A 57671-nucleotide genomic window follows, 5' to 3' on the forward strand; every position below is an offset into this window, starting at 1 on the left:
ACGGGCCATCCAGGCGTTCGCCGAGCCGGTTGTGCTGATCGCGGGCGGGCTGGACCGAGGCATCGACTTCCGGGAACTGGTGCCCGTTTTTCGCAAACATGTAAAAGCGCTGGTGGCTTACGGCCAGACGGCTGATATCCTGCTCGCGCGCGCCGAAGAGGCGGGGATACGGGAGCGTTTCCGCGTCGATACTGTGGAAAAGGCAGTCTTTGCTGCGGCAGACCTCGCCGCCCCGGGCGACGTGGTGCTCCTGAGTCCGGCATGCGCAAGCTGGGATATGTTCCCTTCCTTTGAGGTTCGGGGGCATAGTTTCAAGGACGGCGTGCATAGACTGAGAACAAGCCTAGCATAACACCCGTCCTGCGTCATTCGCTGCCCGGCGATGTCCGGATATTGTTCGCGGACCATACGACGCATAACGGACGGTCTGTGGAAAGGATGTCGTCCGTGCATGAGCAAGGTGCGAACTGCTCCAGATTTCGTCATCATTACCGCCACCCTCCTGCTGTTGGGAATCGGTGTGGTCATGGTGTACAGCGCAAGCGCCATCTATGCCCTGAACAAGTATCACGATGCGTATTACTTTGCCAAGCGGCAGCTGATCTTTGCCCTGCTTGGCATCACATCCATGTACCTCTCGATGAACATTGACTATTGGATCTGGAAAAAGTGGGCCAAAGCCGGATTTTTGACCAGCATAGGCCTGCTGCTGCTGGTGCTCGTGATCGGCATCGAGGTGAACGGCTCGAAAAGCTGGCTGGGCTTCGGCTCTTTCGGCATACAGCCGGGGGAGTTTGCCAAATTCGGCGTCGCGGCCTTTTTGGCACAATGGCTGTCGGACAACCAGAAGGAGATCGTGAAGTTTCGCAAAGGGCTGCTGCCCGCCCTCGCCATCCCCGTGGTCTGTTTCGGACTGATCATGCTGCAGCCCGACTTGGGGACAGGCGTGGTGCTGGTGGGGATGGCGGTGGTGATGATCTTTGCAGCGGGAGCGCGCATCAGCCATTTTGTTGGGCTCGGCATGCTGGGGCTGGCCGGTTTTGCGGGGTTGATCCTGTCTGCTCCCTACCGGATCAAGCGGATCACGTCGTTTCTGGATCCGTGGTCGGACCCGCTGGATACGGGGTACCAGATCATTCAGTCCCTGTACGCAATCGGGCCGGGCGGGCTCCTGGGCCTGGGGCTCGGGCAGAGCCGGCAGAAGCATTTGTATTTGCCGGAACCCTACAACGACTTCATCTTTTCCATCGTGGCCGAAGAGCTGGGTTTCGTGGGCGGCACGCTCGTTCTCCTGCTCTTTCTGCTGCTGTTGTGGAGAGGAATGAGAGTGGCGATCACGGCACCCGATCTGTACGGCAACCTGCTGGCCCTCGGCATCATCAGCATGATCACCATCCAGGTGGTGATCAACGTCGGCGTCGTGACCGGCATGTTTCCCGTGACCGGCATTACCCTGCCGTTTTTAAGCTACGGCGGTTCATCCTTGACGCTGATGCTGACCGGCATCGGCATCCTGCTGAATATTTCGCGCTTTTCACGATGACGGCTGCGGACGGAAAAGGCAGAGGCTGTCCGCTTCGCATCGAATCGGGGATCGTACCCATGAATTTCGCAGAGAAAACAGGTGATCGACATGAGAATCGTCCTGGCCGGGGGAGGAACGGGCGGACATATTTATCCGGCGCTTGCGGTGGCCAAAGAGATGAGGCGCCAGGAACCGCAGGCGACCTTTTTGTATATAGGGACTACCAAGGGATTGGAAGCACGGCTGGTTCCGCGCGAGGGCATTCCGTTTGAAGCGGTGGAGATCGCCGGGCTGAAACGGAAGCTGACGGTGGAAAATCTGCGGACCGCCTGGAAGTTCGTCCGGGCCGTCCGGAGATCCGCCGAGTTGCTGCGCGAATTCCGGCCCGACGTGGTGATCGGCACAGGCGGATACGTGTGCGGCCCCGTGGTTTATGCGGCCAGCCGCCTCGGCATCCCCACCGTGATCCATGAGCAGAATGTCGTACCCGGATTGACCAACAAGTTTCTGGCACGCGTGGTGGATCGCATCGCCGTGTCGTTTGAAGAATCGCTGGCCCATTTCCCCCGGAAGAAGACGGTGTTTACCGGCAATCCGTGCGCAACGGAAGTGATGCACGGCCGGGCGGAGGCAGGGCGGCAGGCACTGGGGATACCCGATGGCAGGCGGATCGTGCTGATTGTGGGCGGCAGCCGGGGCGCCAAGGCGATCAATGAGGCGGCGCTGCAGCTTTTGCCGATGATGGGGGATGAACCGGACACCCATTTTGTCTATGTGACGGGCGAGGTTCACTTTGAGGAGATCTCCTCCCGGCTGCAGTCGGAAGCCTCCCTCCCCCCGAACGTTACCCTGCTGCCGTATGTCCACAACATGCCGGACCTGCTGGCCGCCACCCATGTGATCGTCAACCGCGCCGGTGCGTCCACGCTGGCGGAATTGACCGCTCTGGGAGTACCGGCAGTTCTCATTCCGTCACCCTATGTGACCAATAATCATCAGGAGAAAAACGCCCGCGGGCTGGAGAAAGCAGGGGCCGCCATCGTCATTCTGGAGCGGGAGCTGACCGGAGAGTCGCTGCGCCGGGCGCTTGCTCCCCTGCTGCGGGACACCGCGCGCTGGAGCGCCATGCGGGAGCGCTCGCTTACGCTGGGTAAGCCGGATGCGGCTGCCAGCATCTGCCGCCTGCTTCGAGAGGCAGGCAAAACCTGATGGGCGGCTGTCACGTGTGTTTGGGCGTTCGCATAGTATGGAGCAAACACGTGATAGAACCGGTTCCGACCTAGCATTTGTGTCAGGGGGTTCGCTATGAATACGTTGAAACAGCTTGCAGACCAGTTACGACAGGCAGATGTTGGCAAGGTGTGGACCGACGAGCCTCTCGCCAATCATACCACCTGGCGGATCGGGGGTCCTGCCGACTTGTTAATCCAGCCAAAAGACAAGGATTCTCTGATTTTGGCTGTCCAATTGATCCATCGTCACAATATTCCTTGGAGTGTAATCGGGCGCGGCTCCAACCTTCTAGTGAGGGATGGGGGGATACGCGGAGCCGTGCTGAAAGTGGCTGAGGGCTTGAGTCACTGTGAATTCAGGGGCGAAGAGGTGTGTGTTGGTGCCGGGTATTCCATGATCCGCCTGGCGGTGGAGACAGGCAAGATGGGATTAACAGGGATGGAGTTTGCGGGAGGCATACCCGGTTCAGTCGGCGGTGCCGTCTACATGAATGCAGGGGCGCACGGATCTGATCTGTCACGTATTTTGAAACAAGCCGAGATCCTCTTCGACAATGGCGAGACCGTCGTGTTGACGAACAAGGAGCTGGAATTTGCCTACCGTACGTCGCTGTTACAAAGAAAGAAAGGCATCGTGCTGGAGGCGGTATTCCAATTGCAGAAAGGCGACCGCAAAGAAATCGCAGCCATTTTGGCCTCGTACAAGGATCGCCGGCGACAGACGCAACCATTGCAAATGCCATGCGCGGGAAGTGTATTCCGCAATCCGCCGGGCGATCATGCCGGGCGTCTGATTGAAGCCGCAGGATTAAAGGGCTTTCACTACGGTGGAGCGCAGGTTTCCGAGATCCACGCCAATTTCATCGTCAACCGCGGAGGGGCAACGGCTTCCGACGTCCTCACCCTGATGGATCATATCAGACGCACAATCCTGGAGAAATTTGGTGTCGATCTGCATCCGGAAGTATTGGTGGTGGGCGAGGGGTAACACGGAGGTGAAAGTTTGGAGACTTTTACGATCGAAGGCGGAAGACCTCTGTCCGGAACGCTTCGAATCCATGGAGCAAAAAACGCTGCCCTCCCGATTCTTGCCGCCGCTGTACTGGCAGAAGGGCAATTTCATATTTACGACGTGCCGCATCTCAAAGATATAGACGTAATGTTACAGATATTGACCGCGTTGGGTGCGACAGCCACCCATGCTGACGGATGCGTGAGCCTTGACACGACCTCCATTTCGATTTCACATGTGCCGGATGATTTGATGGGACAGATGCGCTCCTCCATTTTTTTGGTGGGGCCGCTTCTTACCCGACTGGGGGAAGTGACGATCTCCCGCCCTGGCGGATGCGCCATCGGTGAAAGACGGATTGACCTGCATCTGAATGGCTTGACAGCGCTCGGGGCCAAGATTGAAGAGTCGGAAGGTTATATCATTTTTCGCGCCAAGCAGCTGCGCGGAACCAATATTTTCCTGTCGTTCCCCAGCGTGGGAGCGACCGAAAACATCATGCTGGCCGCCGTGCTAGCCAAGGGAACGACACGGATCTGCAATGCCGCCCGCGAACCGGAAATCATTGATCTGGCCAATTTCCTCAATGCCATGGGGGCCCGCATCCGCGGAGCCGGTACGGACACGATAGAGATCAACGGTGTCGCACGTCTGCGTCCGGTTTCCTACCGGGTGATCCCCGACCGCATTGTGGCAGGGACCCATATTTTGGCGGTCGGCATGGCACAGGGACACATCGCCTTATCCAATACGATCCCGGAGCACCTGACCGCGCTGATCGAAGTGGCCCGAAGCTGCGGTGTTGAAATCAAGGCTTACCATGATATAATGGAGATGAAGTGTTCCAATCGTCCTCGCGGCTATGACCGCATCATCACCTCGCCGTATCCCGGCTTTCCGACCGATTTACAGGCGCAGTTGATGGCGTTTCTGTCGCTGGCGCGGGGAACGAGCGTGATCAAGGAGACCGTGTTTGAAGGCAGATTCAAACACGTCAACGAATTGGCGCGAATGGGTGCCTCCATCTATGTTGATCTGGGCTCCGCCTTTATTCGTGGCGTCAGCAGATTGTCCGGAACCACGGTGGAAGCGACCGACCTGCGTGCCGGCGCCGCCCTTGTGCTCGCCGGGCTGGCGGCTGAAGGAACGACCGTGGTGGAACAGGTTCACCATATTGACCGTGGCTATGAGCGATTGGAGTGGCAGCTGCAGCAGTTGGGTGCCAGCATTGCTCGCACAACCGCATAAACGAAGCTGAATTTTGTCAGGTAAGCGGCATAAGGGCTATGCCGCTTTCCCTCTTTTTGTCACCAGGTAGTCGTCATGTTATCTTGCCGACACAAGAGCAGCGAGGCATCCGCCTGCGCAATAGCCTTGGCGCTGCCAAGTTTTCCAAGTATATCAGGAAAGTTTAAGATCTTTAAAGCACGAAAGCGAACGAAGAAAGGCTGGGGCCCCCGCCGACACCAGCAAGGGACCCCACTCGGTGAAGCGATAGCAATCGCCGAGTGGGTGGAGCGTTCGCTTAAGTCGGCGGGGTTTTCTTATCTGGCAAACCGGAGGAAATTCGATGGCGGTTTATCAAGAACGCATTCCGCAGGTGAAACAGACAAAACCTAAACGAAAAAGCAACCGCAGGCTGCTCTTCCTGCTTCTGCTTTTCTTTTTGACCGTCCTTGCCGTGGTGTTTTTCCGGTCGCCCTACAGCAAGGTACAGGAGATTCGCGTTTTTGGAAGGGATTTGTACAGCGAGCAGGAGATCCTTCAGGCCTCCGGACTTGCCATCGGGATGCAGTTCCTCAATGTCTGGGAATCGAGCGTGCAGGAGTCGATGAAAGTGTTAAAAGGGGTGAAAAGCGTCACCATCGTGCGCCATTTCCCCGGGGTGATCGAACTGCATGTCGTGGAATACAAACGCGTGGCGCTGTGGGCAACACCGGACGGGAAGCTGTCTCCCCTGCTGGAAAACGGGGTCGTCCTGGATCAGGCGGATTTCCGGAAACGGGTGGTGGACAGGCCCTTGATCCGGTCCTGGGGCTCGCCGGAATTGCTTCCGCAGCTGGCGAAAGCCCTCGCCCAACTGCCCCCCTCCGTAGCAGGCGAGATCTCCGACATCTCCCTTACCCCTACGTCTTACGACAAGCAGCGCATCACCCTGTACATGCGCGACGGCAACGAGGTGCACAGCGTGATTTATCAACTGGCCAAGAAGCTGGTCTGGTATCCGGCCATCGTCAAAGACCTCCCCGAAGGAGAAAAAGGGGTCATCTACATGCTGGAGAGCACGTGGTTCCAGAAGTACGGCACTCCGGAACAGCCTGCGGCAGACAAGGAGAAGCTGCCGGAAGAGCCTCAAACGCAAAAGGAGACGGTAAGCAATGGCCAAAGCTAAATTTACCCTGTATTTGACGTTGGTAACGCTCAGCACCGGCTTTCTTATCGCCACCTCGATTGAATCGACCAAAGCCAGCCTGGCGGAACGGCAAAACGAAAAGCAGTTCCAGCAGGAGACGCAGTTGAACGAGCGGATCCTGGCGGAAAAGGAGCAGAACCGTCAGCTGGAAGTCCAGCTGCTTGACCTGCAGCGGCAGGTGAGCAAGGTGGAGCAGGCGATGGCGGAGCATCAATCGGAGGCGGCCGACATTTTGGCCCAGCTGGACGCTGCCCGGATGATGGCCGGCGTCGTCCCGGTGGAGGGACCGGGTGTGATCGTCACCATGCAGGATAAAGCGAACGCAGGGGAATCGGAAGATGTCACGAAATATATCGTTCACGAACAGGATGTCCGCCTGGTGGTAAATGAGCTGCGAGCAGCGGGAGCGGAGGCGATCAGCATCAATGGTCAGCGCCTGATCAGCAATTCGGCGATCCGCTGCGTGGGTCCGACCATCATCGTCAATGGCGTGAAGTCGGCGGCCCCCTTCGTGATCACCGCCATTGGCGACCCGGCTACCCTGGTCAACGCGCTGAATCTCCCCGGGGGTGTCCTGCAAACGTTGGAAGGGTTCGTCCAGATCACCGTGCAAAGCAAAGATCTGGTGGAAATTCCGGCCTATGTGGGCGATGTCAAAATGGAATCTTCCTCATCATAAGGGAAGGAAGTCGAAACGGATGCTGGCGAAAAACCGCAAGATTACGCTTATCCTCTCATTGATCAGCGCGATTATTGGCGTGATGCTGGCGATTCAGCTGAAAAGCAACCTGCAGCCCGTCAAGAGCGAATCGCGCAGCATCGCCGAATTGAGGGCGACCCTGCAAAAAGAACTGGAAAAACACAAAAGCCTGCTGGCCGATATCTCCAAGTACAACCAGCTGATTTACCAGTATGAGACCTCTCTCGACGAGGGAGAGAGCATCTCTGTCATGAAAGAGGAATTGGCGCGCACCCGCAAGCTGGCGGGGTTGGAGAGCCTGGAAGGAGCGGGCGCGGTGGTACGGATTGTGGACGCCCCGCTGCCGGCCAATACCGCCGATTCCGCCTTGGAGAGCGGGCAGGATGCCGCCGGCGTCTACCCCAATGCGGTGATTGACGAAGATTTGCGCTGGCTGGCCAACATCCTGTTCGCCAACGGCGCGAAGGCGGTGTCGATCAACGGTCACCGGTTGATTGCCACGACGGCGATCCGCAATGTGGGTGAAGATATTCAGATCGACACGAAAACCATCAAACCGCCTTACGAAATCAGAGCCTTGGGCGATCCGGAAGTGCTGATCTCGGGAATGAAGCTGGAAGGCGTGGAAGAGAATTTCAAGCTGACCGGCAAAACGCTGATGATCGAAAAGCGTGACAAGCTGATCATTCCCGCTTACAATGAAACCCGTGTCATTCAATACATGAAACCGGTAAAAACAAAAGGAGAGCAATAGTATGTGGCTACCTCTCATAGGACTTGCGCTCGGGATCGCGGTGGGACTCCTGTTGGATTGGCGGGTGCCGCAAGAGTACAGCAGTTATTTGTCCATTGCCCTCTTGGCAGGATTGGATACGATATTCGGCGGGATCCGTTCCTATCTGGAGCGGACGTTTAATGTGCGCATCTTCATGTCCGGCTTCTTTTTCAACACCTTGTTTGCGGCGGGACTGGCCTTTCTCGGTGCGTTTCTGGGCATCGATCTCTATCTGGCGGCCATCGTCGCCTTCGGGGTGCGCCTGTTTAACAACCTGGCCGTGATTCGGCGGATCATCCTGTCCAAATGGATCAACCAGGGATAACGCCTGGGACTGCGGGACGGCCGAACAGTCCTTTTTTCCTGTGTTTTCTAGTACGGAAATCATGATATAGTAGAATAACGAAAATATAAACCAAAAATAAATTGCAAAAGAAAAAGGGAATGATTATCCTGTGTGGAATAGATTATGCAGGTGTCTTCACCATTCGAATGACTATGTCGTAGCAGGGGAGGTGTCACAGGTTTGGTAAGCAACCAAAGCGAGCTGATTGTCAGCTTGGATATCGGCACATCGAAAGTACGCGTCATGATCGGGGAAATCAACAACGGAACCATCAACATCATCGGTGTCGGCCAAGCCCATTCCGAAGGGATCAAAAAAGGGATTATCGTTGATATTGACCAAACTGTGAATGCCATCCGGGAAGCCGTAGACCATGCCGAGCGCATGGTAGGCGTAAACATAGAAGAAGTATGCGTCGGCATAACCGGTAACCATATTGAACTTCATGAAACGCAAGGAGTCGTCGCTGTGTCCAGCGAGGACCGGGAAATCGGGGAAGAAGATATCGGGAGAGTGATTCAGGCCGCCAAGGTGGTCGCCCTCCCGCCAGACAGGGAAATCATCGAGGTTGTCCCCAAGGAGTACATCGTGGATGGACAGCATGGCATCAAAGACCCGCGGGGCATGATCGGCGTCCGCCTGGAGATGGAAGGCACGATCGTGACCGGGTCAAAAACGGTGGTGCACAACATCGTGCGCTGCGCCCAGAAAACGAATCTGCGCGTGGCCGGTATCTTCTTGCAGCCGCTCGCGGCCAGTTACGTGGCTCTGACCAAAGACGACAAGCACATGGGAACGGTGCTCGTCGATATCGGCGCCGGCTCCACCACGATCGGCGTCTTTGAACAGGGGCAGCTGGTGGCCACCACCGTCATCGGCATTGGCGGCGACCATATCACCAACGATATCGCCCTGGGACTTCGGACCCAGACGGAAGCGGCGGAGCGGGTGAAGGTGAAATACGGATGCGCCCTGATCGATGAAGCATCGGAAGAAGTGAAATTCAAGGTGACACGGATCGGCAGCGAAGTGGAGAAGCAGTTCACCCAGGTCGATCTGGCCAATATCATCGAGCCGCGGGCGGCCGAGATTTTCAACCTCGTGGAAGATGCGGTGTACAAGCTTGGGTTCCGGGATGAGATCGCCGGCGGTTATGTCCTAACCGGAGGAACCGTCGCCATGCCGGGCATGCTGGAGTTGGCCAAGGAAGAGCTTGCTGCGCCTGTCCGCATCGCCATTCCCGATTATATAGGCGTCCGCGATCCTTCCTACACCACCGGTGTCGGATTGATCCAGTACGCGCTGCATCAGATGGACCGCAGAGGCCATCGGGCGAACGCGCCGGTGAAAGGCGGACAGCGCCCGACCTACTCCAAGCAGAAAGATGCCAGCAATTTTCTGGAAAAAGTGAAAAACTGGTTCAGCGAGTTTATTTAATAGGGTGATCGAGGGACAGAGCAGATAGAAGGAAAAACATCGAGGCTGAAAAACGGGCCGGATGGAAGCTCTTGTGAGGAGGAACTTGCAGTATGCTGGAATTTGACTTAGATATGGAACAGTTGGCAAAAATCAAAGTGATCGGCTGCGGCGGCGGGGGAAGCAACGCCGTGAACCGCATGATTGCCGGCGGGGTGAAGGGCGTGGAATTCATCACGCTCAACACGGATGCGCAGGCCCTCGCTCTTTCCCATGCAGAGATCAAACTGCAGATCGGGGAGAAGCTGACGCGCGGCCTGGGAGCCGGGGCCAATCCGGAAGTAGGGAAAAAAGCGGCGGAAGAAAGCCGTGAACTGATCGAAAACGCGCTGCGCGGTGCGGACATGGTATTCGTCACCGCAGGGATGGGCGGCGGTACGGGGACCGGTGCCGCTCCGGTGGTAGCGGAAATCGCCAAGGAATTGGGCGCCCTGACCGTGGGCGTTGTGACCCGCCCCTTCTCCTTCGAAGGGCGGAAGCGCGCCGCCCAGGGCGAGGCCGGGATTGCCGCGCTGAAGGAAAAGGTGGACACCCTGATCGTCATTCCCAATGACCGGCTGCTGGAAATCGTGGATAAGAACACGCCGATGCTGGAAGCATTCCGGGAAGCGGACAATATCCTGCGCCAGGGCGTCCAGGGCATCTCCGACTTGATCGCCGTGCCCGGCTTGATCAACCTGGACTTTGCCGACGTGAAAACGATCATGACGGAACGCGGTTCCGCCCTGATGGGCATCGGGGTTGGCAGCGGCGAAAACCGCGCGGCCGAAGCGGCGCGCCGAGCGATTTCCAGCCCGCTTCTCGAAACCTCCATCGAAGGGGCGCGCGGCGTCCTGATGAACATCACCGGCGGCTCCAACCTGAGCCTGTATGAAGTAAACGAAGCGGCCGATATCGTCTCTTCGGCTGCCGATCCGGAAGTAAACATGATTTTCGGTGCCGTCATCAATGACGAGCTGAAGAACGAGATTATCGTGACGGTGATTGCGACCGGCTTCGACGAGGCCCAGCGCCAGGGAAGCACCCCCGTTCGACGCCCGCAGCCGGCATCCGCCGTGCGTCCGACTGCGGTGGCGCAAGCGGCGCCGGGCCGCCTGCGCGAGGAAGAGGAAGAGAAATCCCTCTTCTCCATGAGCAATCTGGACAATCTGGACATTCCGGCGTTCCTCCGCAATCGCAGAAGAAACAAAAAATAAATCGCAACAGATGAAGAAGGTTGGGGATCTCATCCCCAACCTTTTTTTTGGGCAGATTGGAAGTTTACGTTCATGAAAGTGACGAAGAAAGCTTGGGGCCCCGCCGACGTGTTCAGGGGTCCCCAAAAAGTACTCGGATTATGCTTCAAAGGTCAACGTCACTTTTTGGGGTTAAGCATAGCTTAAGTCGGCGGGGTAATTTAGTGACAGCGTTTTCCTGCTCCCGTGCGTCCCATACACGAGGAGGTAGAAAAAATGATGGGGATGGCTGTTTGGTCTTCACTTTTGGCAGCCGGTTTATGCTTCGCGCAGGTCGTTTCAGCGGTAAGCACTTTCCCATCCGTTGATCATCAGAACATGACAGGGGAAAAGGCGCGGGCTGTTGGGCAGTCGGCAGCGGGTGAGCTGCTGCTGATCCCGCGTTCCCGAGAACGGATTCAGCAGTTGGGCGCCCCCAGCTGTTTGGGGTTGGCAACGGATTATGTGATCACAGGTGATTACGCGATGGTATTTCGCACGCCGGATGGCGGTGGGGCAATCATTCAGGAATTACATGGACTCGAAATCTATACCCGTTCCCTGCAGCCGCTGAAGCTGGAGAGCGTGAACGTTCCGCCGTTTCATGGTTTCCTGTTCTTTCCCCGGCATACCGACTGCCACGCGCTGGAGTTTTATGCATACGGGATTCGCAACGGGAAGGCTGTCCCGTTTTCCTTTCAGGTGGGAAGCAGCATCCTGCCCTATTTTGAGACCTTGCCGACTGAACGGCCGCAGGTTCGTGACGGTCAGCTGGTGGTCGTGGGCGGGAGAGGTGCCGGAGTCGATCGGTCAACCGTGTATTACTTTGCGCCGGATGTGGAAAACGGGCTGTTTCGCCTGACCAAAACGGCGCAGATGAAGTAATCGTTCAACAAAAAATCTGAAAAAATCCGGTCAAGATTTGACACAATTTACATACACATTGATATATACTGTCTTTGCCAGGCAGGGGGTGAAGAGGGTATGGTGATCTATCTCGATATCATTCTACTCCTGAATCTCGCCATTGATACCCTGCTGCTTTGGTTTACCGCATACTTTCGCAAAGAGCGTGTGGTTTGGTGGAGAATCCTCGCCGCAGCGTTGGTCGGCTCCGCGTATACCCTGTTCTTTTTTGTTCCTTCTCTCGCCTTCATCTACGAATGGTTCGCCAAGCTGCTGTTCTCCATCCTGATGCTGGGCATCGCATTCGGCTTTCGCAGATGGCTCACCTTTCTGCAAAATCTCTGCATCTTTTACTTCGTCGGTTTTCTGTTTGGCGGAGGGGTATTTGCGCTCGCCTATTTTTTCACGACCAACAGCGAGGTGGTGAACGGAATCCTCGTTACCCATGACAGCGGGGTAGGAGCAGACGCCAAAGCCACCTTTCTGCTGCTTGCCGCCGGTTTTGCCGCGGTGATCATCATCAGCCGGCGCGGTTACCACGCCATACAGGAACCGCGCAGGATCGCGGCGTTTCTGGTGGACGTGGAGGTGATGCTCGCCGGCACAACCGTTGCCTGCACAGGGTTGGTGGATACCGGTAATCAACTGCATGAACCGCTTTCACGCACCCCGGTGATGGTGATGGAGAGCGGATTGTTTGGCTCGCTGCTTCCGCCCGTCCTCCTGGAGATCGTACAGGGGGGAGAAGGAAAACTGGAGAAAATGGAAGGGCTTTTGGCAGCCCTGCCGGATGAATGGCAGGGGCGGCTGCGCCTCATCCCGTACCGGAGCGTTTCCCGCGGCATGGATTTTCTGGTGGCGGTGAAGCCCGATGCGGTGGCGGTCAGCCAGAACGGCAGACGTTATCAGACGACAAAAGCATTGATTGGGTTAAATCCGATTGCACTGGCGGCAGACGGCAAATACCAGGCGATTGTCCATCCCGCACTGATGCAGACCGCTGCAGAAGATCCGGTAAAATCCCGCGAACAGGAGGGTTAGCATGTACGTAAAACTTCGACTTTCTATCCAGTTACTCTGGTACCGTTTCCTGCTCTTCATTGGTGCCCGCGCCGAGGAGATCTATTACATCGGCGGCAGTGAGGCTTTGCCGCCGCCTCTTACCCGTGAAGAAGAAGAGATCCTGCTCGCCCGCCTCCCGTCCGGAGACGCCGCCGTGCGCAGCATGCTGATCGAGCGCAATCTGCGGCTTGTCGTCTACATCGCCCGCAAATTTGAAAACACCGGCATCAACATCGAGGATTTGGTCAGCATCGGCACCATCGGTCTGATCAAAGCCGTCAATACCTTTGATCCGGAAAAAAACATCAAGCTGGCCACCTATGCCTCGCGCTGCATCGAAAACGAAATCCTGATGTATCTGCGGCGCAACAACAAGATCCGATCCGAAGTCTCGTTCGATGAGCCGCTCAACATCGACTGGGACGGGAACGAACTGCTCCTCTCCGACGTCCTGGGGACGGAAAACGATACGATTTACAAGAACATCGAGGATCAGGTGGACCGCAAGCTGTTGAAAAAAGCCCTGGACAAACTGACGGAGCGGGAGCGGATCATCATGGAACTGCGCTTCGGCCTGGCCGGGGAAGAAGAGAAGACGCAGAAGGATGTTGCCGATCTGCTGGGCATTTCCCAGTCGTACATTTCGCGTCTGGAAAAGCGAATTATAAAACGGTTGCGAAAAGAATTCAACAAAATGGTGTGACGCATATTTTCCCATCAGGGGGAGATACTGTTCCTAAACCACAAGTGGGTACGCCGTTAGACGCCCTCTTTTGTCCGGTCCTGCGGCTCACGCGGCCTTCAAGACATCCGGTTGGGAACTTTTTCTTCTCTGAGGAGGGAAAGACGTGACGCGCAACAAGGTTGAGATCTGTGGAGTAGACACCTCAAAGCTGCCGGTACTGAACAACAAAGAGATGCGGGAACTGTTCGAACGCCTGCAGGGCGGCGAGCTGGCTGCCAGAGAGAAGTTGGTGAACGGCAATCTGCGGCTTGTCCTCAGCGTGATTCAACGCTTCAACAACAGGGGCGAATTTGTCGATGATCTGTTCCAGGTCGGCTGCATCGGCTTGATGAAGGCGATCGACAATTTTGACCTCGGCCAGAACGTGAAGTTCTCTACATACGCTGTTCCCATGATCATCGGGGAGATTCGCCGGTACCTGCGCGACAACAATCCGATCCGCGTTTCACGTTCCCTTCGCGATATCGCGTACAAAGCCTTGCAGGTGCGTGACCAGCTCACCAACAAGAACTCCCGGGAGCCCACCATCATGGAGATTTCCCACGAACTGAACGTGCCCAAGGAAGATGTGGTGTTTGCGCTGGACGCCATCCAGGACCCGGTCTCGCTGTTTGAGCCGATCTATCAGGATGGGGGCGATCCCATCTATGTGATGGATCAGATCAGCGACGAGAAGAACAAGGACGCCACCTGGGTGGAGGAGATCGCGCTGCGCGAAGGCATGCAGCGGCTGGGGGAACGGGAGAAAATGATTCTCTCCATGCGTTTTTACGAGGGCAAAACGCAGATGGAGGTCGCCGAAGAGATCGGCATTTCCCAGGCACAGGTCTCCCGCCTGGAGAAAGCGGCGATCGCCCATATGCAAAAACATGTGCAATCTTAGCTTCCGGCTCGTTCGGAAGCTTTTTTCGCAGTTCGGCATATTTAAGTTCTTAACGGTGATAAAGTGACGGAGAAAGGATGGGGGCCCCCACTCGGCACAAAGAGGGTCCCCACTCGGCGCAGCGATAGCTATCGCCGAGTGGGTAGAGCGTTAGCTATCGCCGAGTGGGTAGAGCGTTCGCTTAAGTCGGCGGGGTTTTTACGGACATATTCACCGGTGTCCTCATATACATAGAGTATCGGAGAAATCCGGGCCTTGCCCGGCCGTCGCCTGCAGCACGGCCGCACAGGGTTAGGAAAGCGGGTGAGGATGAAGTGGTGAAGATCTCCGACTTTCAGACGAAAGAGGTTGTCAATATTCTGGACGGCAAGCGGCTGGGGCAGATTGCCGATCTGGAAATCGACCTGCGCCACGGCCGCGTGGAAGCGATCGTCGTGCCGGGACCGGGCAGATTTCTCGGTTTCTTTTCGTCCGGCAACGATTATGTGATCCCGTGGCGCAATATTGTGAAAATCGGCAAGGATGTGGTGCTGGTCAGGCTGGAAGAGGCGCTGCGGGTGGATGCCAAAGCCACGCCGGAAGATGAGTATCGTTCCTAAGACACGGATCGTGTCTTTTAGACTGATGACAACCATCAGTTAGAAGCATGGCGTGATGGGGCCAAGCGAGCTCCTTTGACGACCGACTCAGCGGAGAAACGAAGACGCGGGAGCAAAGGGGGCGTGAGTCTCACATCCCTGAGACGCCCGGATGTTGAGCCCCCGCCCGCGTCGTGTTTCGGAGCGGACAACAGCCCAACTTCTTTGCTGGTCGTCAAGAGAGCGAGCAGGAACCATCATCCATGACATGACCGACTTTGTCTGCACACGGTTCTTTCTTTTCTTTTCCTTCGTTTTCCCGTACACTAGGAAAGTGTCAGCGATCACTATCCACAAGAGCGGAGGAATGCATGTGCCTGCTTTTCGTATATCCCCGCCGACGCATACGCTGCGGATCGAGGCGTGGGAGAAGGAATTTCCCGGTCTGGTGGCCGGTTTTACGCTGCGGACGGGAGGGGTGAGCGAGCCCCCATACGCCTCGTGCAACCTGGGGCTGCATGTCGGGGACGATCCCGATCGCGTCACCGCCAATCGCCGGCTCCTTGCCGAACGGTTGGGGATGCCGTTTGAAGCATGGACATGTGCCGACCAGGTGCACGGCAGCTCCGTTCAACATGTGACCCACCAACATCGCGGCGCAGGCCGGGAAAACATGGCGGACTGCATCCCGGCGACGGACGGTTTGCATACGCAGGAAAGCGGCGTGCTGCTCACTTCTTTTTACGCCGATTGCGTGCCGCTCTTTTTCCTGGACCCCGACCATCGGGCCATCGGCCTTGCCCATGCCGGCTGGAAAGGGACCGTCGCCCGCATTTCCGAGGAAATGATCCGTGCCTTTGGGCACACGTACGGCAGCCGCCCGGAGCGTTTGCTTGTCGCCATCGGGCCTGCGATCGGAGGGTGCTGCTACGAAGTGGATGAACGGATCATCGCGCATGTCCGGCAGACGGCGGGCAGCTGGCAGGAGAGTGTGACACCGCTGTCGAATGGGAAATACTTGCTGGATCTTGTCGGCTTGAATCAGTCTATCCTGATGGAAGCAGGCATAGCCCCCTCGCGGATCATCCGCGCCGACTTGTGTACAAGCTGCCATACCGACCTCTTTTTCTCCCATCGCAAGGAAGCGGGAAAAACCGGCCGGATGGCTTCATTTATCGGATGGAAGGCGGAAGGAGCATAGAACCATGGATCGAACTGTCCAACGAGAGAAGCTTCGTGCCCGGCAGGAAAAAATCGAAGCCCGCATCAGGGCGGCTTGCGAACGCAGCGGCCGCCGGCGGGAAGAGGTGACCATCGTGGCGGTGACGAAGTATGTGGATACCGACGCGATCGGTGATCTGCTCGCGGCAGGGATCAGGCATATCGGGGAAAACCGCGTGCAGGACGCGCTGCCGAAATACAACGTCTTCGGACAGGATGGCATCTGGCATTTTATCGGGCACCTGCAAACCAACAAGGTAAAGGACGTAGTAGGTAAATTTACCTATATCCATTCGCTGGACCGCGTCTCCCTGGCGGCGGAAATCGACAAGCGCGCAAAAGCGCTCGGCATCGTCGTCCCATGCTTCGTCCAGATCAACGTCGCCGAAGAAGAGACAAAATTTGGGCTTCGTCCAAAGGATGTATTGGCTTTTTTTGCTGAAACAAGTAATATGAGTCATATAAGGATTATCGGATTGATGACGATGGCCCCGCAGGTGGATGACCCTGAAGAGGCGCGCCCGGTTTTTCGCGGGCTGCGCGAGTGGCGGGAGCGCATCCGTGAGCTTCCCTACGGCAACCTGGCTGTCGAAGAGCTGTCGATGGGCATGTCGGGGGATTTTGAAGTCGCGATCGAAGAGGGAGCCACATTTATCCGTCTCGGCTCCGTGCTGGTAAAAGACGAAGAGGAATCGTAGGAAACGAAGCCGCTGTTCTTGTCGGGAAAGGAGGATGGTTATGGGAGTCATGAATAAGATCATGGGATTCTTCGGCCTGGAAGGCGAGGAATACATGGAAGAAATTGTCGAAGAAGAGCGCGAGGAAGAGCTGTATCCCAAACGCAACGGCGGGAGGATGAACAATGTCGTCTCCCTGCATGCGGCCCGGGAGAGGGAAGGAATCCGCCTGATGCTGTTTGAGCCGCGCAGCTACAGCGACGCGCAGGATATCGCCGACAATCTGCGCCACCGCCGCCCGGTTGTGATCAATCTGCAGCGCGTGGAGAAGGAACAGGCCAAGCGCATCGTGGATTTTCTCAGCGGTACCGTTTATGCGCTGAACGGGGATATCCAGAAGGTAGGCGACCATATCTTCGTATGCACCCCTGACAATGTAGACATGCAGGGGAACATTTCCAGCATCGTGGAGGAATAAACGGCAGATCATTCATTGAGGTGAATCCATGGTTTTTCTCTGGCAAGTCATTAACTACGCCTTTACCATCTATCAATACATGGTGATTGCCTATGTGTTGATGTCGTGGGTTCCGCAAATGCGCGAAACCGGGATCGGTCAATTTTTGGAACGCATGGTTGAACCGTATCTGGCACCGTTCCGCCGATTCATTCCCACGATCGGCTTTATCGACATCTCGCCTGTGGTGGCGCTGTTTGCGCTGTACTTCGCCAAAAGCGGGCTGCTCACGCTGCTGAGCATGATATTCCCGTAGACCCGACACGGTTTGCATAAAGGACGCGTGACCTTTTGATGAGCATTTTTGATCATTTTCGCAAGGAAGAGCTTCCCTTTGTGGAACGGGCGCTGGAGATGCTGACGCAGGCAGAGCGGAAGCAGACCATGCGCCTTACTGATTTTCTGGACCCCCGGCAGCTGGCGATCCTGCAGAGTCTCCGTTCCCAGACAAACGGTATCGCAGTGAGCGCGAGCGGCGGGTATCCAGGGGCGGAACGGGTGCGGGCTGTACTCCATCCCGATGTTTGGATGGCGGAGCCGGAGGATTTTCAACTGGCCCTGCTGGAGATCAGGGGAAACCAGCGCTTCGTCAAGCTGGAGCATCGCGATGTCATGGGGGCCTTGCTGCACATCGGCCTGAAGCGGGAGAAGTTTGGGGATATTCTGCTGGAGGAGGACCGCTGCCAGGTGGTGCTGGCTCGGGAAATCGCCGATTTTGTGCGGATGCAGGTGACGCAGATCCACCGGATTCCCGTCGAACTGGTGGAGATCCCTTTCGAGCAGGTGCTGACACCGTCGGCCAAACGGGCGGAAAAAAGCGTCACCGTCTCATCGCCGCGCATCGATGCCCTGATCGGGGAAGTGTATCATCTCTCCCGTGCCAAAGCCCTGGTGCCGATTCGGGCCGGGAAGCTGAAAATCAATTGGCAGGTGGTTGACGATCCGTCCCGGCAGGTGCAGGCCGGCGATGTGGTGTCGCTGGCCGGATACGGCCGCTTTCAGGTGCTGGAGCTGACCGGCCCGACGAAAAGCGGCCGCTTGCGGGTGATGGTCGGCCTCTACGCATAGGAAAAATTTTGTTGCAGCCGGCAGGAAAACAGCCGAACCTGTCGAAATTTTGCTTAACGAATCCGCAGAGGGTGGGGTGTTCTCGTGCCATTAACGCCATTGGACATACACAATAAGGAATTCAGTACCGGTTTTCGCGGATACAACGTGGATGAAGTGAACGAATTTCTCGATCAAGTGATCAAAGACTTCGAACTCTTGATCAAGGAAAAGAAAGAGCTGGAAGAGCGCGTTGCCCTGCTGAACGAACGGGTAGAACACTATAAAAGCCTGGAAGAGAATCTGAGCAAGTCCATTCTGGTTGCCCAGGAAACGGCCGAAGAAGTGAAGTCCAACGCGCGCAAGGAGGCACAGCTCATTTTGAAAGAGGCGGAGAAAAACGCCGACCGCATCGTAAATGAAGCGCTGGCCAAATCGCGCAAAATCGCGATCGAAATCGAAGAATTGAAAAAACGTGCGTCGGTGTACCGCATGCGTTTCCGCACCCTGCTGGAAGCCCAGCTGGAGATGCTGGAAAACGGCGCATGGGACGATCTGGAGCATGCGGATTCCGCCATCGAGGTGGAATGACGATTGACATTTGTGCCGGAATCATGTAAGATATGAGCCAATCTTTTCAAAAACACATAGCTGCCGACGATGAACGGGACGAGTATGCGATGCAAGGCTGCCCAGAGAGCCGGAGCAGGTGGGAACCGGCCAGCACACAGCGCAGAAAATCACCCGGGAGTCCGATAGCCGAACGTCTGTGGAAGGGCAAGTAAGCAAGCGTGTCATTCGCGTTACGAATGGAAGAGTGGGCATGAGCGGCGGCTTGTGCTCAGTAGGGTGGTACCACGGGAGCCTTTCTCGTCCCTAAGCGGGATGAAAGGGCTTTTTTATTTTTTAGTGTAGGAGTGAATCAGATGAGTGTGGATTACAGCAAAACGCTAAACCTGCCGAAAACCGATTTTCCCATGCGCGGGAACCTGCCTGTCCGGGAGCCGGAGATTCAGGCATGGTGGGACGACATAGACATCTATGCGAAGGTGCAGGCGCGCACCAAAGGGCGGCCGACCTTTATCCTGCACGACGGCCCGCCGTATGCCAACGGGGATATCCATATCGGGCATGCGCTGAACAAAATCCTGAAGGACATGATCGTGCGCTACAAATCGATGGCGGGCTTTCATGCGCCGTATGTGCCGGGCTGGGACACCCACGGCCTGCCGATCGAGCAGGCGATCATCAATGCGCAGGGGCTTGACCGCCGCAGCATTGAAGTGAACGATTTCCGCAAACGCTGCGAAGAGTATGCCTGGACGTATATTGACAAGCAGCGCCGGCAGTTCAAACGGCTGGGCGTGCGCGGGGACTGGGAGAATCCCTATGTCACCCTGAAGCCGGAATATGAAGCGCGCCAGATCAAGGTATTCGGCGAAATGGCCAAAAAAGGGTACATCTACAAAGGGCTCCGCTGCGTTTACTGGTCCCCGTCGTCGGAGACCGCCCTCGCCGACGCGGAGATCGAATACAAGGACAAACGCTCTCCGTCCATTTATGTCAGCTTCCGCGTGAAGGACGGCAAAGGGAAGCTGGATACCGAGACGAGCGTGGTCATCTGGACCACCACGCCGTGGACGATCCCGGCCAACCTGGCCATCACCCTGCATCCGGAGCTGGAGTACAGCGTGGTCAAGGCAAACGGCTTCAAGTACCTGCTGGCGTCCGGCTTGCTGGAAGCGGCGTCCAAAGAGATCGGCTGGGAGCAGGTGGACGTGCTTGCCACCTTCAAAGGCGCAGAGCTGGAAGGTGTGGTGACCCAGCATCCGTTCTATGACCGGGAGTCGCCGATCCTGCTCGGCGAGCACGTCACGCTGGATGCCGGTACGGGCTGCGTCCACACCGCGCCCGGCCACGGGGAAGACGACTTCAATATCGCCGCCAAATACGGCATCGGGGTGCTGTGCCCGGTGGATCACGAAGGGAAAATGACGGCGGAAGCGCCGGGATTCGAAGGCTTGTTCTATGAGGATGCCAACAAGGTCGTGACACAAAAGCTGGAAGAGGTTGGCGCTCTCCTGAAACTGGGCTTTATCACCCACTCCTACCCGCATGACTGGCGGACGAAAAAGCCGGTGATCTACCGTGCCACGGAGCAGTGGTTTGCTTCCATCGACGGCTTCCGTCAGCAACTGCTGGATGCCATCAAGGAAGTGAAATGGATTCCGCACTGGGGCGAAACCCGTCTCGCCAACATGGTGGCGGATCGCGGCGACTGGTGCATTTCCCGCCAGCGCGTCTGGGGGGTGCCGATCCCGATCTTCTACTGCAAATCCTGCAACGAGCCGGTGATCAACGATACGACGATCGATCACATCGCGGAGCTGTTCCGCCAGGAAGGTTCGCAGGTATGGTTTGCCAAAGAAGCGCATGAGCTGGTGCCGCCAGGCCTGGCTTGCGAAAAGTGCGGCTGCACGGAGTTCCGCAAAGAGACGGACATCATGGACGTCTGGTTCGATTCCGGCTCCAGCCACGAAGCGGTGCTTGCCGAACGGGAGGACTTGTCGTGGCCGGCCGATATGTATCTGGAGGGTTCCGACCAATATCGCGGCTGGTTTAACTCGTCCCTCTCCACTTCCGTTGCCATGCATGGCCGCGCTCCGTACCGCAGCGTCCTGAGCCACGGCTTTGCCCTGGACGGCGAAGGGCGCAAGATGTCCAAGTCGCTCGGTAACGTCGTGGTGCCGCAGGAAGTGATCGACAAGCTGGGGGCGGATATCCTGCGCCTGTGGGTGGCTTCGGTCGATTATCAGGCGGATGTCCGCATCTCGGATGCGATTCTTGCGCAGATTGCGGAGGTATACCGCAAAATCCGCAATACGTTCCGTTTCCTGCTCGGCAACCTGGACGGCTTCGAGGTGACGAGGGACCGCGTTTCCTACGAGCAGCTGAGCGAACTGGACCGCTATGTGCTGGCGAAAAAGGCACAAGTGGTGAAACGGGTACGCAAGGCATACGACGAGTACCAGTTCCATACCGTTTTCCACGCCGTGCACAACTTCTGCACGCTTGACCTGTCTGCCTTCTATCTGGATATCTGCAAGGATCGGCTCTACGTGGAGGCCCCGAACAATCCGAAGCGCCGGGCCGCCCAGACCGTCATGTACGATTGCCTCGTGGATCTGGTCAAACTGGTGGCACCGATTCTGCCCCATACGGCGGACGAGGTATGGCGTTACATCCCGGGCGTGACGGAGGAAAGCGTCCAGCTGACCGATCTGCCGGAAGCCAACGAACAGCATCTGGCGTTCGCTGCGGAGCTGGAGAGCAAATGGGATGATTTCCTCGCCGTGCGCGACGAAGTGTTGAAAGCGATGGAGGAGGCGCGCCGCAGCAAGGTATTCGGCAACTCCGTCGACGCCAAGCTCTCCCTCTATCCGCAAACTCCGGAGGTATACGAAGCGCTGACGCGGATGGATGAGCTGGATGAACTCTTTATCGTGGCGCAGGTCGAGGTGTATCAACTGAATGCCGTCGTTCCGGAAGCGGCTTACAAACAGGACGGCATCAGCGTGCTGGTGCAGCCGGCTGAAGGCGTGAAATGCGAGCGCTGCCGGATCGTGAAAACCGATGTCGGGGTCAATCCCGCACATCCGCACATCTGCGGCCGCTGCGCGGATGTCGTCACCACCCATTTCGCCCACGTATTGGAATAGGCAAGAGGCGGAGACCTCTCCTGTCTGGCTGATAATAACTGCCAGCGGGAGAGGTCTTTTTTTGCCTGCCGCTGTGGCATACTACAGGCACAGAAGAAAGAAGGAGGGTGGGTCAGTGGAGCAGCAGAAGCTGGATCATTTCCGGCAGCGCTTGCTGGAGATGAAAAAGGAGCTGGAGCATCGCGTCCAGCCTCACTACAGCCTGGAAGAGCAGATGTCCGATTCATTGCAGGAATTTTCCATGTACGACAACCATCCGGCGGATATCGGGACCGAAATGTTCGAGCGGGAAAAAGATCTTGCCCTGTACAGTCTGGATCGGGAGACGTTGAAAGAGATTGATCAGGCCTTGGCCCGCATCGAAGACGGCACCTACGGGACCTGCACCGTCTGCGGCCGCCCCATCCCGGAAGAGCGGTTGGAGGCGCTGCCGCAGGCCATGACCTGCAAGGAGCATGCACCCGCTCCTCACATCAACGACTCCCGGCCGATCGAAGAAGCGTTTCTCCAGCCGCCTTTCGGACGAACGTCGCTGGATGAACGGGAGGATGCCAATTTCTTCGACGGCGAGGATGCCTGGCAGATCGTGGAGGCATGGGGGACGTCCAGCACGCCGTTTTCCTTTGTCGACAATGACAAGACCGACTACAAGGAAATGTACATCGAATCGGACGAACCGGACGGATATGTGGAGCCGGTGGAGCAGATCGGCTATACCGGGATCGAGGGGTATCACGGGCCGGAGAGCGTCAGATTCATGCGCAGCGGTACGTATGAGGAATATATGCGCAAGCAGGAAGGGTACGGCAATGCGCTTGACTATGAAGAATATCTAAAAGAGCGGGCGGAGCGGGAAGGACGGGACGATCTGCTGTGAGCCACCTTGATCAGCATGGGGAGGGGATGGGGTGCGGATTGAACGCGTGGAAACGTACCCGCTGCTGCATCGCCTGAAGCAACCATACGGAGACGCGAACGGCTACAAAAAGTATCGCACCTGTTTTCTCATCCGCCTGATCACTTCTTCCGGCGTGGACGGCTGGGGGGAAGTGATCGATTGGCTGCCGACGCTGGCCGTTGGGTTCCAGGATCGGATCATCCCCTTTCTGCTGGGGAAGCCGGCAACGGAGCGGCTGCACTTGGTCAACACCATCAAGAAGTGGCATCAGCGTTCCGCCGCAGGGGTAAGCATGGCATTGACGGAGATTGTCGCCAAAAAAGCGGGGCTCTCCATCTGCGAGCTGTGGGGCGGGAAGCTGCATGATTACATCCCGGTCTATGCTTCTTTGCAGAGCTATCGGGAAGAGCCGGACTGGCAGGAACGCTCCCTCGTCCAGGTGGAGCAGGCGGTTGCCGACGGATTTGCCAGGGTGAAAGTAAAAATCGGCGGCAAAACGATCAAGGAAGACCAGGAGCATATCCGGCGCCTGCAGGCATTGCTGCAGGGGCAAGCCCGGCTGGCGCTCGACGCCAATCAGAGCTACGATGCGGCCGCCGTTTTCCAGTGGGAGCGGCTCTTGCAGGAATGGCCCAACCTTCTGTGGCTGGAGGAGCCTATGCCCATGGAGCGCGTGGCTGATTACAAGCTGCTCCGTTCCCGCCTGCCGATTCCCGTTGCCGGCGGCGAAAACCTGCCGGACGCCGCAGCGTTTGTGCCGCTCCTCCGGCAGGGCGCCATCGATATTATCCAGCCGGATCCCATGCATCAGGACGGCATGGACGGGTATCGGGAGACGCTCCAGCTGGCTCGCCACTTCGGAATGCGGGTCTCTCCCCATGCTTTTGACGGAGTCTTGTCCCGCCTTTATGCTATCATGGCGCAGGCGTGTTTACCCGCATGGAGCAAGATGGCCGGGGAGGAGATCGAGCCGGTGGAATGGGATGTGATGGAGAATCCGTTTACCCGCCTGTTTCCCATCGCACCCGTCCGGGGGGCGGTGGCGGTCCCGACCGGCCCGGGATTGGGCATGGCCCCCGATCTTGAGCTGCTGACGGCCTACCGGTGGGACGGCAGCATATACAGGTAAGAGACGAGGAGTGAACCATGGCAGCAAACACGAAGAACCTAGTAGGCTTGGCAGACATTCCGCTGGTGATGGTGCTGGGCAATTCCATGTTGATCCCGGTTCTGCCCACCATGAAGGCGAAGCTGGGCCTGAGCGCCTTCGAAACCAGTTTTCTCATCACGGCGTTTTCCATAGCGGCCGGTATCGTCATCCCGCTGGCCGGGTATCTGTCTGACCGATTCAGCCGAAAAGCGGTGATCGCCATCGGCTTGACCCTCTACGGTCTGGGCGGCTTGTTGGGGGGACTTGCCGCGATCTGGTGGGATCATCCGTACGGCATCATCATTGCCGGACGTCTGCTCCAGGGCATCGGGGCTGCGGGAACCGCCCCCATTGCCATGGCCCTGATCGGGGATTTGTTTGACGGCGCCCAGGAGAGCCGGGCATTGGGGCTGATGGAGACCTCAAACGGGCTGGGAAAAGTGTTAAGCCCCATTTTCGGAGCGCTGTTGGCCTTGATTGCCTGGTACATGGTTCTGCTGATTTTTCCCGTCATCTGCGGAGTGGCGCTGCTGCTCTTGTTGCTGGTGAAGGAAAAAAAGCAGAACCGAAAACCGATGCCGGTCAAACAGTATGTGCAGTCCGTCAAACAGGTGTTCCGGCAGCACGGCAAATGGTTGATCCCAGCCTTCTTCATCGGCAGCATCTGCCTGTTTACCCTCTTCGGCGTGCTCTTTTACCTGTCCGATCTGCTGGAGGACCGGTATAAAATCGATGGGGTGCTCAAGGGCGGCTTTCTCGCTATCCCGCTTCTGGTCATGAGTGTAGCGGCTTACGGGACCGGCATCATCATCAAGAAGAAGCTGCAGCTGATGCGGCTGTTCGTCATCATCGGCATGCTGCTGCTGGCCGCCTCCTATGTCCTCGCGAGCTTCATGAAGAGCGTCTATCTTCTCATCGCGGTTCTGGTGATCGGCAGCCTGGGGACGGGCATGATTCTCCCTTGTCTCAACAGCATGATTATCGGGGCCGTCAAGAAAGAGGAGCGGGGGATGATCACCTCCCTCTACAGCGGGGTACGCTTCATCGGCGTGGCCGTGGGGCCGCCCGTCTTTACCTGGCTGCTGGATTTCTCCAAGAAAACCATGTTTTTTTCCATCGCGGGCTTGTCCGCCTTGTTTGCAGGGGTTGCCTTCCTTTGGCTGAAGCCGAAAAAAGCGGCAGCGGGGCAGACGGAGCAAGCGGGCGGAAAACAGCAGAACGACCAGGAGCAGAAAGCGTTTGACGAGATCGCGCACATCCTGGGGATCAGGGAAGAGAGCCAGGCGGAAAAACGGCGAAGCGCAGCGGTCGATGCGCTCGGTTTCGATGTGAATGAGTTGATCGATCACCTGTTCAACAAGGAGGAGAAGGAGAAGGGAAAATGAAAACAGCGCTTCCGGAAAGGCGCTGTCAGTGTGCAGACAAAGTCCGTCCTATCATGGGTAATGGTTCCTGCTCGCTCTCTTGACGACCCGCGCAGAAGTTTGCCGTGTCCGCTCCGAAACGCGACGCGGGCAGGGGGCTCAACATCTGGGCTTGACAAGATATTAGCTGGTTCAGGGATGTGAGACTCACGCCCCCTGTGGCCCCGCGTCTTTGTTTCTCCGCTGAGTTGGTCGTCAAAGGAGCTCGCTTGGCCCCATCACGCCATGACTCTAACAGTGTATGTCATCAGTCTGACAGCGCTTTCGGAAAGGTGCTGTTCGATGTATGAATGGGATTTTTATTCAATCCCGACGTGGCAGGTGATGCCGCCATCCAGCGTGATGCAGGCTCCGTTGATATAGCCGCTGTCCGGACCGACCAGGTGGGCCGCCATGGCGGCGATTTCATCCGGCTGGGCAATCCGTTTGACGGGGCTTTTGTCCAGCACTTTGCGCAGGTGATCGCCCACTTCCCCGGCTTGGACACCCATGGCCGTGTCCACGTAGCCGGGACAGATGGCGTTGCAGGTGATCCCGAACGGTCCCCATTCGGCGGCGATCGCTTTGGTATAGCCGATCATCCCGTGTTTGCTCGCGACATACGTGGAGCTGCGGGAAGCGCCGAACAATCCCTGCACCGAAGCGATGTTAACGATTCGACCGAAGTACGCCGCCTTCATCTTGGGCAGCAGATGGCGGGCAAACAGAAAGACGCTCCGCAGGTTGGTGCTGATGATCCTCTCCCATTCCTCGTCGCTCACTTCATCGATGCGGTGGAAGGGGCCGCCGACCCCTGCGTTGTTTACCAGAATGAGCGGCGTTCCGTGAAAGGCGTTCTCCACGGCAGCGATCGCCGCCTCGACGCTCGCGCTGCTTCCCACATCACAGGCAATGGCTGCCGCTGCGCCGCCCTCGCCGATGACAGCCTCCTTCACCCGTTCCACATTTTCCTTTTGAATGTCCAAGAGGCCGACAGCCATACCCAGCCGGGCGAACCGGAGGGCGATGGCTTCTCCAATGCCGCGTCCTGCGCCGGTGACAATCGCGATTCGTTGCGTTTGATTCATGATGATGATGCCACCTCCTACAATACGCCCTTTGGCGGGAGAATGCGGATCTCGTCGATGCGCACGCCGGGGGGCTTTTTGACGATATCCGCGATCACAGCCGCGATATCCTCCGGCTTCAGCATATCCTGCGGGTTGAAGGCGCGGCTATCCGTAATCTCGGTGCAGACCGCCCCGGCGCTTACGGCGGTCACATGGACGCCGTACGCTTTCCATTCTTCGTTGCAGATTTGGGAGAAGCCCCGGACCGCATGCTTCGAGGAGCCGTAGACGCCGTTTTCGCTGAGCGGCAGATAGCCCGAGATGCTGGAGAGATTGATGATGCGGCCGCCCCCCTGATTTTTCATCAGTTTGAAGGCTTCGCGGGAGCAGAGGAATAGGCCCGCCACATTGATGTCCATCACTTCTCTCCACTCCTGCAGGGTGGTATCTTCGATCGGCTTGAAAATGCCCACCCCGGCATTGTTGACGAGTACGTCCAGTTTCCCTGAGGTCTCCCTGAGCCACGCAAACAGCGACAGCACGCTCGCTTCATCCGTCACATCAAGCCTGGCTACCCGAATGTCGCCCGCCCGCAGGGGTTCCGTTGGCCTTGCGGGCTCCGCATGACGGCTGGTGACGCAGACGGCCGCCCCTTCCCGGGCAAGCCATTCCGCCGTTGTTTTCCCGATTCCTCTCGTTCCCCCGGTGATCAGCACCACCTTATCCGGCAAGCTCATGACGAATCCCCCGCTTTCCACAGCCGGAGCAGATAATCCCTGGCGTTGAGCAAATCGAAAGCGCTTTCAAGAAAACATTCAAGTGTGAGATAGCCGGCGTAACCGCCCGCTTGCAGCGAGCGAAGCACCTGCCCAAAATCGAGATGCCCCCGGCCGGGCACGCGCCGGTTGGAATCGGAGAGGTGGACGTAGCCGATCCGTGGCAGATGCTGCGCAATCACGCCGGACAAGGAGTGCTCCTCGATGTTCATATGAAAGGTGTCCACCAGCAGTTTGAGGCGAGATGAGCCGCTGACATCCATGGCCCTCACCATCTCGCTCACGGTGTTGAAAGCCGGGCTTTCATAGCGGTTGATCACTTCGGCAAAAAGAGAGACGCCCGCATCTTCGGCCGCCAGCGCCAACTGCCCCAGCGTTTCGCCGAAGGATGCGATCTCTTCCGGGGTGGCGGGCGGATGCGGGGTCAACACGCCGGGGCTTCTGGGGATGCCAAACGCTGGCACGATCACCACGCCGCCCGCGCCGATCTCGCCGGCATACCCGATCAAGCGGCGCACGCCCGCGATCGCCGTTTCCCGTTCCTGCGCCGAGGGATGGAACAGGTGGCCGTCATAACCGCCCACGAGGGAAGTAACGGCGATGGGGGAGCCGCGAAAGACCGCCTGAATCTCTTTGACCCGCTCGCGGATGTCAAACGCCCACAGCTCGATGCCGGAGAAACCATGCCGCGCAAGCCAATCCACCTTTTCCTCCAACGTATGTCCGGGAACCAAATGCTCCTGGCAGGCTAGCTTCATGCCGGTTCCTCCCTATCAAGATTCTTCAAAACGGTATTTGTTCAGCACATCTTTGCCGCCGGTCACCTGGATAACCGCGCCGGTGATGAAATCGGCGTCGTCCGCGCACAAAAAGGCGATGGTGCGGGCAATGTCCTCCCCGCTGCCGGGCCGTCCCACCGGGGTGTGGGGATCGGGAATCCCCCGGACATCCGCGATGTCCGCTTCCTTGTGCGCCCCGACAATATCGCCCGGACAGAGCATGTTGACGGTGATGCCATGCTCCGCTTCTTCCAGCGCCATGGTTTTGGTCAGGGAGACCAGCCCTGTCTTGGCCGCAGCGAATGCGGAGCGGTACATCCAGCCGGGAGCGTGATCAGCCCGATCAAAGCCGAAATTGATGATGCGGCCCCAACGCCCGGCGCGCATGTGCGGAAGCAGCAGCCGCGACAAATAGAAGACGCTGCTCAGGTTGCCATGCAGCAGGTAGTGCCATTCATCGAGACTGTATTCGGTCAATTTCTTTCTTTCAGAAATATAGGGGCCCGCCCCGTTCACCAGAATCTGGATGCTGCCTGCCGCTTCCAAGGCCTGCTTGACAAGGCGCTCCGCATCCCGGGGATTGCTGACGTCCGCCCGGAAGGCATAAGCATCGACGCCGTATGTTTCCTTGAGGGAGGCGGCCAGCCCCAGCGCCTTCTCTTCGCTATGCATGTAGGTAATGACGATATTCATCCCCTGGCGGGCTAACTCCATGGCCGTTCGCTTTCCCAGTCCAGTGGCGCTTCCCGTAATCAGCGCAGTTTTCTGTTTCAAGCCGATACCTCCATCGGTCCACTGCTTTCCCCGCCGAGACGATGGTTCCTCATCGTTCGCCGGGCTTTTCCTAGATACATTGTAGACAATGTAATACAATAATGCTAGTTGCCAATTGGTGCAAGTGACAGGAGAGATTTTGATGGAAGCGTATCAGGATATTTTCGGCAATCCGATCCAGCTTACCTTTGATCCGCAGGAATTTCAGCCTCCGGGTCACGTGCTGGTCGTGCCGCTGTGGGGCGGGAAGATTGTGTTTACCCATCATAAAGAAAGAGGGATCGAACTGCCCGGGGGAAAAATCGAGCGGGGTGAGACGCCGCTTGCGGCTGCCGTTCGCGAGCTGTTTGAAGAAACGGGGGCATCGCTTGCCCGCATTGAACTGATCGGGCAGTATATCATTACCATAGGGGAAACGAAAATCGTCAAGGCGATCTATCTGGCAGAAGTGAACGAGTTGTGGCCTTTGCCTGGGGAAACGGACACCAGGGGGGCCGTCGTCTTTGAGGAGATTCCTCACTGTGTGGCGGACGACCCCCGCTTCAGCCCGTTCATGAAAGACGAGGTGTATCCGCGCACCCTGCAATATCTGGGATTGCGGTAAAAACTCCACCTGCCGGTCAGGTGGAGGAAGGGTGCGGGAGATGGTGCAGGGCTGTCTGCGAAAACTGGCTGCATTCGTCAAAGACGAACTGCCTGCAGCCCTGGCAGGCCCGCCGGTCCAGGTATGACAATGCCTTTAGGACCGCATCGCCGGTATGTTCGAGGAAATGTTCCGGTCCGATCTGGTCGTACAGGCCGGTTTTTTGCAGCATCTGTTTGGGCTGCTCCCCGAGACCGCAGACAAGCAGGATACAATTGTTCCGTTTCAACTGCGATACCAAAGCAGCCAGTTGGGCTACGCCGGTCGTATCGATGAGCGGCACTTTTGCCATGCGCAGCAGGACGATTTTCGGCTTGGTTTGCAGCGCACGGACGATCGATTCTTCCATGCGTTTCGACGCGGCAAAAAAGAGCGGCCCTTCCATGTTGTAGATATGTAGCTGCGGGCAGTCGTGCCCTTCGTACACCATGTGGGGCACGATCGGCTTGTGGCTGTCGGACGGATCGGGCAGGGCTTTCGAGATGGAGATCTGGCTCATCTTCTTGGTAAACAGCAGGACGGCAAGGCCAAGCCCAACTTCCACGGCGATCGTCAAATCGGTGAACACCGTCAGCAGGAAGGTGGTCAACAACAGCAGCGAATCGCTCGTCCGCGTCTTCAGCAGATGCAGAAACTCCCGGCGTTCGCTCATGTTCCAGGCCACCACCATCAGGATCGGCGCCATGCTGGCCAGCGGGATCAGCGAGGCATAAGGCGCGAACAGGAGCAGGACCAGCAAAACGACGATGCCGTGAATCACGCCGGAGAGGGGCGAGGCGGCCCCGTTTTTGATGTTGGTGGCCGTGCGGGCAATGGCGCCGGTAGCCGGAATCCCGCCGAACAAGGGCGTAATGATGTTTGCGATGCCCTGGCCGATCAGTTCGCGGTTGCTGTTGTGCCTGGTGCCTGCCATGTTGTCGGCCACCACAGCGGACAGCAGGGATTCGATCCCACCCAGGAGGGCGATCACCAAGGCCGGCCGAATCAGCTGAACCAGTTTGTCCAGCGTAATCTCAGGGAAAGCCAACGCGGGCAGCGTACCCGGGATGGCGCCATAGGTAGAGCCGATCGTCGCCACTTTGCCGGCGAAAAAGAAGGAAGCCGCCACGCTGGAGACGACCAGCCCGATCAGGGAGCTGGGCACTTTGGGAAACAGCTTCATGGACAGGAAGATGCTGCCCAGGCAGAGCAGCGCCGTGATCACGCTGTATGGATTGATGGTGTCCAGATGAACGACGATCTCTTTCATGTTGAGGAGAAAGGCATCGTGCTTTTCTACCTGCAGGCCGAGGAAATTGGGAATCTGGCCGCTGAAGATGATGACGGCAATCCCGGCGGTAAACCCGATGGTGACCGGCTTCGGGATGTAATGGATAAACGAGCCCAGTCTGAGAAGTCCCATGATGACCAGGATGATGCCCGCCATCATGCCGGCAATCAGCAGATTTTCGTAACCGTATGTCATGACGATGGAGAAGAGAATGGGAACAAAGGCACCGGTCGGGCCGCCGATCTGGAAGGAGGTTCCCCCGAAGAGAGAGATGAGGATGCCGGCAACAATCGTGGTGTAAATGCCATACTCGGGCTTTACGCCGGAGGCAATCGCGAAGGCCATGCCGAGGGGGATGGCGATGATGCCGACGATGCTGCCGGAAACGAGGTCTTTTTGCAGGTGTTGGAGCGAGTAGCCTGCAAATCTGTTGCTGTTGCTGTTCATGACAAACCCTTCTTTTCTCGTATGAGGTAATGAATATGTAGCTTATTGTAACAAAATTAGACAAATTTTTAAATGACCCGTTTTTTCCTCTCATTTTGGCAGTTTTGCTTCCAGGCATGATTCGGGCGGGTGTGGCAGACACCCGCCCGTGACTTGGCATGCCCGACGGCTGGTCGAACCTTACATCTCCCCTTCTGCTTGCACAGGCAGCCTGCGCCTGTGCAACCCGCGCAATCTTCGGAAAGAAAAGCGCCGCCTCGGCCGCTTGACGACAGGCTCGGGTGCAGGCGTCGGGGGAGTCGTCATCTGCTTGATGATCTCCTGCACGGCCGGATTGGACAGGATCGTCAGGAACTGATTGATTTTCTCCAGATCCAGTTTGCTGAAAAAATCGGCCAGGGACTGTTTCTTCTTCTTTTTGGCGGTGAGGTTGGCTGAACGGACCGATTTCTTCACGATGCGACCTCGTTTTCCTTTTCCTTTCATCTGGTTCACCGTTCCTCTCTGGATATCTTTGGAAAAACAGGCGATGGCATAGGTACTGACAGCGTATCCTATGACATTGGTGGAGGAGATGACCTGGGTAGCTGTCACCCCTGTGCGGAAATAGGCGGTCAAAATAACCGGCCTGGGGATAGGACAAACGCTTCCCGACCGGTATATAATCAAGACATATTGTTAAGTTGGATCTGAGGAGAATCCTGCATGAAAGTGATACTTGCCGAAAAGCCGGATCAGGCGCAAAAATTGGCCGATCCGTTTCCCCATAAAAAACGCAGCGGCTATATTGAAATCCTGCCCAATCCCCACTTTCCCCAAGGGGCGTTGGTCACCTGGGCGGTCGGCCATATCTGCGAACTGCTTCCCCCCGAGAGCTATAACCCCGCCTGGAAGCGCTGGTCGGTGCAAACCCTGCCCATTCTGCCAGAGACGTTTCGCTACCGCGTGATGGCAAGCCGGAAGAAGCAGTTCAGTGTCATCAAGGAACTGCTGAAGAGGCCGGACGTGCGGGAGATTATCCTGGCTGGCGACGCCGGGCGGGAAGGGGAGCTGATCGTCCGCACGATCGTCCAGCAGGCCGGGGTGAATAAGCCGATGAAGCGGCTGTGGATCTCCTCCCTGACGGAAAAGGCGGTGAAAGCGGGCTTTGCCAATCTGCTGGACGAAGCCGAGACCCGCAACCTTTACTATGAAGCCTACAGCCGCGCCTGCGCCGATTGGCTGATCGGGATGAACGCCTCCCGGATCTATACCCTTCTGTTGCAGGAGAAAGGGCTGGCCGATGTCTTTTCCGTCGGCCGCGTCCAGACGCCTACCCTGGCCTTGATCGTGAAGCGGGAGAAAGAGATCGCCCACTTCAAGCCGGAACCCTTCTGGGAGGTCCTGGCTACGTTCGAGCTGGAGGGCAAGCGGTATCAGGGCAAATGGCAGAAAGAGGGGGAATCGCGCCTGACGGATCAGGCGATGGCCGAGGCGATCGCCCGCTTCTGCCGGGAGAAGCCGGCCGCCGTGAAAGAAGTGGTGCAGACGCGCAAGGAATTCCAGCCGCCGCTGCTCTTCAACCTCTCTTCCCTGCAGGCAACGGCAAACAAGGCATTCCGATTCTCCCCGAAAAAGACGCTGGACATCGCCCAGCAGCTCTATGTCAAAGGGTTCATTTCCTATCCGCGGAGCGATTCCAGCTTTGTGACGCCGGGGGAGGCGGAGAGCTTTCCCGAGATCCTGGCCAAGCTGTCGAAAAAGGCGGCGTATCAGCCGTTTTTTCCGCTTCCCGTGCGGTCCATCCGGCAGAACAGGCGCTATGTGAACGAAAAGAAAGTGACGGATCATTATGCGATTATCCCGACCGAGCAGGTGCCCGATCTGGAGAAGTTGTCTGCCGATGAGCGGAAGCTGTACGATCTCATCGCCCGCCGGTTGATCGCGGCTCACTACGACCCCGCCGTTGCGCTGTACACCACGGTGGTCACGCTGGTTGACGGCAGGGCGGAGTTTGTCAGCAAGGGCAGGCAGCAACTGCAGGAGGGCTGGCGGAAGGTGCTCTTTGGCGAAGGGCAGGAGGATGACGAGGATGAGCCGCTGCTGCCCCCTCTGGCGGAGGGAGAGTCCGGCCAGGTGGCCGACGTCACCGTCAAAGAAGGGAGAACCCAGCCGCCGAAGCGCTATACCGAAGGGGAACTGATCACCCTGATGAAAACGGCCGGCAAGCATCTACACAATGAAGAGCTGGAAAAGGTACTGGCGAAGACGGAAGGCTTGGGCACGGAGGCGACCCGGGCCGGCATCATCACGCTGCTGAAGCAGCGCGGCTACATCGAGGTGCGCAAAAATCAGGTGTACGCGACGCCCAAGGGCATGCTGCTGATCGAAGCGATCGGAGACAAGATTCTGGCTTCCCCGGAAATGACGGCCAAGTGGGAGCAGCGGCTGGAAGAGATCGGGCAGGGCAGCGCCTCGGCACAGGTTTTTATCGAACAGGTGCGCAAGCTGTCGGTGAAACTGATCGAGGATGCCAAGCAGCAGGCGAAAACATGGGTACTCCCGGCGTTTGCGGAAGCGGCAGCCGCATCCCGCCCCGCTGCGCGAAAGCGGGCGAAAACCGCCAAGGCGACAGGCTCCTCGGCAGGAAGGAAGAAAACGGCGGGAAAAACATCGAAGCCACGGAAATCATCGGCGGGCAAAATTTAGCAGATTGGGAACCTGACTGACGGAGACACTAACGGTAAAAATCCGCAAGGTGGCCGTTGTCCATGTGTTTTCAAGCCGGTATGTTAAAACGTTTGCGTACCCCGGTGATTCTGCTTCTGCTGGTTCTTTTCCCCGTCGTCACCGGGGCGAGCTTTTCTGCCGCTACCGCCGTGGAGCCGACCAAAAAGGTGGCTTTCGTGATCGACGACTTCGGCAACAACATGAGCGGGACGGAAGAGATCATGAATTTGCCGATACCGCTGACCATTGCGGTGATGCCATTTCTGCCGACGACCAAACGGGACGCCGAATGGGCCCATCGGAAGCATCATGATGTATTTGTTCACCTGCCGATGGAACCGCGCAAAGGGAAAAAAAGCTGGCTCGGCCCCGGTGCCATCTTGACCGATCTGAGCGATGAGGAGATTCGCCGCCGGGTGATCGCGGCCATCGAGGATGTGCCGTATGCCATCGGGATCAACAACCACATGGGTTCGAAGGCAACCGCCGATCCCCGGGTGATGCGCGTGATCCTTCAGATTTGCAGGGAACGCGGCCTTTATTTTCTTGACAGCCGGACGACGGACAGGAGTGTGGCGGGAAAAATCGCGGCGGAGCTGGGCGTTCCCTACCTGGAGAATCAACTGTTTCTGGATGACATCTACTCGGTGCAGCACATCTCCAAACAGATGCGCCTGTTATGCAAGCGGATCGCCGTCCAGGACACCGCCATCGCCATCGGACATGTCGGGCCGCCCGGCAAAAAAACGGCTTCCGTGCTGCGCACCTATATCCCGATCGTCAACAGCATGGCACAGGTCGTCAAAATATCGCAGCTGATCCACAAGTAACACCCTCGGCGTGAGGGTGTTTTTGTGTGCAGATCCAAATGATTTCGCCGCTCTCTTGCCTACCCGCGAAGAAGTGGTAAAATGGAAAAATCTGCTGCATGTCGTGAAGGAAGGCTTTCACGCCAAAATGGAAATGCATTCCGAATCAACGGAGGTGTCTGGTGATGGAGCAATTACGTTCCATATTGGAGAACAGTAATTTTTCATATGAGTTAATCCAACATGAAAAGCCGATTCTTTCTGCGCAGGATGGAGCCGATTATTTTGGAATTGAACTGGGACAAACAGCTCCAACATTGATCATCAAAACGGAGAAAGGCTTCTTTTCCCTGATCGTATCAGGAAAACGTGGCAAAGTGAACTTTGATGATATTGCAAAACTCTTGGGCTGCAGCGAAATAAAATTAGCCTCGGGGAAAGAGGTTAAGCAGGTAACCGGATTTGAAGTAGGGAGCGTACCATTAGTAGGTGTTGCACTGCCCTGCATTCTCGATAGAGAGCTGTATCGCTACCCTTATATTTATGGAGGTACCGGTAAACGAACCTGTACGCTGAAAATTGAACCTCTTGCCTTGGAAGCATTAAATCAGGTTGAAGGCATCTTTGGTTAAATAATCTGTATCGCAAAAACCTTACCGTTTTAGCCCCCCTAAAGAATTTATCCATCAGTGATTTTTTCCAATGTCTGCATGTAGGGGTGCATATCACACATCGGTGAGGTTTTTCTTTTGATGTAAAAAGAGAAGAAAACGACAAAAGAAGAACTTTCCCCCACCCAACGTTCGACACCCTTCTTTCCAGCGATTGGTTATACTGGCATGGAAGTCAACCCATGGAAAGGAGCGCTTAGCGGTGATCGATCAAATCCTTCAGCTTCGTTCCCAGTATTTGTCAACCGCCCAGATTGCCAAACAGTTGGGCTTGAGCGTCGGACAGGTCAAATATCAGCTGCAGAAGGCCAGGCATGCCTCCAGCCAGGAGAGGGCAGCCGCGATCGGGCAGGAAGAGCCCACCCGTCAAGAGGCTCCGTGCATGACACAAGCGGACGCAGGGCAGGAAAGAAGGGGGCGGGAGTGGCAGCTGCCCGACTTTTACGGGGAGAATGTCATCCGGCTGATGGTGCAAAGCCCAACCGTCCTGTATGTCTATTGGGAAATTACGTGGCCCCGCATGCGGATGGTCGCTTCGTATCTGCAGACCGATTATCGCGAGGTGCAGAAAGGCATCCGGCTGTATGATGTGACCGACCGCTATTTTGATGGCGGTAACGCCCATGGATGGCGGGACTTCCTCGTAGGGGAGGATGCCCATTCCTGGTACTTGCCGGAAGTCCAGCCGGGACGTACCTACATCGCCGACTTCGGCCTGTTTCACCAGGGCCGCTTCTGCCCGATTCTGCGCTCGGAGCCGGCGGCCACCCCGCGCAGCTGGCCGGCCGCATGGGGAGAGCCGCTGATCGAGCCTGTGACGGACACGGGACGGCCGGCCTGGTTTGAACATTTTTCCTACTCGTTCTATACCAAATGAGCGGAGGGCTGAACGTGGAACAGGGTTACCTCTCGCTCGTGCTGCATGCGCATCTGCCGTACGTGCGCCATCCGGAGCGGGACGATCGCCTGGAAGAACGCTGGGTGTATGAGGCGATGCTGGAATCGTACATTCCGCTCCTGATGGTATTCGACAAGCTGCTGGCGGACGGAATCGACTACCGCCTCACCATGTCCGTCTCTCCGACGCTCCTGACCATGCTGGATGATCCGCTGATCCAGGAGCGCTTCATGTCCTATCTCGCCAATTTGACGGAACTCTCCGTAAAAGAAGTGAAGCGAACCGCCGGCAGTCCGGCGGAACGGCGCCTCGCGCTCATGTATCTGGAGCGGTTCCGGGAGATTGCCGTCTACTGCGCCAGGCATCATTACCGGCTGGTGCCCGTGCTGCGCCGTCTCCACGAAGCCGGTCGGCTGGAGCTGATCACCTGCGCGGCCACGCATGCGTATCTTCCCTTCCTGATGACGGAAGAAGCGGTACGCGCGCAGATTCAGACGGCGGTCATGACCCATCAGGAGATTCTGGGTTTCCGGCCGCAGGGGATCTGGCTGCCTGAATGCGCGTATGCCCCCGGCGTGGATCGACTGCTGGCGGAGGCTGGTTTGCGCTTCTTTTTTGTGGAAAATCATGCGGTGGAACACGCGACGCCTATTCCCCGCCGCGGTCTCTACGCACCGCTGCTGACGGCGCACGGGGTGGCCGCGTTTGCGAGGGATCCGGCGTGTTCCCGACAAGTCTGGAGTTCGGAAGTGGGGTATCCGGGTGATTACGACTATCGTGAGTTTTACCGTGATATCGGCTATGATCTTGATGTTGACTATCTTGCTCCTCATCTGCATCCGTCTGGTATCCGAATCCACACAGGATTGAAGTACCACCGGATTACGGGGAAAGGGGAGCAGAAGGATTGGTATAATCCGGAGCGGGCGCGGGACAAAGCGGCGCAGCACGCCAGCCATTTCCTGGCAAGCCGCGTGCGGCAGATCGGGGCCGTCGCAAGGCAGCTGGACCGCAAGCCGGTGATCGTGGCTCCTTATGATGCGGAGCTGTTTGGTCACTGGTGGTATGAAGGGCCGCTGTTTCTCGATTTTCTCTGCCGCCGCATCGCCGCGGAAGCGCCCGGCCTCCGGATGATCTCGCCGTCCGATTATCTGCGCGAATATCCGGAGAATGACCGCGCGCGCCTTCCTTTTTCCTCCTGGGGGCGCAGCGGTTACGGGGAAGTCTGGCTGAATGGAAAGAATGAATGGATCTACCGGCATCTGCATCGGGCCGAGCGGGAGATGGTCGAACTGGTCCAGACCCATCCGGCCCCGACGCCGCTGCAGGAACGGGTCCTCAAACAGGCCGCCCGTGAATTGATGCTGGCCCAAAGCAGCGATTGGGCGTTTATCATGGACAACCAAACCATGGTGGATTATGCCGTGGGCCGTACCCATGATCACCTGACCCGTTTTCGGCAGCTTTCCGGCTGGCTGCGGACAGGAGAGACGGACCCGGCGGCCTTGACCGCGATGGAACAGGAGAATCAGATTTTTCCCAATCTTTTGCCAAAGTTCTATTTGCCTAAACAGGCGCATAAAGTGAACGTGTCACACAGCGTTGCGGACCTTTCATCCAGGGGGGAATCGCCAACCAGGGTGCTGATGCTGTGCTGGGAATATCCGCCCAAGACCGTGGGGGGGCTGGCCAAGGCCGTTTATGACCTGGCACGCCATCTCGCCAAAGAAAACGTGGAGGTGCATGTGCTGACCAGCGCTCTCCATGCCGCTTATGAGGAAGAGCGTGCGGAGGGGATCTTCGTCAGGCGGGTGCCCACGTTTCAACCGGGAGAAGAGACCGCTTTTCTCGATTGGGTCTTTCAGCTGAATCTCGCCATGATGGACGAGGTGGAGCGGCTCATGCAGCAGGGAATCCGCTTCGACCTCCTCCATGCCCACGATTGGCTGGTCGGATTCGCGGCGCTGGAAGCGAAGCGGCGGTTCGGCCTGCCGCTCATCGCCACCATTCACGCCACCGAGCACGGGCGCAATCAAGGGATCCATACACCGCTGCAGCAGCGAATCCACCAGGTGGAGCGGGAGCTTGCCCGTGAAGCGGAGCGCGTCATCGTCTGCAGCCGTTACATGGCCGGCGAAGTGCAGCGCTTGTTTGAGCTGCCCGGGGAGAACATCAGCGTGATCCCCAACGGCATCGAACGGCCGGCCCCGCCTCCCCGGGAAGAGGTGGAGGCGCTTCGCCGCCGTTTGGGACTGGAGGGCAGGGTCATCTATTTCGTCGGCAGGCTGGTGCGGGAAAAAGGGGTTCATCTGCTGCTCGAAGCGGTGCCTGCCATCTTGGCGAAACATCCGGACGTTACGGTTGTCGTCGCCGGTACGGGACCGATGCAGGATGAGCTGCAGGCTCTCGCCGCTGCCAGCGGCATATCCGGGAGGGTTCGTTTTCTCGGCTTTGTGGACGATGACACCCGCAACGCTCTGTTTTGCCTTGCCGATCTGGCGGTATTCCCCAGCCTGTATGAACCTTTTGGCATCGTCGCCTTGGAAGCGATGGCGTATCGCACGCCGCTTCTGGTCGCCGATACGGGCGGTCTGGCGGAAATCGTCCGGCATGGGGAAAACGGCTTGACCATGTACGCGGGAGACCGGAACTCCCTGGCGGATCAGGCCATTTGGCTGCTGGATCATCCGCATGCGGGCATGGTCTTGGCCGAGCGGGCTTATGCCGAACTGACGGAGCGCTATGACTGGAACCGCTTGGCACAGGATACCCTGGAACAGTATCGCAAACTGGTGCCGCAATTGGTCGTTTGGTAAGGATTCCCCGCGGGTACCTGGCTCTGGCTTACCCGATTGGATCGATGTTTGCGCATCTGCCAGAAAAAAGGAGGAACCTGCTCTATGAAAGCCGTCATTATGGCCGGGGGCAAAGGCACCCGACTGCGCCCGCTCACCTCTCACCTGCCCAAGCCCATGATGCCGCTGTTAAATCGCCCTTGCATGGAATATATCATCGAGCTTTTGAAAAAGCACGGGATCACGGAAATCGCCATCACCCTCCAGTTTCTGCCGGATACGATCAAACGCTACTTTGGCGACGGCTCCCGCTTCGGCGTCTCTCTCGTCTATTTTGAAGAAACGACCCCGCTGGGAACGGCGGGCAGCGTGAAGAACTGCGAAGCGTTTCTCGACGAACGGTTTGTCGTCATCAGCGGGGATGCTTTGACGGATTTCGATTTGTCGGCCGCCATCGCCTACCACGAACAGAAGAAAGCGCTGGCGACCCTGCTGCTGACGCATGTGGAGAGCCCGCTGGAATTCGGCGTCGTGATGACCGATGAAGAAGGAAAGGTTATCCGCTTCCTGGAAAAGCCCAACTGGTCCGAAGTGTTCAGCGATACGGTCAACACCGGCATCTATGTGTTGGAACCGGCCGTGCTTGCGGAGATCGCCCCCCAAACCGAAACGGATTTCAGCAGGGATCTGTTTCCCCGGTTCCTGCAAAGCGGAAAGCCCCTGTACGGCTATGTGGCGGAAGGGTACTGGTCCGACATCGGGACATTGGAGATTTACCGGCAGGCGCAGTACGACATGCTGAACGGCCTGGTGGACGTAGCCATCCAGGCGCAGGAGATCGCGCCGCGCATCTATCTGGAGCCGGGCGTGCGCATCGAATCGTCGGTTCGCCTGGAAGGGCCGTCCTATATCGGCAGTCATGTGCACCTCCGGGACGGCGCGGCGGTAGGGCCGTATTCCGTGCTGGGAAGCCATGTCATCGCGGGGGCGGGCGCGCGCATCGAGCGGTCGATTGTCTGGGAGAATTCGCTGGTGGGCAGTCGGGCGGAACTGGTCGGGACGACGGTCTGCCGGAATCTGTACATCGGCGAAAGCGCGATGCTGGGCGAAGGAAGCGTGGTGGGCGACAACTGCCGCATCGGCGCGAAGGCGCATCTGAAGGACGGCGTTAAAATATGGCCCCATCGGGAAATTGAAGAACACGCCATGGTTACCACCTCGTTGATCCAGGTTGCGAAGCAGTCCCGCAGCCTGTTCGGAAATGAAGGGATCGCGGGAATCGGCAATGTCGACATGACGCCCGAATTCATCGTCCGCCTGGCAGCGGCATATGCCTATCTGCTGAAAGCGGGCAGCCGCGTGGCCGTCTCCGCCTGCTCCCATCCCTTTTCCCAGCTGCTGAAGCATGGCGCGATGACCAGCTTGTGCTCGGCCGGCGTGGATGTGGTCGATTTCGGCGTCACACCGGTTCCCGTCAGCCGTTTTGGCGTTCGCCGCCATGGGTGCCAGGGAGGAATTCACATCCAGATGCACGGGTCGCACATAGAGAAGAACATGGTGATCCGGTTCTTTGACCAGCATGGCCTGCCGGTCACCCGCGACATGGAGCGCAAGATAGAAAATGCCTACGCCCAGGAAACATTTGCCCGCACGCCGACGGAACAGCTGGGACAGCTGCTGGTCGAACACCAGGTGCTGCAGGATTACCGGGCGGAGCTCCTCGCCAGCCTGGCAGCGGAGCCGGTCCGCCAGCGCAGCCTGACGCTTCTGCTCGAATGCGAGCGGTATCTCGCCTCGTTTTTGGCGCCGCTGTTGACGGAGCTTGGTGTTCATGTCGAAACCGGCGCCATGCGGGATGGCCTCGGCACCCATCAGGCGGAATTGGGCGTGCAGGTGGAAAGCAATGGGGAGCGCTTCTCGCTTTTGACGGAGACCGGAGAACGGTTATCCCCGGAGAAGCTGCTGGCGCTCCAGCTTGTCGCGTGCTGCCGTCGAAGCGGAAAGGTCGGCCTGCCGGTAAGCGCGCCGCAAGAATTGGAGGAGATGGCGCGGCTGCTGAACGTGGACGTGGTCCGGACCAAACTCTCGCCGCGTGCGCTGATGGAAGTGGCGGCGGACGAATGGTTCCACCCCATGTTTGACGCGCTGTACAGTATCGTCAAAATCATCGCCTACCTCGGCGGCCAGGAGCAGCCTCTCAGCCGGATCGCCGCTGCTCTTCCCGATGTGCACATGGAACAGAAGACGGTCTTTTGCCCATGGTCATCAAAGGGAAAAGTGATGCGTAGGATGATGGAAGAGATGAAGGGCATGCCGCTTGAGCTGGTGGACGGCATCAAGGTGTATGAACCCCAGGGTTGGGTGCTGATTCTGCCCGACACGGAAGAAGCCCATGTCAAGATCATTTCCCAGGGAGTCTCCCGGGAGACCGCCTCGGCTTTGGCAGACGTGTATGCCCGCCGCATCTTCGAGTTTCAGCAGAGATCATAAACATTCCGGCAAGGGAGTGAAGGCATGCCGAGACCGCTTGTCATCGGGAATGGCAGGTTGCTGATCAACTTTGATGACCATCTTTACATGCGCGACTGCTACTATCCGTACGTCGGTCAGCTCAATCATGTCGGCGGCTACCGCTGCCGGTTGGGGATCTGGGTGGATGGGCAGTTTTCCTGGTTGGATGAAGACGCCTGGCAGCGCTCCCTGGGCTACAGGCAGGAGACGCTGGTGACGCACGCAGCGGCTTGGCACCCTGCGCTGGGCATCCGGCTGCTGATCGAAGACGGCGTCCACCAACGGGAAAGCATTGCGCTCAAACGGATCACCGTCCGGAATGAGCGGGATGAGGCCAGGGAAATCCGGCTCTTCCTGCATCACGATTTCAGCCTGGATGGTACGGAAGTGGGCGATACGGCGGTGTACGATCCCACGCTGCACACGGTTTACCATTACAAACGCAATGTCTACATCATGGCCAATGGCACGACGGGAGAAGCAGGCATCGACCAGTACAGCATCGGCATCAAGCGGTTCAACTATGCGGAAGGAACGTGGCGGGACGCCGAAGACGGCCGGCTGGAAGGGAACGCGATCGCGCAGGGGTCGGTGGACAGCACGATCTCGTTGCGGCTGACGCTGGAGGCGGGGACGTCCCGGACGCTGTATTACTGGCTCTGCTTCGGCGATTCCTATGAAACGGTGAAGCAGTTGAATCAGTATGTGCTGGAGAGCGGTCCAGGTCGGCTCTTGGACAGGATCGGCGTCTACTGGCAGCGCTGGCTGAACAAGGAGAAGCGGGATTTTGCCGACCTGCCGCAGGCGGTTATCGATCTGTACAAAAAGAGCCTGCTGATCGTCCGCACGCAGATCGATCAGCGCGGCGGCATCCTGGCGGCCAATGATTCCGACATTTTGCAGTACAATCGCGATCATTACAGCTACGTCTGGCCCCGCGACGGCGCGCTGACCGCCCTGGCGATGAGCAGGGCCGGCTATGCGGGAGCGGTCGCCCCCTTTTACCTGTTTTGCCGGGACGCGCTGACGCCGGAAGGATATCTGCGGCATAAATACAATGCGGACGGGTCGGTCGGCTCCTCCTGGCATCCGTTTATCCTGGACGGCGAGGCCCAGCTGCCCATCCAGGAAGACGAGACGGCCCTCGTGCTATATGCCTTGTGGGAACATTACGCGCAGGGCAGACAGATCGAATTTTGCCAGTCGCTCTATCCCTCCTTGATTCGGCCGGCCGCCACTTTTCTGATGCAGTACCGGGATCCGGCCCTGCGCCTGCCCCTGCCGAGCTACGATCTGTGGGAAGAACGGCGGGGGATCTTTACGTTCACCTGCTGCGCCGTATACGCAGCGCTGCAGGCGGCAGCCCGATTTGCGCAGCTGTTTGGCGACGATGAACGGCAGGAGCGGTATGCGGCGGCAGCGGAAGAGGTTAAACAAGCCATGCTCGACCATTTGTACGATACGGCATCCGGTCGTTTCCTGCGCGGCCTCTATCTGGAGCGCGACGGCCGCATCACCCGCGACCACACGGTGGAAAGCAGTCTGTTCGCCCTGTTTTCCTTCGGCGTCCTGCCTGCCGATGATCCGCGTGTCGCGGGCACGATGGACGCGGTGAAGCGGCATCTGGCGGTGCGGACGCCGGTCGGGGGGTTTGCCCGTTATCAGGGAGACGGCTATTTCCGCAAGGCCCATGATCCCGAGCGGGTGCCCGGCAATCCATGGATCATCTCCACGCTCTGGGTGGCCGAATGGGAGATCGCCAAGGCAACATCGCTTCAGGAGCTCGTGGAACCGCTGGCAAAGCTGCGCTGGGTGGAACGGCACGCGATGGAAAGCGGCGTGCTGCCGGAACAGCTGGATCCGTTCACCGGCATGCCCGTATCGGTCGCTCCGCTGACATGGTCTCATGCCACCTTCATTGCCACGGTGATGAAGTACGCAGAAAAATACAGGGAACTTACCCGTCCCGGGGGAGGAGAAACGCGTTGACAAACAGGATTGCATTCGGTACGGACGGTTGGCGGGCGATCATAGCCGATCAATTTACGCTGGAGAACGTGCGCGTGGTTGCCCAGGCGATCGCCTCCTACACGGTGGAACGAAACCAGCAGGAGCAGGGGATCATCGTGGGGTATGACACGCGCTTCCTGGGAAGGATGTTTGCCGAGGAAGTCGCGCGGGTGCTGGCGGCCAACGGAATCCGTGCCGATCTGGTAAACGAGGCGACGCCCACGCCGGTGGTGGCGTTTGGCGTGAAGCACTTCGCGGCCAGCGGAGCGGTGATGATCACCGCCAGCCACAACCCTCCCGCCTACAACGGCATCAAATATATCCCGGATTACGCCGGGCCCGCCGCGCCTGACATCACCCGGCGGCTGGAAGCGCTGATCGCCTCCGTGCAGGCGGAAGGCGGGGTGGCGACGGTGGAGCTGGCAGAGGCCTCCAGAAGGGAGCTGCTGCAGGATATTTACCTGCGCCCCCATTATGAGGCGCACATGCGCAGAATCATCCGTTTCGACGTGCTGCGCCGCGCCGATCTGCGGGTGGTGACCGACCCGATGCACGGCGCCGGTATCGGCTATGTCAGCGCGCTGCTGGGGGAAGCGGGGATCGAGACCATCGGGATTCGCGAGTATGCCGATCCGCTGTTCGGCGGCGATCTGCCGGAGCCGGGGGAGAAGCATTTGGGGGAATTGTGCAGGGAAGTGGTGCAGCGCAAGGCGGCGCTCGGTTTGGCCAACGACGGGGATGGGGACCGATTCGGCGTCGTCGACCGGTTCGGCCGGTACATCCGACCCAATGATGTCCTCCCGCTGCTGACACGCCATCTGGTGAAAAACCGGGGAATGAGCGGCCGGATCGTGCGGACGGTGGCAACCACCCACCTGCTGGACCGGATCGCGGAGCGCTATGGCCTGGAACTGGTGGAAACACCGGTGGGATTCAAGTACATCGGGGCGGAAATGGTGAAGGGGAATGTCCTGATCGGCGGCGAGGAGAGCGGCGGAGCCAGCATTGCGGGACACATCCCCGAGAAGGACGGGATTCTGATCAACCTGCTTGTGGCGGAAATGTGCGCATGGGAGGACAAAGAGCTGGACGCCATCCTGCGCGACGTGCGCGAGGAGTTCGGGGAGACGTTCCATACCCGGATCGATGTCAGGAATGGCGCCATCGGCAGGGGGATCGCAGAACTGCTGGAGGAACCACCTGATCATGTCGGGCCATACCGGGTGGTCGGGATAAACAGGATCGACGGCATCAAACTGCTGCTGGAAGACGGCCACTGGGTGCTGCTGCGCCCGTCCGGGACGGAGCCGGTGCTCAGGATCTACTGCGAAGCAACCGCGCTGCCGGCGCTGAAAAAATTGAAAGAAGCGGTCCGTGACTGGTTTGACGAGGGAATCGGGTAAGGAAACAAGCGGTCCCGCCGGAGAGCCGGGAGCCGACACGTCGGAAAGCAAGAAGCGGACCCGCGTCCGGAAAAGAAGGCAGCCTCATGACGACGATGCTGCCTTCTTTTGTTTTGGCTTTTTTAAAAAAGATTGTTACCATTTTTTCATAATGATAGAATCGAATCGGAACGCTTGTTTGCAGGAGGCTTACCCGCAATAGATTGGAGGGGGATTCGTTATAATACCAGTTGATTCAGCAGTCTTGCAAATTCCTCAAAGCCTACCAAATACAGCCATATCAGATGTATTCCCATCACACCGATGTAACATCCGGTTGAAAAGAAAAGCATTACAGAGACCATTTTGTTCAGTTTCTCTTTATTCCACAGCAAGACCAGCAGGATCATCGGCAGTGCAATTTTTACGCTATAAAATAATGTGGTACTTTCTTCGTGAATCATTCTCATGATCGGATTGCTTTCTGAAAAATAGCCAAGGGAGATGCCAGTATCTGTAAGGATAGCATCTACAAATCCAGCAAGAAATAAAAACAGTAACATTGCTCTGAGCGTATTTGTTTTAAATGTGGTTCCCTCGCTTTCTCCCTATCACTCTTGTTCCCTTTCGGCTGATGGCGTGCCGCTCTCGCGTAGTGGGGCTTCTCCTCCTTGTTTGGTTGGCAATTTACACGCTCCCAAGAAGGGAAGCCCTTTTTCCATCCACCAACCTGCTTTCCTTTCATTCTTCACCTGCTTGCCTGCCGATATGCTTATTCCAGCGTATTGACGATCACCACATCCACGTTTTGTTTCAAGTCGATCTCATACGGGGAATGGACCACACTTCCGTCCGGCTCCCGTATCACTTTTACCACCGGGCGATGAACCGTTTCATGGTCCGCAAAGGTCACCACTCCGACTTTTCCGTTGCTCAGCAGCACCTTGCTTTCTACAGGATACACGCAAATATGTTTGAGAAAGAGTTTGATCAGGGAAACATCAAAATACTTGTTTCCCGCCCCATACAAGAACTCGACTGCCTCGCTGAGCGTATACGCATCCCGGTAATGTCGGGGAGAAACAAGCGCATTGAACACATCGCAAAGGGCGACGATTTGCGCGTACGGGTGGATGCCGGATTGTTTGGCCCGATAAGGATAACCCGTTCCGTCATAGCGTTCATGATGCTGCAGTGCGCATAAGGCAGCCGATTGGGGGATATCTTTATGACTGCATAATATCTGATACCCGTAGATGGTGTGTTTTTCCAGTTCATCCCGCTCCGCTTCCGTGAGCGGTTCCGTTTTTCTCACCAGTTGCTCCGGCAACCGGGTCATTCCGATATCAAAACAAAGAGCGCCGATAGTTAGTTCCCGGAGTTGGCCGAAGTCAAACTCCTGCGCCATCCCTACCACCGCAGCCGAAACAGCGACTTGCAGCGAATGTTGGAACAGAAAAAGATCCAGCTTGTACAAAGCAGTCAGCTGCTCCAGTAAAAACGGGCTGGAAACAAGGTCGTAGATCATGTGACGAAAATAGATGCGAAACTTTCCTTCAAAGAAAGCATCCGCAGCCAATCCTTTGACATGGCAGGAATCAAGAAATTGCGTCAATGCACGCATCATTTTCTGCTCGGGCGAATGGTATGGGAAGGCAGATCGTTCACCCGAAATGTGTTCCTTCTGCTCATCCACGGCTGGTTTGGCTGCATGAACGGGCGTTTTGTCATGAATGTATACGGTTTTGATATTCCTATTCCTCAGTCGCTGAATCAGTTCGTCGGTCAGTTGTTTCCCTTCCCTGAGCAATACGTTCCCGTTGGCAGAATGAATCGGCTTGGCTACAATATCCCCGCTGGTTAATTCCCAGACACTTACCTTTTTCAAAGGAACCCCCACCTTTTTTGCAGTCAGTGTTTAGTCGAGTTTTGGTATTTTCGGAACAGGCAGCAAGTCATCGTTGTCGTCTTTACAAAACGGTTGTTTAGCCGGAGGCCATTTGCCTTTTTGCTTCAAATCCGACAAAATTCGAGGCAATATCTCACTCACCAACTTCTTGCCAATCGCTCGATTCAGTCTTGCAGGTTCATCCTTGTTCATACCAAATTCACACCTTTCCGACAGCGATTGAGTCGAAAGTCCCTCCATTCCGAATGATAAGTATTTATCAAAAATATGTCAATATGCCTGATAATCTATTATCAATCATACTTTAGTAGGATTTTCTCGTGTATTTTGATAGATATTTATCAAAACTTGTCTATAATTATTTTCGGAGGCGATACACGTGAACTATTATCAACTGTTGAAACAATATGTCGAAAAAAGCGGGTTATCTCATCGGGAAATATCGAGGCAGTGCAAAGAACGGGGCACACCTGTATCCCAGGCCTATATCAGCCAAATCGTAAAGGGGGACGTCCCTCCCGCCTCTGATGAAGTGAATCGAATCCTTGCCATTGTCACCGGGGGAGACCCGGATTCACTGATTATTGCCGGCTACAAGGAAAAAGCTCCCGCCAAAATCAGGGAACTGCTTGATCAAGCTGACAATATCACGGCGCTCATCAGCAAATACATTGCATCGCTGGTCGAAGCCATGACCGATGAAAATGGCTGCATCGACCCGTTTTACCGGAACCTGCTGATTACCGGCCTGAAAGAAAGCGGCATGAACATCGAGGATGAGGAGAAGTTTTTGAAATACGATTATCAAGCCGAATCGTTTTTGCAAAAGCTAGACATAGAGTCCAAACTTCAATTCTTTACGTTAATCGCCGAATCCCTGATCGGCAGTTCCAAGCAGGAGGATCCTGCCTTGTCAATCGGCCACACAACCTCTGACGCTCCGCCTCCTGCCGTGCTGCGCATCCCGCTGCTCACCCGGGTTCACGCCAACCAATCTGCGCTCATCAACGACGAGTACATTCAATCATGGTTCACGGTTTCCAACCTGGACAACTATCGGGACGGTGAGCTGTTTCTCTTTAAAGTACAGGACGACGCGATGAGCGGGAGCCGAATTCTGAGCGGCGATATCGTTTTGGTAAAGATACAATCGACCGTCCAAAACGGAGAGATTGCCCTCGTTCTCTTGAATGAACAGGATGCTGTCTTGCGGCGTGTGAAGAAACTGGACGGCACCCACATCCTTCTCTATCCGGACAATCCCCGTTATGAGCCGATCATCAATAGCGCCCAACATTTCCGCATTTGCGGCAAAGTCATCTATGTCAGCTTCGATCCTTATTTGTATACTGAACAAGAGGCGGCCCTTCCGGAGAACCGCTGTTGAATCTCGTCTCGACGTGCTCGCAGCCGTCAGCCATGGGCCGCTCTTTAGCTGGAGCGGCTGATTTGTTAGAATGAAGAAGGAATGTCGGGTGGAAAAGAGGGCGATCGCCATCAACGAAGAGATCTTGCAGCATTTCTTGCGGGAAGTAAGGCTGGAAAGCCCTTCTCCCGTCGATCCCGTGATCGTCAGCCATCTTCCTGAGCCGTGGGAGCTGGTGGGCACGGGAAACTATGCCGGCGTTTTCGGCCATCCCGACTATCCCGATCTGGTCGTGAAAGTATATGCGCCGGGACGGCCGGGAATCGAGCAGGAGAAGAAGGTGTACGAGAAACTGGGAGAGTCCCGCTACTTTCCGGTCTGTTATCAGGCGGGGGAGCATTTTCTGGTGCTGAAGCGGGTACGAGGCATCTCCCTGTTCGATTGCGTCCGTTACGGCATTCCCATTCCGCCGCAGGTGATTGAAGACGTGGAGGCGGCATTGGCCGAAGCGCGGGCGAAAGGGCTTCATCCGCACGATGTGCACGGCAAAAACGTGCTGATGTACCAGGGAAGGGGCTACTTGATCGATGTTTCCGATTACCTAAAGCCCCATGAGGATACCAAGTGGCGGGACCTGCGGAAAGCCTACTACCGGATCTATCTGCCGTATCTGAAGGATCGCGGCTGGAAAATTCCGCTCTGGGTGCTGGACGGGGTGCGCAAAGGCTACCGCGTCTACAAGAAGTGGAAACGGCTGTTTTCCTCGTAGAGGCCGCTTTCTTGTTTCCCATTTATGAATATGGTAGAATTTTGATTTGACGCTTTTTGATGCGGAGGAGGCCTTATTTTGATCTACTATCTGATCGCACTTGTTGTCGTGGTCCTCGATCAATTCACCAAATACCTGATTGTCCACAACATGGAGCAGGGGGAATCCATTCCGTTAATCCCGGATGTCTTCCATCTGACCTCCCATCGCAACCTGGGGGCGGCGTTCGGCATTCTGCAGAACCAGCGGCTGGTGTTTATCATCATTACGCTGGCGGTCGTGGCCGGCATTGTCGTGTCGCTTGTGCGTATCGGACGGACGCAGCCGCGCGTGTCGCTCGCCCTTTCCCTGGTGCTGGGCGGGGCGGTCGGCAATTTCATCGACCGTGTCACAACGGGGGAAGTGGTCGATTTCCTGGACTTTACGCTGATTCATTTCCCGATCTTTAATGTGGCGGATGTCGCCATCACCGTCGGGGTGGGTCTGCTGCTGCTCGACCTGCTGCTGGACCCCCGCCGCGCGCGATAAACGGGCCCGGCCTGGATCATACTAGCAGAAAGAAGAATGGCAGGAGAGCACGAGATGGAAACAACACAGTTTGAGAGATTTGATTGGAGCGTCGACCCCGCCGACGCGGGAGAGCGGATTGACAAATACATCACCATGCAGGGGGAAGAATGGTCCCGTTCGCAGGTGCAGGCCTGGATCAAGGAGGGGCGCGTGTCGGTCAACGGGGAGACGGTGAAAAGCAACTACAAGGTGGCGGCCGATGACGAAGTAACCCTGCGCGTACCGCCGCCGAAGGAGCTGACGATCCAGCCGGAACCGATCCCGCTCGACATCGTCTATGAGGATGGGGATCTGGTGGTGGTGAACAAGCCGCGCGGTCTGGTCGTCCATCCGGCGCCCGGCCACTACACGGGCACGCTGGTGAACGCGCTTCTTTACCACTGCAAGGATCTGTCCGGCATCAATGGCGTGCTCCGGCCGGGGATCGTGCACCGCATCGATAAGGACACATCCGGACTGCTGGTGATCGCCAAGAACGACAAGGCGCACATGGGGCTGGCCGCGCAGTTGAAGGAGCATACCGTCCACCGCAAGTATGTGGCGATCGTTCACGGCGTCATCCCGCATGAAATGGGGACGATCGATGCCCCGATCGGACGCGATCCGAAAAACCGGCAGCAGATGGCGGTCGTCTTCGAGAACAGCAAGCCGGCGGTCACCCATTTCATCGTGCTGGAGCGGTTCAAGGAGTACACCTTGGTGGAATGCAAGCTGGAAACAGGCAGAACCCATCAGATTCGCGTCCATATGAAATATATCGGCCATCCGCTGGCGGGCGATCCCAAGTACGGCCCGAAGAAGACGCTGGAGCTGGACGGGCAGGCGCTGCACGCCAAAACGCTTGGGTTTGTCCATCCGCGCACAGGTGAATATCTGGAATTTGAAGCACCGTTGCCTGAAGAATTGCTGAACGTGATAGATTGGCTGCGGCTGCAGTAAGCGATGCATCCGCTCGGGACATCTTCCCGGGCGGATGTTTTTTGGTACGGGCGGAAATGATACATGGTAATCAATTGACGCGATGGCAGCAGGGCGCCTGCCAGGTCGATGCAACATTCACGGGGAAATTGCGTCATAGCATGCAAGACGGAAAACAGAAAGGACGACATCTGATGGCTAACAGGAAACGCTTCTTGAACGCGATGGCTTCCCTCTTGTTCACCTCTGCCCTGCTTCTCTCAACCGGCGCAGGTGCGAGCGAGACCGGCCAACCGGCAAAACCCCCGCAGCGCGTCTCAACCGTCACGCTTCCGGCAAACATCGCTTTCACCAGCAATCATCATCTGTGGCTGCTGGATGCTTCGCTCCCGCAAGCGGCGCCCAAAGCGGTGACGCGCAGCGGCAGCGCCGGGATCATTGGATGGTCCTTTGACGGCGCATGGCTGCTGTACACCTTTCAGGCCAATCCGCAAGCGGCCGGCTCGCCTTCCACGCTCTGGGCGGTGAAAGCAGACGGCAGCCTGGCCCAGCAGGTTGATCCGCGTCCGGTGACGGGGAGGCCGCAGTGGTCCCCCACCGCCCGAAAGCTGGTCTATTTCACGCAGGGAGCGGATGGCCGCCTGCAGCTCCTTCTGGCGGAGATCGGGGCCGACAACAAAGTGAAAACCCGCCTCCTCCCGACGGATGCCGAGGTGGCCGACATCGCCTGGATGCCGGACGGCCAAGGGTTGCTCGGCTCCGTCCCTGCGGGAAAAAACCGGCCGATGCAGCTGGTGAAGCTTGACCTGACGGGAAAACGTACAGAGACGTATCGGCTGGGAAATCCCCCCAACGTGGAAGAAGGCATCTACCCGTATCTGGCCGACGGACTGAAGGTATCGCCGAATGGCCGCTATGTGGCCTATTTTGAACGGCTGAATTCCGCATCGCTGTCTGCGGACGGCGTGCCGATCAAGCTCTTTGACTTGCAGGCTTCCGTCCAGCCGAAAACCATCGGGAGCGGGCTGGCGTATCCCGAATGGCTGGCCTGGTCACCGGACAGCCGCCTGCTTGCCTACATCGTGGGAGGAGGACGGGAAGCGACCGCGAACAAACAGCTGGCGATCATCGATGCAACCACCGGCAATCCGGTCGTGGCTCCGCCTGCGCAAAGCGACCGGGTGGAGACGCTGCCGGCCTGGGCAGGCGGACCGAACGGCACGCTATTTTTTACTCGCGGCAAAGGATCGGTGGCGTGGGAAGGCAAGTACGATCCCCGGAAACCGCTGGTGCCCGGACAGCGCATCTGGATGCGCAGCGCCGCAGGAGCGATGCAGCCTGTGACGCAGGGGGACGACCGGACGGCCGATACGTACCCGAATCCGTCACCGGACAGCCGCACGCTGTTGTATCTGCGGTTGGATGGCGCCGAGCATGGCTCTCTGCGCGTAAAAACCGCCGGGACTTCTGCCGATCGGGAACTGCTCACCAACGTGACGGGAGACCCGGGATACTACGGCAACTACCTGCCGGCGTGGGTCCAGGTCTACTGGAAAAAGAAAACTAACGGTTGACACGCTTGTCGGATCATGTCATAATCACTACGAAAGCACAGGAACCTTTAAATCCAGTCCCGTGAGGCTGGCAAGGGCAACGGCTCCACAAGATATCAGGCATGGGGGAAGAGGATTCTTGCGCCATGCTGACTGCAGCGCTCCTTGTCACCGGGACAGGGAGCGTTTTTTCATTCACGCGGGAGACAGGGGGGAGACGAGTGATCGACAAAAGCGTGATCATGGATGACGCCGCGATACGCCGGGCCTTGACGCGGATCGCGCATGAGATCATCGAGCGGAACAAAGGGGTGGATGACTGCATCCTGGTTGGCATCAAGACGCGCGGCATCTATCTGGCCCAGCGCCTGGCGGAGCGCATCGAGCAGATCGAGAGCGTGAAGATTCCGGTCGGCCAGGTGGACATCACCCTCTACCGGGACGATTTGACGCACAAGGCGGAGGACGCGGTGCTGAAGGGAGCCGAGCTGCCGGGTGACATTACGGGCAAGATCGTGATTCTCGTCGATGACGTGCTGTTTACGGGCCGAACCGTCCGGGCAGCGCTGGACGCACTGGTTGATCACGGACGGCCGAAAATGATTCAGCTGGCCGTGCTGGTTGACCGGGGACACCGGGAGCTGCCGATCCGCCCCGATTTTGTCGGCAAGAATGTGCCGACTTCGCGCACGGAGATTGTGGCCGTGCAGCTGACGGAAGTGGACGAAACCGATCGGGTGACCATCCGTCAGGCAAACTAGCAGACACGATATGCCTCTTTAAGGCTGATCCCGTGAGATTAGCAAGAGGTGCCAACTTCTTCCCTGGTGGCAGAAGTGTGCCTCTTTGCGCTCGCAAAGAGTTTTTTTGTGCCCTCAGAGAACTTGGAGATGGAAAGAAGGGGAAGCAATGAATCAGAAATCATTCATCGATGTACATGAAACACCGGCCATTGCCCGGCTGCTGCCGCTCAGCATCCAGCATCTGTTCGCCATGTTCGGCGCAACCGTGCTGGTGCCGATCCTGACCGGCCTCGATCCGGCAACCGCGCTGTTCTCCAGCGGGATCGGAACACTCCTGTTCCTGCTCATCACCAAAGGGAAAATCCCCAACTACCTGGGTTCATCCTTTGCCTTCATCGGTCCGATTATCACGGTTACCAAAGCGTTCGGCGTGGGAACGGCGCTGTTGGGCTGCTTCCTGTCCGGGCTTGTCTACATCATCGTCGCCGCCATCGTGGCGAAGAGCGGCGTGAAATGGCTGGATCGCGTCCTGCCGCCGGTGGTGATCGCGTCCGTCATCGTGGTGATCGGCCTCAGCCTGGCCGGGGTGGCTGTCGACATGGCGACAAAGGTTACCGTTGACAACGTCCCTACCATTTCCCTCACCTCGATTGAAATCTCGCTTGTCACCATGGTCGTCACGGTGCTGGCTGCCGTGGTGCTGCGCGGCTTCTTCGCCCTGATTCCGATTCTGATCGGGATCGTGGTCGGATACCTGTATGCGCTGGTCCGTCATCCGGAGTTGATCGATTGGCAGAAAGTGGCGGATGCCCCGATCTTCATCGGACTGGGGGACATGTTCACGCAGCACTTCAAATTGGCGGAAGTTTCCGCCGCCCTGGCAATCCCGCAGGCGTGGATAACCGGCTTGATCATCGCGCCGGTGGCATTCGTGACGCTGGCGGAGCACCTTGGCCATCTGCTGGTAACCAGCAAGATCATGGACCGCGATCTGATGAAAGATCCCGGCCTGCACCGCAGCCTGCTCGGCGACGGGGTAGCCACTTCCCTGGCCGCCCTGATCGGCGGACCGCCGGCGACGACGTACGGCGAAAACATCGGCGTGTTGGCGATCACGCGGGTGTACAGCCGCGTGGTGATCGCGCTTGCTGCGGTCTTGGCGATCCTGTTCGCCTTCATCGGCAAGATCAGCGCGCTGCTGATGACGATCCCGACTCCCGTGCTGGGCGGCGTCTCCATCATCCTGTTCGGCATCATCGCGGCACAAGGCCTGCGGATGTATGTGGAGAACAAGGTGGACTTCTCCCACAAGCGCAACATGATCATCGCCGCCGCCATCCTGGTAACGGGCATCGGAGGCTTCAAGATCAGCTTCGCGGGCGTTACCTTCTGGCAATCGTTTTTGACCAATCTGACCATCGACAACATCGCCTTCTCCACCTTCCTCGGGATTATCCTGCACGTGGTGCTGCCCGGCAAGGAAGCGGCGATGGGCGACACCAAATCGGAACAACAAACCGCATAATTCGTTCGCTTTCCTTTAAATCGGTCCTGTGAGGCTGGCAAGGAACGTCGGGCGCACGGTTGGCCGGCAGGCATGCATCCAGGATGCCCTGTCGGCACAAGGGAACGGGGCAGCCGCCAATGCAAGGCTTGGTGACAGCCCCGCCTGCCGCGCCCTGCGCGAATGAAGCTGCATGAAGCTTCTTGCCGGCCAGCCTGAAAAGGGCAGACGGACAAGAAGCTTTTTTCATTAACCAAAACGGAGGGGTTCGCATGAAACATTTGATCGGGATGAAAGCGCTCAGCAGGGAGCAGATCGAAGCGCTGCTGGATCGGGCCGAAGCGTGGGCCAACAGACCGGGGGAGCAGTCCGATGCGCTCGCCGGGCGGTTCGTCGCCAACCTGTTTTTCGAGCCGAGCACGCGGACGCGCTTCTCGTTCGAGGTTGCCGAGAAACGGTTGGGCATGCATGTGCTGAACGTTGCCGCTGAACACTCTTCCACCACCAAAGGCGAAACCCTCTACGATACCCTGCGGACCCTGCAGGCGATGGGCGTGGAGGCGGCGGTGGTCCGCATCCGGGAAAACGGTCTGCTGGAGGAGCTGGCGGATCGCGTCGGCCTGCATCTGGTCAATGCGGGAGACGGCACCAACGAGCATCCAACCCAATGCCTGCTCGATCTCCTGACCATGCGCCGCCACTTTGGCCGGATCGCCGGCTTGAAAGTGGCCATCATCGGGGACCTGCGCCACAGCCGCGTCCTGGGTTCCCACCTGCATGCACTGCCGAAGCTCGGGGCGGAGCTGATCCTCTCGGGCCCGCCGAACATGCTGCGCCGGGAAGAAGAACTCCCGGCAGGCGTGCGCACGGTGCCCCTCGACGACGCGATCGCCGCGGCAGATGTGGTGATGATGCTGCGGGTGCAGCTGGAGCGGCACGCAGACGCGCTCTTTGACTCGCCGGCCGCCTATCATAAGGCATATGGGCTGACGTTGGAACGCTACAAACGCATGAAGCCCCACGCGGTGATCATGCATCCGGGACCGTTCAACCGCGGCGTGGAAATCGATACCGATCTGGTGGAAGCGGACCGCTCCCTGATCTTTACGCAAAAAGCGAACGGCGTACCGGTGCGGATGGCCGTTTTGGAAAACCTGCTGACAGGAGGCGAACAGTCATGGGCATCGTCCTTGCAAACGGCAAACTGCTGAACGGCGCAGGAGAACTGGAAACGAAAGAACTTTTGATCGAAGGCAACCGCATTGCGGCCATCGCCGAGCACATTGACCATGCCGGACACACCGTGATCGACCTGCGCGGCCAGTTTGTTTCCGCCGGCCTGATCGACGTGCATGTCCATTTCCGCGAACCCGGCTTTGAAGCGAAAGAGACGATCGCCACAGGGGCGCAGGCAGCCGTGCGCGGCGGGTATACGACGGTCGCCTGCATGCCCAACACCCGGCCGTCGATCGACAGCGTGGAAACGGTCCGCTATGTGCGGCAGAAAGCCGAGGAAGCCGGGCTCGCCCGGGTGATTCCCTACGGCGCCATCACCGTGCGCCAGCTGGGCAGGGAGCTAACCGATTTCGCCGCGCTGAAGGAGGCGGGCATCTTCGCCCTGACGGATGACGGCGTCGGCGTACAGTCAACCGCCATGATGAAAAAAGCGATGCAGGAGGCGGCCCGGCACGGCCTCTCGATTGTCGCCCACTGCGAAGACGACGAGCTGATTGCACCGGGAAGCGCGCTGCATGACGGGGTGGTCGCCGCCCGCCACGGGCTCGTCGGCATTCCGTCCGAATCGGAATCGATCCATGTGGGACGCGATATTCTGCTGGCGGAACGCACCGGCGTCCACTACCATGTCTGCCACATCAGCGCCAAGGAATCGGTGCGGCTGGTGCGCGACGGCAAACGGGCGGGCGTCAACGTGACGGCTGAGGTGACGCCGCACCACCTGCTGCTCTGCGACGAAGATATCCCGGACAGTCTGGACGCCAACTGGAAGATGAATCCGCCGCTCCGATCCAGGGAAGACCGGGCGGCCCTGATCGCCGGACTGAAAGACGGCACCATCGACATCATCGCGACCGACCATGCTCCTCACACGGCGGAAGAGAAGGCGAACGGCCTGGAGCGTGCCCCGTTTGGCATCGTCGGCCTGGAGACGGCCTTCCCCCTTTTGTATACCCGCTTCGTCCTGACCGGCGAGCTGACGCTGGCGGAACTGATCGCCAAGATGACTGTCAAGCCGGCGGAGATTTTCGGCCTGCCCTACGGACGCCTGGCGGCAGGAGAGATCGCCGACATCACCGTCATCGATTTGGAGAAAGAAGAAACCATCGATCCGGCCCGGTTTGCCAGCAAGGGAAAAAACACGCCGTTTGCGGGATGGCGCTGCAAAGGATGGCCGACGCTAACGATGGTGGATGGAAAAATTGTGTATAAGGCGGACTAATGCATATGGAGGAGGAACAGCGATGCGAGCGAGATTGATCCTGGAAGACGGTACGGAATGCGTCGGCACGGCTTTCGGCGCCGTGACCGAGACCCTCGGGGAAGTGGTATTCAATACGGGATTGACCGGCTATCAGGAAGTGCTCTCCGATCCGTCCTACTGCGGACAGATCGTTACCATGACCTATCCGTTGATCGGCAACTACGGCATCAACCGGGATGACTTCGAGGCGGTGCGTCCCTTCATCCACGGCTTCGTGGTGCGCGAACACTGCGACACGCCCAGCAACTGGCGCAGCGCCAGCACCCTGGATGAGCTGTTGAAAGCTTACGGCATTCCGGGAATTGCCGGTGTGGATACCCGCATGCTGACCCGCAAGATCCGGCACTACGGCACCATGAAAGGGATGATCACGACAAGCGAGGCCCCGCTTCACGAACTGGTCGCCTCCCTGCAGGAGGCTTCGCTCATGACCGATCAGGTGTCGCGCGTCTCGACCAAGAGCGTCTTCAGCTGCCCGGGCTCGGGCCATCGCGTGGTGCTGGTCGACTTCGGCGCCAAGCACGGCATCCTGCGCGAGCTGACCAAGCGCGGCTGCGACGTGGTGGTGGTGCCGTACAACGTGACCGCCGAGGAGATCCGCCGCATCCAGCCGGACGGCATCCTGCTGTCCAACGGCCCCGGCGATCCCAAAGACGTGCCGCAGGCGATCCAGACCATCCGGGAGATTCTCGGCCAGTATCCGCTCTTCGGCATCTGCCTCGGCCATCAGCTCTTCGCCCTGGCTTCCGGCGCCGATACGGAAAAGCTGAAATTCGGCCATCGCGGCGGCAATCAT

General features: G+C 57.8%; 54 protein-coding genes and 1 other annotated feature (2 of these 55 cut by a window edge). Of the genes, 45 read left to right on the forward strand and 9 right to left on the reverse strand.

Features of this window, described 5'->3' with window-relative positions; translation table 11 throughout:
* The 26 genes from murD to G3578_RS00975 all read left to right on the forward strand — a co-directional run.
* On the forward strand, positions 1–352 hold the end of the coding sequence (gene murD, locus G3578_RS00850) for a UDP-N-acetylmuramoyl-L-alanine--D-glutamate ligase (protein ID WP_165208367.1). It extends 1013 nt beyond the left edge of the window; 352 of the gene's 1365 nt are visible here — the last part of the coding sequence; its start codon lies off the left edge, out of view; it ends in the stop codon at positions 350–352.
* A 99-nt stretch (positions 353–451) separates the two neighbouring features.
* Positions 452–1543 carry a stage V sporulation protein E gene (gene spoVE, locus G3578_RS00855; protein WP_165207699.1) on the forward strand — a complete coding sequence of 364 codons (1092 nt, stop codon included), beginning with the start codon at positions 452–454 and terminating at the stop codon, positions 1541–1543.
* A gap of 90 nt (positions 1544–1633) precedes the next feature.
* On the forward strand, positions 1634–2734 hold the full coding sequence (murG, locus tag G3578_RS00860; protein WP_165207701.1) for an undecaprenyldiphospho-muramoylpentapeptide beta-N-acetylglucosaminyltransferase: 1101 nt from the start codon (positions 1634–1636) through the stop codon (positions 2732–2734).
* Between the two features lie 105 nt (positions 2735–2839).
* A complete protein-coding gene (gene murB / locus G3578_RS00865) occupies positions 2840–3745 on the forward strand; it encodes a UDP-N-acetylmuramate dehydrogenase (RefSeq protein WP_165208369.1) in 906 nt (301 codons plus the stop codon).
* A gap of 15 nt (positions 3746–3760) precedes the next feature.
* A complete protein-coding gene (gene murA / locus G3578_RS00870) occupies positions 3761–5017 on the forward strand; it encodes a UDP-N-acetylglucosamine 1-carboxyvinyltransferase (protein ID WP_165207703.1) in 1257 nt (418 codons plus the stop codon).
* 322 nt (positions 5018–5339) lie between these two features.
* Complete coding sequence (locus tag G3578_RS00875; RefSeq protein WP_165207705.1) at positions 5340–6161, forward strand: cell division protein FtsQ/DivIB; 822 nt, start codon at positions 5340–5342, stop codon at positions 6159–6161.
* Positions 6148–6861, forward strand: a complete 714-nt coding sequence (locus G3578_RS00880) for a DUF881 domain-containing protein (protein ID WP_165207707.1) — start codon at positions 6148–6150, stop codon at positions 6859–6861. The genes G3578_RS00875 and G3578_RS00880 overlap by 14 nt, the downstream gene beginning before the upstream one ends.
* A gap of 19 nt (positions 6862–6880) precedes the next feature.
* Positions 6881–7636, forward strand: coding sequence for a DUF881 domain-containing protein (locus G3578_RS00885; RefSeq protein ID WP_165207709.1), 756 nt, complete (start codon positions 6881–6883; stop codon positions 7634–7636).
* Between the two features lies 1 nt (position 7637).
* Complete coding sequence (locus tag G3578_RS00890; RefSeq protein ID WP_165207711.1) at positions 7638–7982, forward strand: small basic family protein; 345 nt, start codon at positions 7638–7640, stop codon at positions 7980–7982.
* A gap of 201 nt (positions 7983–8183) precedes the next feature.
* On the forward strand, positions 8184–9440 hold the full coding sequence (ftsA, locus tag G3578_RS00895; protein ID WP_165207713.1) for a cell division protein FtsA: 1257 nt from the start codon (positions 8184–8186) through the stop codon (positions 9438–9440).
* A gap of 92 nt (positions 9441–9532) precedes the next feature.
* On the forward strand, positions 9533–10675 hold the full coding sequence (ftsZ, locus tag G3578_RS00900; RefSeq protein ID WP_165207715.1) for a cell division protein FtsZ: 1143 nt from the start codon (positions 9533–9535) through the stop codon (positions 10673–10675).
* Positions 10676–10930: 255 nt separating this feature from the next.
* Entirely contained in the window at positions 10931–11578 is a 648-nt protein-coding gene (locus G3578_RS00905) for a hypothetical protein (protein ID WP_165207717.1), read from the forward strand.
* Positions 11579–11677: 99 nt separating this feature from the next.
* Entirely contained in the window at positions 11678–12640 is a 963-nt protein-coding gene (gene spoIIGA / locus G3578_RS00910) for a sigma-E processing peptidase SpoIIGA (protein ID WP_165207719.1), read from the forward strand.
* A gap of 1 nt (position 12641) precedes the next feature.
* On the forward strand, positions 12642–13364 hold the full coding sequence (sigE, locus tag G3578_RS00915) for an RNA polymerase sporulation sigma factor SigE (protein WP_165207721.1): 723 nt from the start codon (positions 12642–12644) through the stop codon (positions 13362–13364).
* A gap of 145 nt (positions 13365–13509) precedes the next feature.
* Entirely contained in the window at positions 13510–14289 is a 780-nt protein-coding gene (sigG, locus tag G3578_RS00920; RefSeq protein WP_165207723.1) for an RNA polymerase sporulation sigma factor SigG, read from the forward strand.
* A 314-nt stretch (positions 14290–14603) separates the two neighbouring features.
* Positions 14604–14888: a YlmC/YmxH family sporulation protein gene (locus tag G3578_RS00925; RefSeq protein WP_165207725.1), complete on the forward strand. Its 285-nt coding sequence runs from the start codon at positions 14604–14606 to the stop codon at positions 14886–14888.
* Positions 14889–15234: 346 nt separating this feature from the next.
* On the forward strand, positions 15235–16068 hold the full coding sequence (pgeF, locus tag G3578_RS00930) for a peptidoglycan editing factor PgeF (protein ID WP_165207727.1): 834 nt from the start codon (positions 15235–15237) through the stop codon (positions 16066–16068).
* Between the two features lie 4 nt (positions 16069–16072).
* On the forward strand, positions 16073–16786 hold the full coding sequence (locus G3578_RS00935) for a YggS family pyridoxal phosphate-dependent enzyme (RefSeq protein WP_165207729.1): 714 nt from the start codon (positions 16073–16075) through the stop codon (positions 16784–16786).
* 40 nt (positions 16787–16826) lie between these two features.
* Positions 16827–17243 carry a cell division protein SepF gene (locus tag G3578_RS00940; protein WP_165207731.1) on the forward strand — a complete coding sequence of 139 codons (417 nt, stop codon included), beginning with the start codon at positions 16827–16829 and terminating at the stop codon, positions 17241–17243.
* Between the two features lie 28 nt (positions 17244–17271).
* Positions 17272–17538 (forward strand): YggT family protein, encoded by a 267-nt coding sequence (locus G3578_RS00945; RefSeq protein ID WP_165207733.1) that lies wholly within the window; start codon positions 17272–17274, stop codon positions 17536–17538.
* 38 nt (positions 17539–17576) lie between these two features.
* Positions 17577–18350, forward strand: a complete 774-nt coding sequence (locus G3578_RS00950; RefSeq protein ID WP_165207735.1) for a YlmH family RNA-binding protein — start codon at positions 17577–17579, stop codon at positions 18348–18350.
* 84 nt (positions 18351–18434) lie between these two features.
* Positions 18435–18920, forward strand: coding sequence for a DivIVA domain-containing protein (locus G3578_RS00955; protein WP_165207737.1), 486 nt, complete (start codon positions 18435–18437; stop codon positions 18918–18920).
* Between the two features lie 60 nt (positions 18921–18980).
* Positions 18981–19210 (forward strand) — a binding site (T-box leader).
* A gap of 51 nt (positions 19211–19261) precedes the next feature.
* On the forward strand, positions 19262–22048 hold the full coding sequence (gene ileS, locus G3578_RS00960; protein WP_346773944.1) for an isoleucine--tRNA ligase: 2787 nt from the start codon (positions 19262–19264) through the stop codon (positions 22046–22048).
* A 115-nt stretch (positions 22049–22163) separates the two neighbouring features.
* On the forward strand, positions 22164–22925 hold the full coding sequence (locus tag G3578_RS00965; RefSeq protein WP_346773935.1) for a TraR/DksA C4-type zinc finger protein: 762 nt from the start codon (positions 22164–22166) through the stop codon (positions 22923–22925).
* 31 nt (positions 22926–22956) lie between these two features.
* Positions 22957–24075: an enolase C-terminal domain-like protein gene (locus G3578_RS00970; protein ID WP_165207743.1), complete on the forward strand. Its 1119-nt coding sequence runs from the start codon at positions 22957–22959 to the stop codon at positions 24073–24075.
* A gap of 17 nt (positions 24076–24092) precedes the next feature.
* Positions 24093–25481 carry an MFS transporter gene (locus tag G3578_RS00975; RefSeq protein WP_165207745.1) on the forward strand — a complete coding sequence of 463 codons (1389 nt, stop codon included), beginning with the start codon at positions 24093–24095 and terminating at the stop codon, positions 25479–25481.
* A gap of 338 nt (positions 25482–25819) precedes the next feature.
* Here G3578_RS00975 and G3578_RS00980 read toward each other — a convergent pair whose 3' ends face one another.
* Genes G3578_RS00980 through G3578_RS00995 form a run of 4 tightly spaced genes read right to left on the reverse strand, consistent with a single transcriptional unit; the run spans position 25820 to position 28898 of the window.
* Positions 25820–26587: an SDR family NAD(P)-dependent oxidoreductase gene (locus G3578_RS00980; protein WP_165207747.1), complete on the reverse strand. Its 768-nt coding sequence runs from the start codon at positions 26585–26587 to the stop codon at positions 25820–25822.
* 17 nt (positions 26588–26604) lie between these two features.
* Entirely contained in the window at positions 26605–27306 is a 702-nt protein-coding gene (locus tag G3578_RS00985; RefSeq protein ID WP_165207749.1) for an SDR family oxidoreductase, read from the reverse strand.
* Positions 27303–28103, reverse strand: coding sequence for a sugar phosphate isomerase/epimerase family protein (locus G3578_RS00990; RefSeq protein WP_165207751.1), 801 nt, complete (start codon positions 28101–28103; stop codon positions 27303–27305). The genes G3578_RS00985 and G3578_RS00990 overlap by 4 nt, the downstream gene beginning before the upstream one ends.
* Positions 28104–28118: 15 nt before the next feature.
* Complete coding sequence (locus G3578_RS00995) at positions 28119–28898, reverse strand: SDR family oxidoreductase (protein WP_165207753.1); 780 nt, start codon at positions 28896–28898, stop codon at positions 28119–28121.
* Between the two features lie 142 nt (positions 28899–29040).
* Between G3578_RS00995 and G3578_RS01000 the strand changes: the two genes are divergently transcribed.
* Positions 29041–29502, forward strand: coding sequence for an NUDIX domain-containing protein (locus G3578_RS01000; protein ID WP_165207755.1), 462 nt, complete (start codon positions 29041–29043; stop codon positions 29500–29502).
* A gap of 16 nt (positions 29503–29518) precedes the next feature.
* Here G3578_RS01000 and G3578_RS01005 read toward each other — a convergent pair whose 3' ends face one another.
* Both G3578_RS01005 and G3578_RS01010 read right to left on the reverse strand, forming a co-directional pair.
* A complete protein-coding gene (locus G3578_RS01005; RefSeq protein WP_165207757.1) occupies positions 29519–31258 on the reverse strand; it encodes a SulP family inorganic anion transporter in 1740 nt (579 codons plus the stop codon).
* A gap of 180 nt (positions 31259–31438) precedes the next feature.
* Positions 31439–31714, reverse strand: coding sequence for a hypothetical protein (locus G3578_RS01010; protein WP_165207759.1), 276 nt, complete (start codon positions 31712–31714; stop codon positions 31439–31441).
* A gap of 249 nt (positions 31715–31963) precedes the next feature.
* Between G3578_RS01010 and G3578_RS01015 the strand changes: the two genes are divergently transcribed.
* The 8 genes from G3578_RS01015 (at position 31964) to G3578_RS01050 (ending at position 45064) form a co-directional block, all read left to right on the forward strand.
* Positions 31964–33946 (forward strand): DNA topoisomerase III, encoded by a 1983-nt coding sequence (locus tag G3578_RS01015; protein ID WP_165207761.1) that lies wholly within the window; start codon positions 31964–31966, stop codon positions 33944–33946.
* 62 nt (positions 33947–34008) lie between these two features.
* Complete coding sequence (locus G3578_RS01020) at positions 34009–34797, forward strand: divergent polysaccharide deacetylase family protein (RefSeq protein WP_241254391.1); 789 nt, start codon at positions 34009–34011, stop codon at positions 34795–34797.
* Positions 34798–34961: 164 nt separating this feature from the next.
* Positions 34962–35408 (forward strand): aminoacyl-tRNA deacylase, encoded by a 447-nt coding sequence (locus G3578_RS01025; RefSeq protein ID WP_165207763.1) that lies wholly within the window; start codon positions 34962–34964, stop codon positions 35406–35408.
* Between the two features lie 241 nt (positions 35409–35649).
* Positions 35650–36324 (forward strand): DUF4912 domain-containing protein, encoded by a 675-nt coding sequence (locus G3578_RS01030; RefSeq protein ID WP_165207765.1) that lies wholly within the window; start codon positions 35650–35652, stop codon positions 36322–36324.
* 14 nt (positions 36325–36338) lie between these two features.
* Positions 36339–39161 (forward strand): 1,4-alpha-glucan branching protein domain-containing protein, encoded by a 2823-nt coding sequence (locus tag G3578_RS01035; protein ID WP_165207767.1) that lies wholly within the window; start codon positions 36339–36341, stop codon positions 39159–39161.
* Between the two features lie 84 nt (positions 39162–39245).
* Positions 39246–41630, forward strand: a complete 2385-nt coding sequence (locus tag G3578_RS01040) for a sugar phosphate nucleotidyltransferase (protein WP_165207769.1) — start codon at positions 39246–39248, stop codon at positions 41628–41630.
* A 24-nt stretch (positions 41631–41654) separates the two neighbouring features.
* Positions 41655–43640 (forward strand): glycoside hydrolase family 15 protein, encoded by a 1986-nt coding sequence (locus tag G3578_RS01045; protein WP_165207771.1) that lies wholly within the window; start codon positions 41655–41657, stop codon positions 43638–43640.
* Entirely contained in the window at positions 43637–45064 is a 1428-nt protein-coding gene (locus G3578_RS01050; protein WP_241254392.1) for a phosphoglucomutase/phosphomannomutase family protein, read from the forward strand. The genes G3578_RS01045 and G3578_RS01050 overlap by 4 nt, the downstream gene beginning before the upstream one ends.
* Before the next feature lie 218 nt (positions 45065–45282).
* On the opposite strand, the gene G3578_RS01055 is transcribed toward G3578_RS01050, so the two are convergent.
* From G3578_RS01055 to G3578_RS01065, 3 genes are all read right to left on the reverse strand, one after another.
* Positions 45283–45606: a DUF5658 family protein gene (locus G3578_RS01055; RefSeq protein WP_241254393.1), complete on the reverse strand. Its 324-nt coding sequence runs from the start codon at positions 45604–45606 to the stop codon at positions 45283–45285.
* Between the two features lie 209 nt (positions 45607–45815).
* The gene (locus G3578_RS01060; protein ID WP_165207777.1) at positions 45816–46931 is read right to left on the reverse strand and encodes an HD-GYP domain-containing protein; all 1116 of its coding nucleotides are present in this window, start codon (positions 46929–46931) and stop codon (positions 45816–45818) included.
* 30 nt (positions 46932–46961) lie between these two features.
* Entirely contained in the window at positions 46962–47144 is a 183-nt protein-coding gene (locus G3578_RS01065; RefSeq protein WP_165207779.1) for a hypothetical protein, read from the reverse strand.
* A gap of 187 nt (positions 47145–47331) precedes the next feature.
* Here G3578_RS01065 and G3578_RS21230 point away from each other — a divergent pair, with 187 nt between their 5' ends.
* The 10 genes from G3578_RS21230 to G3578_RS01115 form a co-directional block, all read left to right on the forward strand.
* Positions 47332–48339 carry a S24 family peptidase gene (locus tag G3578_RS21230; RefSeq protein ID WP_165207781.1) on the forward strand — a complete coding sequence of 336 codons (1008 nt, stop codon included), beginning with the start codon at positions 47332–47334 and terminating at the stop codon, positions 48337–48339.
* An 88-nt stretch (positions 48340–48427) separates the two neighbouring features.
* Positions 48428–49087, forward strand: coding sequence for a serine/threonine protein kinase (locus tag G3578_RS01075; protein ID WP_481752710.1), 660 nt, complete (start codon positions 48428–48430; stop codon positions 49085–49087).
* 78 nt (positions 49088–49165) lie between these two features.
* Positions 49166–49615, forward strand: a complete 450-nt coding sequence (lspA, locus tag G3578_RS01080; RefSeq protein WP_165207783.1) for a signal peptidase II — start codon at positions 49166–49168, stop codon at positions 49613–49615.
* Positions 49616–49669: 54 nt separating this feature from the next.
* Positions 49670–50596 carry an RluA family pseudouridine synthase gene (locus tag G3578_RS01085; RefSeq protein WP_165207785.1) on the forward strand — a complete coding sequence of 309 codons (927 nt, stop codon included), beginning with the start codon at positions 49670–49672 and terminating at the stop codon, positions 50594–50596.
* A gap of 173 nt (positions 50597–50769) precedes the next feature.
* Complete coding sequence (locus G3578_RS01090) at positions 50770–52149, forward strand: TolB-like translocation protein (protein ID WP_165207787.1); 1380 nt, start codon at positions 50770–50772, stop codon at positions 52147–52149.
* A gap of 203 nt (positions 52150–52352) precedes the next feature.
* Positions 52353–52889: a bifunctional pyr operon transcriptional regulator/uracil phosphoribosyltransferase PyrR gene (gene pyrR, locus G3578_RS01095; RefSeq protein WP_346773945.1), complete on the forward strand. Its 537-nt coding sequence runs from the start codon at positions 52353–52355 to the stop codon at positions 52887–52889.
* Between the two features lie 148 nt (positions 52890–53037).
* Complete coding sequence (locus G3578_RS01100; protein ID WP_165207791.1) at positions 53038–54396, forward strand: solute carrier family 23 protein; 1359 nt, start codon at positions 53038–53040, stop codon at positions 54394–54396.
* 251 nt (positions 54397–54647) lie between these two features.
* Entirely contained in the window at positions 54648–55586 is a 939-nt protein-coding gene (locus G3578_RS01105; protein WP_165207793.1) for an aspartate carbamoyltransferase catalytic subunit, read from the forward strand.
* Complete coding sequence (locus tag G3578_RS01110) at positions 55553–56833, forward strand: dihydroorotase (protein ID WP_165207795.1); 1281 nt, start codon at positions 55553–55555, stop codon at positions 56831–56833. Before G3578_RS01105 ends, G3578_RS01110 begins: the two co-directional genes overlap by 34 nt.
* Before the next feature lie 22 nt (positions 56834–56855).
* Positions 56856–57671, forward strand: partial view of a carbamoyl phosphate synthase small subunit gene (locus G3578_RS01115; RefSeq protein ID WP_165207797.1) — the 5' portion only. Its footprint extends 282 nt past the window's final position; the window shows 816 of its 1098 coding nt (coding positions 1–816); the start codon lies at positions 56856–56858; its stop codon lies off the right edge, out of view.

The sequence above is a fragment of the Brevibacillus sp. SYP-B805 genome, assembly GCF_011059135.1.
GTDB lineage: Bacteria > Bacillota > Bacilli > Brevibacillales > Brevibacillaceae > Brevibacillus_F.

Coding starts and splice junctions, on each gene's coding strand:
- spoVE (WP_165207699.1), top strand. CDS start 452: ATGAGCAAGGTGCGAACTGCTCCAGATTTCGTCATCATTACCGCCACC.
- murG (WP_165207701.1), top strand. CDS start 1,634: ATGAGAATCGTCCTGGCCGGGGGAGGAACGGGCGGACATATTTATCCG.
- G3578_RS00875 (WP_165207705.1), top strand. CDS start 5,340: ATGGCGGTTTATCAAGAACGCATTCCGCAGGTGAAACAGACAAAACCT.
- G3578_RS00880 (WP_165207707.1), top strand. CDS start 6,148: ATGGCCAAAGCTAAATTTACCCTGTATTTGACGTTGGTAACGCTCAGC.
- G3578_RS00885 (WP_165207709.1), top strand. CDS start 6,881: ATGCTGGCGAAAAACCGCAAGATTACGCTTATCCTCTCATTGATCAGC.
- G3578_RS00890 (WP_165207711.1), top strand. CDS start 7,638: ATGTGGCTACCTCTCATAGGACTTGCGCTCGGGATCGCGGTGGGACTC.
- ftsZ (WP_165207715.1), top strand. CDS start 9,533: ATGCTGGAATTTGACTTAGATATGGAACAGTTGGCAAAAATCAAAGTG.
- G3578_RS00905 (WP_165207717.1), top strand. CDS start 10,931: ATGATGGGGATGGCTGTTTGGTCTTCACTTTTGGCAGCCGGTTTATGC.
- spoIIGA (WP_165207719.1), top strand. CDS start 11,678: ATGGTGATCTATCTCGATATCATTCTACTCCTGAATCTCGCCATTGAT.
- sigE (WP_165207721.1), top strand. CDS start 12,642: ATGTACGTAAAACTTCGACTTTCTATCCAGTTACTCTGGTACCGTTTC.
- pgeF (WP_165207727.1), top strand. CDS start 15,235: ATGCATGTGCCTGCTTTTCGTATATCCCCGCCGACGCATACGCTGCGG.
- G3578_RS00935 (WP_165207729.1), top strand. CDS start 16,073: ATGGATCGAACTGTCCAACGAGAGAAGCTTCGTGCCCGGCAGGAAAAA.
- G3578_RS00940 (WP_165207731.1), top strand. CDS start 16,827: ATGGGAGTCATGAATAAGATCATGGGATTCTTCGGCCTGGAAGGCGAG.
- G3578_RS00945 (WP_165207733.1), top strand. CDS start 17,272: ATGGTTTTTCTCTGGCAAGTCATTAACTACGCCTTTACCATCTATCAA.
- G3578_RS00950 (WP_165207735.1), top strand. CDS start 17,577: ATGAGCATTTTTGATCATTTTCGCAAGGAAGAGCTTCCCTTTGTGGAA.
- G3578_RS00975 (WP_165207745.1), top strand. CDS start 24,093: ATGGCAGCAAACACGAAGAACCTAGTAGGCTTGGCAGACATTCCGCTG.
- G3578_RS00980 (WP_165207747.1), bottom strand. CDS start 26,587: ATGAATCAAACGCAACGAATCGCGATTGTCACCGGCGCAGGACGCGGC.
- G3578_RS00985 (WP_165207749.1), bottom strand. CDS start 27,306: ATGAGCTTGCCGGATAAGGTGGTGCTGATCACCGGGGGAACGAGAGGA.
- G3578_RS00990 (WP_165207751.1), bottom strand. CDS start 28,103: ATGAAGCTAGCCTGCCAGGAGCATTTGGTTCCCGGACATACGTTGGAG.
- G3578_RS01000 (WP_165207755.1), top strand. CDS start 29,041: ATGGAAGCGTATCAGGATATTTTCGGCAATCCGATCCAGCTTACCTTT.
- G3578_RS01005 (WP_165207757.1), bottom strand. CDS start 31,258: ATGAACAGCAACAGCAACAGATTTGCAGGCTACTCGCTCCAACACCTG.
- G3578_RS01015 (WP_165207761.1), top strand. CDS start 31,964: ATGAAAGTGATACTTGCCGAAAAGCCGGATCAGGCGCAAAAATTGGCC.
- G3578_RS01020 (WP_241254391.1), top strand. CDS start 34,009: ATGTGTTTTCAAGCCGGTATGTTAAAACGTTTGCGTACCCCGGTGATT.
- G3578_RS01025 (WP_165207763.1), top strand. CDS start 34,962: ATGGAGCAATTACGTTCCATATTGGAGAACAGTAATTTTTCATATGAG.
- G3578_RS01040 (WP_165207769.1), top strand. CDS start 39,246: ATGAAAGCCGTCATTATGGCCGGGGGCAAAGGCACCCGACTGCGCCCG.
- G3578_RS01045 (WP_165207771.1), top strand. CDS start 41,655: ATGCCGAGACCGCTTGTCATCGGGAATGGCAGGTTGCTGATCAACTTT.
- G3578_RS01055 (WP_241254393.1), bottom strand. CDS start 45,606: ATGTTACTGTTTTTATTTCTTGCTGGATTTGTAGATGCTATCCTTACA.
- G3578_RS01065 (WP_165207779.1), bottom strand. CDS start 47,144: ATGAACAAGGATGAACCTGCAAGACTGAATCGAGCGATTGGCAAGAAG.
- G3578_RS01085 (WP_165207785.1), top strand. CDS start 49,670: ATGGAAACAACACAGTTTGAGAGATTTGATTGGAGCGTCGACCCCGCC.
- G3578_RS01090 (WP_165207787.1), top strand. CDS start 50,770: ATGGCTAACAGGAAACGCTTCTTGAACGCGATGGCTTCCCTCTTGTTC.
- G3578_RS01100 (WP_165207791.1), top strand. CDS start 53,038: ATGAATCAGAAATCATTCATCGATGTACATGAAACACCGGCCATTGCC.
- G3578_RS01105 (WP_165207793.1), top strand. CDS start 54,648: ATGAAACATTTGATCGGGATGAAAGCGCTCAGCAGGGAGCAGATCGAA.
- G3578_RS01110 (WP_165207795.1), top strand. CDS start 55,553: ATGGGCATCGTCCTTGCAAACGGCAAACTGCTGAACGGCGCAGGAGAA.